Genomic DNA, 57,671 nt, shown 5'->3' with positions numbered 1-57,671 from the left:
TGGCAAAGTAAGAGCTGCGTGCCGGCCGCTTGCCACCGCGCACAGCGCAAAGATCCCACCAAACAGCCCGACAGCCCAGGTCGAAAGGCTCCAAGCAAAAAGCCGGTAAGCCCCAAAAGGGCTTACCGGCTTTTCCCAACGCGCCAGAGAGCTAGCGAGCGTCCTCGCCAATAACGTGGACGTGAATCATGTTGGTATTGCCCTCATTTCCTGGAGGGGTACCAGCAACAACGACCAGCGTGTCGCCAGCGTTGTAGTTTTCCATGGTCAAGAGCTGCTCATCGATGACCTGCATGATCTCATCCGTGCTGTTAACCTCGCGCACCAAGAAGGTCTCCGCACCCCACGTCAGCGCAAGCTGCGAACGAACCTGCTGATTCGGAGTGAATACCAGCAGCGGCAGGCGAGAGTGCAAGCGTGCCACACGGCGAGCGGTATCACCCGAGGTGGTGAAAGCAACCATAGCGCGGGCATTCAAGCGCTCACCGATATCGCGAGCTGCGTAGGAAATCACACCACGCTTCGTGCGAGGCATGTGGGTCAGCGCAGGAACTTCCCCCTCGCGCTCAGCGGCGGTGACGATGCGAGCCATGGTCTTAACCGTGGACTGCGGGTACTTACCAACCGAGGTCTCACCCGAGAGCATCACGGCATCTGCGCCATCGAGCACAGCGTTGGCCACGTCGGAGGCCTCCGCACGAGTCGGGCGCGAGTTCGAAATCATGGAGTCGAGCATCTGGGTGGCGACGATGACCGGCTTGGCGTTCTCGCGGGCAATCTGAATAGCGCGCTTCTGAACCAGCGGAACATCTTCCAACGGCACCTCAACACCAAGGTCACCACGGGCGACCATCACGGCATCGAAGGCCAGGATGATGGCCTCGAGAGACTCGACTGCCTCTGGCTTCTCCAGCTTGGCGATAATCGGGACACGACGGCCAACCTCATCCATGACCGCATGGACCAGTTCGACGTCGGAAGGCGAACGGACGAAGGACAGCGCGATGAAGTCGACTCCCAGCTTCAGAGCGAAGCGCAGGTCGGCGATATCCTTCTCTGACAGAGCCGGCACCGAGATGTTCATCCCCGGCAGGGAAACACCCTTGTTGTTCGAGACCGGACCGCCCTCGATGACGCGGCACACCACATCATTGCCATCTACCTCGATGCACTCCAGGCCCACCTTGCCATCGTCGACAAGCAGGCGATCGCCCGGACGGGCATCGTCAGCGAGATTCTTGTACGTGGTGGAGACGCGGTCGTGCGTGCCTTCGACATCGTCGACGGTGATGCGGACAATCTCGCCGTCAGCCCAATACGTCGAGCCTTCCTTAAAACGACCGAGGCGAATCTTTGGTCCCTGCAAGTCGGCGAGAATACCGACGGCATGTCCCGTAGCGTCGGATGCTTCACGCACCCAGTGGTAGTTCTGAGCGTGGTCCTCATGCTCACCGTGAGAGAAATTCAGACGGGCAACATCCATGCCGGCGTTGACCAGCCCGGTAATCCCCTCCAGCGAAGCAACTGCTGGACCGAGGGTACATACAATCTTCGTTCGTCTAAGCACGGCCTCCAGCCTAGTCCCTTAACGGGCTATGCGTCAGTTGGAAGCACTGTGAGCTTCAGCAGCCTCGCGCTCTCCCCTGACTTCAGCTGCGGTTTCGCGGCTCTTGGACCGCAGAATCCACAAAGCAATGACAGCGCAGAAAAAGACCACGAGCGACGTGATGTTATTAATACGCACACCGAATATCAGCGTTGCGTCATCGACGCGCATGAGTTCAATGAAGAAACGTCCCAAAGTGTAGGCCGCGACATAGAGCGCAAAGACGCGTCCTCCGCCCATCTTGAACTTTCGGTCCGCCCACACAATGACCAGACAGGCGAGGACGTTCCACACCATCTCGTAGAGAAACGTTGGATGCACCACGGCCAGCACTTCGCCTGTCGACGTTCCGGTGACAGGGGCAACCCGACCAAACTCATCAACTCGTTGGTAAATTTCCAGACCCCACGGAAGTGAAGTTGGGCCACCGTAGAGCTCCTGGTTGAACCAATTGCCCAAACGCCCAATGGCCTGTCCAAGGATGATTGCGGGTGCGGCCGCGTCAAGAACTGGCGCAAACGGCACCTTCCGCCACTTGGCGACCGCCCACGCGGCCAGCACCCCCAGCGCCACCGCTCCCCAGATGCCGAGGCCACCATTGGTGATTTTCAGTGCATCGGCGGGATTGGCGCCGAGGCCGAAGTACTTCTCCCAGTCAGTGGCGACGTGGTAGAGACGGCCGCCGATAATGCCCGCAGGAATAACCGCAATGGCAATGTCGAGGACCAACTCCGGGTCTCCACCCCTGGCCGCGTAGCGGCGCTGCATCCAATAAATGCCGACGAGTACGCCAACCAAGATGGAAATCGCGTAACCGCGCAGTGGTAGCGGTCCTAACTGCCACACCCCCTGCGGCGGAGAGGGAATGTTGGCCAGATACGTCGTTGCAGTTTCAGCGAGAACAAGGGTGGAACTCATAAATGCGCTAGCTCTCTCCTCGTACGCCCGCGGCGAGTTCACGGGCGAGCGTTACCAGGTCATCGGTGCTCTTCATCGCGGCCTTGATCAGTGTCGAGCCAACGATTACGCCATCCGCAAACTCGGCAATCTCCGCGGCCTGTGCCCCATTGGAGACACCCAAACCGACGCACACCGGTGTATCGGTGACCTCGCGCGTGCGGGCAACCAACTTGCCGGCGGCCGAGTCGACGCTAGCCTGGGCACCTGTGACACCCATGTGGCTGGTGGCGTAGACGAAGCCGGTCGACGCGGTGGCAGTTAGCTGCAGACGCTCGTTGGTCGATGACGGGGCCACCAACATGATGTTGGACAGACCATTGGCCTCAGCTGCACGCTGCCATTGGCCGGCCTCCTCGGGGATAAGATCCGGGATGATGGTGCCACGACCACCAGCGGCGGCCAAGTCCTTGGCGAAACGCTCCGGACCATACTGGAGAATCGGATTCCAGTAGCTCATGACCACACAGGTACCGCCGTGCTCGGTGACTTCGCGAACCACCCGCATAATCTCACGGGTACGGAAGCCCGCATCCAGAGCCACGTTGGCGGCATCCTGAATGGTTGGGCCATCCATCATCGGGTCGGAGAAAGGCAGGCCGACCTCGATGATGTCGGCGCCAGCGTCGACAATCGCCTTGATGTTCTCAATCGACTTATCGGTGGTCGGGAAACCCGCTGGGTAGTAGCCGATGAATGCTGCGCGGTTTTCCTCACGGACCTTGTCAAAGACGTCACTCAGACTCATTTAGGACTCCTCCATCAGATCAAACCACTTAGCAGCGGTGTCGACATCCTTGTCACCGCGACCGGAAACATTGACAATAATCAGCGGCTTACGGCCCAGCTCTTCATTCAGTTCACCGCTGATGAGTCGGGCGGCAGCCACCGCGTGTGCGGACTCGATAGCGGGCAGGATGCCCTCCATCCGAGTCAGGTCCTGGAATGCCTGCATCGCCTGGGTATCGGTCACCGGCAGGTAGGACGCGCGATCAATATCAGCCAGGTAAGAGTGCTCCGGGCCCACGCCCGGGTAATCCAGACCCGCGGAAATCGAATGAGACTCTGTAATCTGGCCGTCCTCGTTCTGCATCAGGGCGGCGAAGGAGCCCTGGAACACCCCCGGATTACCGGCGGCCGAAATCGGTGCTGCATGGCGACCGGTCTCAACACCGTCACCGCCAGCTTCAGCGCCAATCAGTCGAACCGATTCATCATCGATGAAGTGGTGGAACGCGCCGATCGCATTAGAACCGCCGCCGACACAGGCCACGACAGCGTCGGGAAGCGAGCCGGTCTCCGCGAGGATCTGCTGGCGTGCCTCGGCGCTGATGATGCGTTGGAAGTCGCGCACCATTGTTGGGAACGGGTGCGGGCCGGCTGCAGTGCCGAAGCAGTAGTAGGTGTCATCGGCGTGTGAAACCCAAAAACGCATGGCCTCATTGATCGCGTCCTTGAGAGTCTTCGAGCCAATCTCGACCTCGATAACCTCGGCACCAAGCAAACGCATGCGAGCGATATTGAGACGCTGGCGGATTGCGTCGACCTTGCCCATGTAGATACGGCAGTTAAGGCCGAGCAGCGCACAGGCAGTCGCGGTTGCGACACCGTGCTGGCCGGCACCGGTCTCGGCAATGATGTTCTTCTTGCCCATGCGCTTAGCAAGCAGAACCTGTCCCAAGACGTTATTAATCTTGTGGCTACCTGTGTGATTCAAATCCTCGCGCTTGAGCCAGACGTCAGCGCCGATATCAGCGGAGAACTTCTCCGCGTAGTACAGCGGCGAGGGACGTCCGACATAAGTACGCTGAAGCCGGTCGAGCTCATCGAGAAAATCCTGATCAACGCGGGCCTTCGCGTAGCCATCGGTGACCTCACCGATAACGGCCATCAGCGCCTCCGGCACAAACTGGCCGCCCCACTTACCCCAGTGCCCAATGGCATCTGACTCGTGGTTCGTTGTCTCCGCGATAACCTCACCCATCGTGGGCAGGCGGTCACCGCGGGCATCATGATTCTTGAAATCTTGGTCACTCACAGTTATCTATTGTGGACTATCCCCACCCGTTGCGGGGACATAAGGCCTAAGAAACTGTGGTGTGCCAGCACAACAGGTGTGACACGCAACTAAACTAGGCGCAGTTCGCAGCGCGGTACAGCTGCTTATCGCAACTGCGGTCTATCACTACTCGCTGCGGAGTGTCGGGTGGACACCGGCGGCAACGAGACGTCGGCAAGCCTCACCCGGCTTGCCCGCGGTAACCAGGCCCTCGCCCACCAGTACCGCGTCGGCGCCGTGGGAGGCGTAGTAGCGCAGTTCCTCCGGCCCCTTGACACCGGACTCTGCCACCTTCACAACATGATCCGGCAACATCGGCGCAAGGCGTTCGTACACGGAGAGATCCACGTCGAGGGTCTTTAGATTGCGGGCGTTGATGCCGAGGATCTTGGCACCAGCGGCCTCGGCGCGCTCGACCTCTTCTTCGGTGTGCGCCTCAACCAGAGCGTTCATGCCAAGCGACTCGGTGCGATCCAGCAGGGATTCCAGCGTCGGCTGATCCAAAGCGGAGCACATCAGCAGCACCAGGTCGGCACCGTGTGCGCGGGCCTCATGGACCTGGTACGGAGTGACGATGAAATCCTTGCGCAGCACTGGAATGTTGACCGCGCGGCGCACGGCATCGAGGTCGGCGAGCGAACCGCGGAAGCGGCGCTCCTCAGTCAGACAGGAAATGACAGCCGCGCCACCCTGCTCGTACTCTGCCGCCAAGACCTCCGGCGAAGGGATGTCAGCCAGCTCTCCCTTCGACGGAGAGGCACGCTTGACCTCTGCAATCACCTGCACCCCGGGCTTAGCCAGTGCCGCCACGGCATCAATCGGCGACGGCGCCTTCAGCGAGAGCTCCTTGATTTCACCGTAGGAAATCTTGGCTTCCCGAGCAGCGAGATCTTCCCGCACGCCCTCAATAATCTTGTCCAGAACGTTAGCCACGGCCTTACTCCTTATCCAGATCCGTAGGATCTACACCGGCATCCAAAGCATCCCACAGAACTCGACCCGACTGTGGGTCTTCCTCCAGGTCCTCGGCGATACGCTGACGGCGTACCTCCGGGGTCTCATACGCGCTGGACTTCTGCTTCTTCACAGTACCCGGTCGACGCACCAACAATACCGCCCCGACCAGCGCCAATGCGCAGCACAGCAAGGCCAGGGATGGCCCCATCGCATGCACTTCAATCGCTGAGATCTGCGCCCAGTCTGCCACAGTCACCGCATCACTGGCACGCTGTGAGGCGCTTCCCGATGTCAACAAATCCAGCGCCCGTTGGGAGTCCACACCGTCTTCTCCGCTGGCAAGCAGAGTCATCGGAGTCCACGACGCCGCAACTGCGAGCAGCGCCGCGAGGCCACCGACGATACGGCGCCCCAGTGAGCCCAAAATGGTGGTGGCAAACAGTGCAGCCACCATTGCCAGCGCAATCGACGTCAACTCTGGAGCCCAGACTGCGCCCACCAAATCTGTGGTCGCTGGACCGGACTTGTCATCAACAGTATCGACCGTCAGCCACGCACTACGGCTGCACAACCACATTCCCGCTGCGGCCACACCAATGAGGCCACCGGAGAGCATCGTTGTCGACTTCATCGAAAACCTAGCTCCTTTCCGCTGGGACTAGTGTCTCAGCTGCCGCGACAGCTCGCAGCACGGCCGCGGCCTTGTTGCGGGTCTCCTCATCCTCTGCCACCGGGTCAGAGTCACTGACAATTCCGCCGCCAGCCTGAACATAGACCGTATCGCCCTTCTTCACACCTGTGCGGATGGCAATTGCCTGATCGGTATTGCCCCGGAAGTCAAAGTATCCAACAGTGCCGCCGTAAACACCCCGACGCGTGTCTTCGAACTTGTCGATAATGCTCAGCGCGGAAGGCTTCGGCGCACCCGACAGCGTTCCCGCTGGGAAGGTGGCCGCGAACGCGTCGACGGCAGTGGCGTCGCTGGAAAGCTCGCCAGTGACCGTAGAGACCAGATGCATAACGTGACTGTAGCGCTCAATATGACGGAAGTCGTGCACAACAACACTGCCCGGGCGGCAGACACGTCCGAGGTCATTGCGGCCAAGATCAACGAGCATCAGATGCTCACTATTTTCCTTCTCGTCTGCCAGCAAATCAGCTTCCAGCGCATTGTCCTGCTCCACCGTGGCACCGCGCGGACGTGTGCCCGCGATGGGATTGGTGATGACCTCACTGCCCTGAACTGCCACGAGTGATTCCGGGGAGGAACCGACAATTTGAAAAGCGGTAGCGGAGAAGTCCTTGGTTGGAACGTTGACCAGGAACATGTAGGGCGACGGATTGGAAACCCGCAGGATGCGGTAGATATCAAATGCTGACGCCTGTGTGTCCATCTCGAACCGCTGCGAGAGCACAATCTGGAACGCATCACCAGCTCGGATGTGGTCCTTGCAACGCTCAATACGATCCATGTGGTCCTCGGCGGCGCGCTGGCGACGAATCACCGGCTCTGGGAAGCTAATTTCCGCCGGACGCAGATCAGAAGGCTCTGACAACCGCTCCACCATCGCATTGACACGGTCACAGGCGGTGTCATACGCCTGGTCAATCCGCTCATCCGAGCCGTCCCAGTTGACAGCATTGGAAATCAGCCACAGCACGCCCTCGTGGTGGTCAAAAGCAGCCAGGTCCTCCACCAGCAACTGCATGAGCTCAGGAATCTGCAAATCATTGTCAGTGGTATCCGGCAGCTGTGGCTCGATGTAGCGGACAATGTCATGCCCGAAGTAGCCAACGAGACCAGAGGTGAGCTTGGGCACCGAGGCATCGTCGGCAAGCGGGAGTTCCGTGTGCAGCAGCTCCAGCGTGCGACGCAGAGCATCCAACGGATTTCCGCCCTCTGGCGCACCCGACGGCGCATTGCCAATCCAGGTTGCCTCCCCCGCATCATCCACCGTCAGCGCAGCACGACTGCCGCAACCGATAAATGACCAGCGCGACCACGACTGCCCCACATCGGAGGACTCCAGCAAGAAAGTGCCGGGACGATCGGCCGCGAGCTTGCGGTAGGCCGACAGCGCCGTTTCGCCGTCCGCCAAAACCTTGCGAACCACGGGCACGACCCGATGGTGTGCAGCCAGTTCACGAAAGCGCTCACGCGTGGTCATGGTGATACGAGTCATAGCCGCTATTGTGCCACGCACCCCGGATTGCACATCACTTAACCCCGGACTTCACCGGAGGTGGGCGCGCTTGACGACGAAATCCCCACCTCGGCAACCCGGATCGACTGATTAGCCCTCGAACACGGGATGCACGTCAAAGCAGCTATGCGAGCCAGTGTGGCATGCCGCGCCGTCCTGCACTACCTGCATCAGCACGGTATCGCCATCACAGTCCAACGCCAGCGATGTCACGGTCTGGAAATGGCCGCTGGTAAGCCCCTTAATCCAGTACTCGGACCGGGAGCGCGACCAGTAGGTGCCGCGCTTGGTAGCGATGGTATATGCCAGTGCGTGGGAATCCATCCACGCCATCATGAGCACGCGGCCAGTGGATTCCTCCTGCACAATAGCGGGAATCAAGCCGTCAGCGTTGAACTTGGCGATGTTCGCGATATCTGCTGGGAGCGTGTACTCACGCGGATCTTCGCCGGCGCCGTGAGCTGCAGCGCCCGGGGCTAGACCAGTCACTGGCGCACCTCGATTCCCTCGCGGGCCATCTCTTCCTTAACCTCAGCAATGCTGACCTCGCCGAAGTGGAAAATGGATGCGGCCAACACCGCGTTGGCGCCGGCGCGCACTGCTGGCGGGAAGTGCTCTGCCTTGCCCGCACCGCCAGAGGCAATCACCGGGACGTCGACGGCAGCGCGGACTTTCTCCAGCAGCTCCAGGTCGAAGCCATCCTTGGTGCCGTCGCCATCCATGGAGTTCAGCAGAATCTCGCCGACCCCGAGCTCCTCGCCGCGGCGTGCCCACTCGACGGCGTCGATCCCCGCCGAGCGTGAACCACCGTGCGTCGTCACCTCGAAGCCCGACGGCTGCGGCGTGCCTCCCTCGGGAACGCGGCGGGCATCCACCGACAGGACGACACACTGCGCACCGAAGCGGCGCGACAGCTCGCTGAGCAGTTCTGGACGTGCGATCGCAGCGGTATTGACACTGACCTTGTCAGCTCCGGCGCGGAGCAGCTGATCGACATCCTCGACGCTGCGCACGCCACCGCCGACCGTCAGCGGAATGAAGACCTCACTTGCGGTGCGACGCACCACGTCGAGCATGGTGCCACGGCCATCCTTGGAAGCCGTGACATCCAGGAAGGTCAGCTCATCAGCGCCCTCCTCGCCATAGCGGCGAGCCAGCTCCACCGGATCGCCGGCATCACGGAGATTCTCAAAGTTAACCCCCTTGACGACCCGCCCATTGTTGACATCCAGGCAAGGAATCACGCGTACTGCCAGAGACATAGTTTTTAAGTTCTCCTCGTGTTAGCTCAAAGTTGTGGCTCGACGGTTTGCGCAACCACCCAGCTCGGGACGTCGCCCACGGTTTAGCTCCGGAAAGTCTCCGGACGACCCAGTTGGTCAATAATCGACCGCAGCGTGGCATGAACATCTCGAGTTCCCGCCAGCACGCCTACGGAATCATGCCGCCAGGGATTGCCCGCCAAGTCTGTGACCACGCCACCAGCTTCGGAAATCTGAAGTACACCAGCTGCGTTATCCCACACATGCGGTGAGAAAGTCACGGTGCCGCCGAATGCCCCCATCGCGGTGGAACCCAAGTCCACTCCGACAGAGCCAGTAATTCGGATCGTCGGATAGCGTTCGCCCACCTTTGACAGCAGCAGTTGGCGCCACTTGCGCGGGAGTGTGCCGTCGGTACTCGCGATGACGGACCCGAAGGCAATCGAAACCGGGCGGCCGGCCTCGGCGTCGATGTTGACGCGACGGCCGTTGACGAACGTGCCGCTACCTTTAGCTGCGGTAATACGCCGGCGTAGCAGAGGCATGGAGGTAATACCAACCACCGGCTCCCCCTCATGCATGAGTGTGAGCAGCATGGCACACAGCGGAAAGCCGTTGGAATAGTTCGTGGTGCCGTCAATCGGATCGATGACCCAGGCGGTATGTTCCTCGGGGACTTTGCCACCGAATTCTTCGCCGTAGACGGGCAGGCCAGAATACTGCGTGAGGAGCTGGCGCAGACGACGCTCAATTTCCAGGTCGGTCTCCGTCGCGAAATCTCCGCGCGGCTTCATGACAACCGGGTCCGCGCCCACCTGCTGAGTGAACAGGCCTTCAACCTCATCGAGCGCCGCTTCAGCAATAGCGAGCATCGCCCGCGGTTCCAGGGCATCCATACTTTCTTAGTCCTTCATCCGCCGTCTCAGCCGGGGTGCCGTTTGCTCGTTAACGCTTTCGCTTGACGACGTCTCCCCGGCCCGGCCACGAAAGTGTTCTCTTTAGCCGCGAGCTACTGCCAGGGCCTCTTCCAGGGTGAAACGCCCTGCGTAGAGCGCCTTACCCACAATTGCGGAGTCAACGCCCTCATCGACCAGTGTGGCAATAGCTGCAATGTCGTCCAGGCTGCTGACACCGCCGGAAGCGACGATTGGAGCATCGGTAGCAGCGGCGACCTCGCGCAGCAGTTCCACATTCGGCCCCTGCAGGGTGCCGTCCTTGGAGACGTCAGTCACCACGAAACGGGATGCACCCTGAGCATCCAGGCGCTCCAGCACCTCCCAGAGGTCACCACCGTCGGAGACCCAGCCGCGGCCGCGCAAGCGCCACTGCCCCTCTTCGTTAAGAACATCCAGACCAATGGCCACACGGTCGCCGTAGTTGGCGATAACCTCGCGGCACCACTCCGGATTCTCCAGTGCGGCGGTGCCAATATTGACACGGGCGCAGCCGGTGGCCAGCGCAGCCTCGAGCGAAGCGTTGTCACGGATACCGCCGGAGAGCTCCACCTTCACGTCGAGCTTGCCCACCACGTCGGCAAGCAGGTCGTAGTTCGAACCGCGACCGAACGCGGCGTCGAGATCGACCAGGTGGATCCACTCAGCGCCTGCGTTCTGCCAATTCATGGCAGCTTCCAGCGGTGCACCGTAGGAAGTCTCGGTTCCAGCAGCACCCTGAACAAGGCGCACAGCCTGGCCATCGGCTACGTCTACAGCGGGCAGCAGGGTCAAACTCATGGGGGCTCTACTCTCTTCGACTTTTGGGCGTTGTGGTCATAGTCGCCACGACGCTTGTTGCTAGTTATCTCAGTATAGGTGGTCTAGGTGGCGAAACTCCGTCACCTACCAGGTAGTGCGGTTAGGGCAGATACTACCGATTGGGCAACTACAGCGTGTCCACCCAGTTCTGCAGCAGCTTCAACCCTGCTTCACCAGACTTCTCAGGGTGGAACTGCGTGGCCCACAGCGGACCGTTTTCCACGGCTGCGATAAACCGATCGGATTCGTGGGCAGACCACGTCACCAGCGGCGGAGCGATGCGAGAATCCGTATCAAGGTCCCACTTGCGCACACCGTAGGAGTGGACGAAGTAAAAACGCTGATCTTCCAGTCCCTTAAACATCTTTGAGCCTTCCGGTACTTCAACCGTGTTCCAGCCCATGTGCGGCAGAATCGACGCCTCGAGACGCTCGACAGTACCGGGCCACTCACCACAACCCGGGGTGCCGGTGACAGCTGCGGATGCGTCGGTCTCCGCTGCATGGATGCCGTCGGCGTACTCGACGCCGCGGTCAAAGAGCACCTGCATACCGACACAGATTCCCATCACTGGTCGACCACCTGCGAGTCGAGAGCCAATCAGGCGCGGCCCTTGCACTCGATGCAAACCCTCCATGCATGCGGCATAGGCGCCGACGCCGGGAACGAGCAGACCATCGGCCTCCATCACGGCCTTCGGATCGGCGGTCACAATAACCTCGGCACCCGTGGTGGCCACAGCGCGCTCAGCTGAACGCAAATTACCGGAGCCGTAATCAAGGATGGCAACGGTCGGGGTCTTCGTCGAAGGTGAGACTTGTTCCATAGTTGGACATTTTAAGGCGCTGGGAATCGATGTTTGCCACTTACCCCAAGAAAACTGCCTGGACAGGAAAAAGTGCTGGTATACAACTACCGAATACTTTGGTAAACTCAAGGTTAACAACAGGTTAACTAAGTTATTGATTTATCCCTAATACTCCTGATTACTTTTCACAGAGAGGCTCCGACGCTATGACTACCGCATCCGTTCTTAGTAAATCATTTGCCATTGTCCGCGAGGACCTTCACCGGCTCTACGGTGCAGCCTGCGATGCTGCGACTATCGATTCCATCCTCGACGATGTCATTGCAGAGCTGTCCAGCTCTGCGAAGGTGACTAACTTCCTCCCCGTCCTCGCCGAACGCGAGGCCACCGAACGCATCAAGGCCGCGAGCGGATGCAAGGACTTCGCCCCGCGCCAAGAGATTCTCTTTGCCGATAGCCGCGGTTCCGGCCGTAGCCAGATTGCCACTGCCCTGGCCTACCACCTGGTTGGTGACGAAGTCTTTATCCGCACTATCGGCCTCAATCCAGAGGATGGCCTGAACCCTCGCGTCGTCGCGGCTCTTCACGACCGTGGCGTGGACACCTCACGCCTCACCCAAAAGGCGATTACTCCCCGCGTTTCCCACCGCGCCGACGTTGTCGTACTCATGGGCATCGACGAGACACCAGCAGTCCCCGGCGACCGCTACGTGGAATGGGATGTCGCAGATCCGGACAGTCTCACAGACGATGAGCTCCAGTCGCTTATCGACGATATCGAAACCCGCCTGCGGGCTCTCTTCACCGAGATGGACGTCGCCGTCGCGTAAACAGGCACGGCTGACCCCACACCGGGGGTGCATTTATTAACCAAAAAGAGTGGCTGCGCAAGAACTTGCGCAGCCACTCTTTTTCAAACGTCTCTTTGTATGTAGTTACTTCTTCTTGCGGTCCCGAACCGTCAAACGCGTCACTGCATTCTTTGCCGGGCGGGCAACACGCACAGCGGCCTCCGGCGTACGACGCTTGACGGCATCTCCCAGACGACGCAGCGTAGCGCGGGTGTTCTGGTACTCCGCCACGCGGTGCTTTCCGATGATTCGGTCGAGCACCGCACCAATGAGACCAACTGCCAGCAGAGCTGCCGCAAAGGCAAAGACAGCCGGGTACGGACGGAGTGCGGCCGCAGCTACGGCTCCCAGAACGAACGAGCCGATACCTGTGCCCGAGTCAAAGGACATGTTCCAGAAGGCACTGGCCTCAGCAGTACGGTCACGCGGCAGGCGGGCAAACATCAGCAGCAGAGCCTCATTTTGCACTATGCCGAAGCCCGCGCCGTAGAAAATGGCCGCAACCAGCAGCAGCCAGGCCGACAGATCAAAGAGAACCACGCCGGACATCATCAGCAGGCCAATAAAACCACTGATCAATGCCGGAATCAGCAGAATTCCAGCCTCCGACTTCCGGTCGGCGTAGATTCCTGCGAAATAACGGAACACCATCTGCGCGCCACCGAGAACAGACAGCGACAGGCCAGCCACAACCGCACCGGAGACCAGATCAATTTCGCGAGCTGCCGGGGCAAGGAATGCGGAAATACCACCAAAGCCCATCGCAATCGTGCAAATTGCGAGCGCGGGAATGGCCACCAGCTTCCATGTGGCAACGTGCTCAACGGGGCTCGGCTGAGTTGCTGCAGATCCGGGCACAGGATCGCCGACGTCTTCCTTGCCGCCCTTGCCCTCCTTCGGCGCTGGCTTAATCTTCGGGATAAAGAGTGCCATCAACGAACCGACAAGCGAGATGACGGCACCCAAGACATAAACAGGGGTGTAAGAACCCGTCTTGTCCGCAATGATTAGTCCTAGTGGCAAGAAAATGAGCTCAGATAAACCAACTGCCACACCGAGAACGCCAGAGGCCTTACCCAGAAATTTCATTGGCACTAGCTCGGCAATCAATGCGGACTCGGCGACAGTCAGCGCACCGAAGCCCATACCGCGGAGAACCGCAATGATGAGCACCAAAGCAGCATCGGTGCCAAAGATGTGCAGAATCGTCGGCAAGCCCAGAAACAAACCTGAAATCAGCATGGTCATGCCGTAGCCAAGACGGCGACACATACGTGGAGTCTGCGTTTGCGTGAGAACTGTGGCGGCCATAAAAACACCGGTGTAGGCACCGGCGAGCGAGGTTCCACCGCCATCGTCAAGAATTGCCTGCGGAATGACAGGCATGAGGAGTGACCAGCCACCGAAGGCGGCCATCACGGCGACTAGCGTAGGTACTAGTCCGGGCGCTTTCCACATGCTGTCCAGTTCGTCCAACTGCTTGCGGTCCATCACCCGGGACGCCATTTACTCCATCACTCCTATCAACCACAAAATTGCGCCGGCAAGCGCGATCACAGATAAGAGACCAAGGACAATTGTTCCGACCCTCGATCCGGATTTATAGAGTGACCACGTTCCGCCCACCAGCAGACCAGCGACAATGAACAAAAAATAAGTGCTCAGCGTCGATGCGGTAGACACCTGCGCTAAAAGCACGTCTACAGACGTTGTTACCATCGATTCCCCTAAAATGCCAGCTAAGGCGGATTTTCCGGTTTCCTACAGCGGCCGTCTACTACAGCTGCGACCTACAGAGTGCCCTTGGTCGACGGCACACCGTGGACGCGCGGGTCGTCCTCGACGGCAGCACGCAGGGCACGGGCCACAGCCTTGTACTCAGCCTCGGTGATATGGTGCGGATCGCGCCCGTAGAGACAGCGAACATGCAGCGCAATACGGGCATTTAGGGCGAAGGACTCAAAGAAGTGCTCGTTGATAACCGTTGCGTAGTGGCCACCAATAACGGCAGTCAACATCTGCTCTGGCTCGCCAGTGCCAACAAAATACGGACGGCCCGACACGTCAACCACTGCGTGCGTCAGCGTTTCGTCCATCGGAATGAAGCAGTCACCAAAGCGGCGAATACCGGACTTATCCCCCAGTGCCTGGGCAAACGCCTGCCCCATAACGATGCCGGTGTCCTCCACCGTGTGGTGCGCATCGACATCGGTGTCGCCGTTGGCGTGCACAGTCAGGTCGAAGCTGCCGTGGGAGCCGAAAGCGGTCAACATGTGGTCGAAGAACGGCAGACCGGTCGAAATATCGGTCTTGCCGGTGCCATCGAGATTCACCGAGCAGACGATGCTCGATTCGCGGGTGGCGCGCTCGACACGGCCAACGCGCTCAGTGCGCTCTGCCTCCAGATGGGCCTTATCACTGAAGTGCATAAGTCAGATCTCTCCTTGTAGTGGGATGTACCGGCAGCATTTCGCTTAAGCCAGCGCGGTCGCTGCCAATTTCTTGGCCGCCGCCAGCAGCGCATCATTTTCGCTGGGCAGACCAATAGTGGCACGCAGACGACCGGACACGCCAACATCGCGGATGAGTACTCCCTCATCCAAGAAGCTCTGCCATGCCGCCGCGGCATCGGCGAAGCGCCCGAAGAAGACGAAGTTCGAGTACGAGTCAATCACGTCGTAGCCATAGCTGTTCAGGGCGGCTACGACGCGGTCACGCTCGTCGGCAAGCTTTGCGACGGTCGACAGCGTCGCATCCGAGTGGCGGAGTGCAACCGTGGCTGCGGCCTGCGTCAACGTCGACAGGTGGTATGGCAGACGCACGAGCATCACAGCATCAATAAATGCCGGGTTAGCAACGAAGTAGCCAAGGCGGCCTCCGGCGAAGTCGAAAGCCTTGCTCATCGTACGGGAGACAACCAGCTTCGACGGGAACTCAGCCAGCAGCGTTGTCGCCGACGGCTCCTCAGTGAACTCGGCGTAGGCCTCATCGACAATGACGATGCCCGGCGCGGCTTCAATAATGCGGCGCAGGTCAGCGAGCGTGGTCAGATTGCCAGTCGGGTTGTTCGGAGTCGTGATGAAGATGACGTCAGGACGGTGCTCGGCAATGGCCGCGAGCGCACTATCCATGTCGATGTCGAAGGTCTCCGGGTCGCGGTCGATGCCGATGAACTCCGTCTGCGTGCCGGACGAGAGGATCGGGTGCATCGAGTAGCTGGGCACAAAGCCCATTGCGCTGCGCCCCGGCCCGCCAAATGCCTGCAGCAGCTGCTGGAGAATCTCATTGGAGCCGTTGGCGGCCCATACCTGGTCGACGGTGATGTCCACGCCGGTCTGGCGGGTGACATAGTCGGCGAGTGCGCTGCGCAGTGCTACTGCGTCACGGTCCGGGTAGCGGTTGAGGTCAGAGGCGACCTTCTCCAGTTGCGCCACCAGGTCGGCGATGAGGTCATCGGATGGCGGGTACGGGTTTTCGTTGGTGTTCAGGCGAACATCGACGTCGAGCTGCGGGGCACCGTAGGCTTCCTCGCCGCGCAGTTCGTCGCGCAGTGGCAAATCTGCCAGCGCCAACTTGGCTACCGACGGCTGTGGCTGATTCTCAGGCTGGTTGCTCATTAGTTGTTCCCCTTTTCTGCGCCATTGATCTCAGAGCCGAGAAGCGTCTCAAAGCGGGCACGGATGGCCTCGCCGTGCGCTGGCAGTCGTTCTTCGTTGGCCAGGACTACCACGCTGTCGGCAACTTCCTTCAACGCGACCTCGTTGTAGTCAATCATGTGGACCGACTTGAGGAAGGTGTGCGTTGACAGGCCCGAGGCGTGGCGGGCGGTGCCGGAGGTCGGCAACACGTGGTTAGAGCCGGCCGAGTAATCGCCCAGTGGCACCGGCGAGAAGCGACCGATGAAGATTGCGCCAGCGTTCGTAATACGTTCGGCATCGGCCTGCGCGTTTTCGGTGTGGATCTCCAGGTGCTCAGCGGCGTAGGCATCTGCAACCTGGATGCCGATATTCATGTCGTCGACAAGCACGATGCCAGACTGATCGCCGGTGAGCGCCTCGCGAACGCGGTCGGCGTTCATGGTGACCTCGTAGCGGTTTTCGACCTCGCGGTCGACGGTGGCGGCGAAATCGGCGTCGTCGGTGATAAGCACGCTGGCGGCCATGACGTCGTGCTCAGCCTGGGAAATCAGGTCGTAGGCGACGGAGACAGGATCAGCGGTGTTATCTGCGAGAATGGCAATTTCGGTCGGGCCAGCTTCGGCGTCGATACCGACGACCGAGCGGCACAGACGTTTAGCGGCGGTAACGAAGATGTTGCCCGGACCGGTGACCATGTCGACCGGCTCGAGGCTCTCATTTTCATCGCCGTATGCGAGCAGTGCGACGGCCTGTGCACCGCCGACGGCCCACACCTCGGTCACGCCAAGCAGCTTGCAGGCAGCCAGGATGGTCGGGTGCGGCCAGCCGTCGTTGTCGGCCTGTGGTGGAGAGGCGACGACGAGGGACTCCACACCAGCTTCCTGAGCTGGGATGACGTTCATCAATACAGACGACGGGTAGACGGCATTGCCCCCGGGGACGTAAAGACCGACGCGCGAAACCGGAATCCACTTCTCACGGACAATGCCGCCGGGAAGAATTTCAACAGTCTTGTCATTCGGCTTCTGAGCAGCGTGGAACGCGCGCACGCGCCCGATGGACTCCTGCAGAGCAGAGCGGACGTCCTCTTCCAGCGCGGCTTCCGCGGCATCGATAACCTCCGCTGGAACGCGCATGGATGCCGGACGAATACGGTCGAACTTCTCGGAGTACTCCATCGCCGCTTCCACACCACGGGCTGCCACGTCATCGACAACGGGCTTGACCGTGGGAATCATGGAATCAACGTCTGCCGCACCGCGCGGCAACACTCGACGCAGAGTGGCGGTGGTGGGAGTCTGACCGCGAAGATCAATAGTGGACAACATAATTAATTAGTAACCGCCTATTCGCACGATGGATTCATACGTGAGCACTTCAGAGTGACAAAGAAATGACAACAAAGTATTGAAAATCTCGGTCAAAGCCAAAGACTTTATCCACGGTTTTCGCTACTATTCGCCCTTAAAGGCACCCTTGAGTATGAACTAAGCATATCTTTCGCACGCCCGGTTCATACCGATTGCCCCATTTAACCCCTCATACTGTGGCGCAAGTTAGCTCCGCCACAGTGACCCATTACAGTGTTAAGGAAAGTAGTAACCAGTCGTAGAAAGGTCAGCTGTTGAACCAGGAAGGAAACAGCCCGGATTTGCCGGAGCTCGTCGCAGCCTACGCAGATGCGACCGCAGCCGACAATTCCCTGGCCACGCGCCAACTGGAATCAGTTTTCGCGCATCATTTCTACAACCCACAACTCTTTTCTGCTCCGGAAGCCCACGGCGTTACCGAACACGTCGGCGCGTTTTACCGCATAGTCCGCGAGGTCACCGAATCGCTCGGCATGATGACAGCTGCGCACGATGCCGCCCTGAACTGGATGGTATGGGCATCCGATAACGACAACGTCCCGGAGTACTGGCGCGCCCGGGCACGGCTAGCGGCGGATGAAGCCCGCCGCTACACCACCTTTATCGCCGATGGTCCAACCTCTGCTGCCGCAGAGACCGAAATCCCCCTCATCGCACGCATGAGCAGGGAAATCACCTCGTACCGGGCACTCGTGCTTGCCGACGATCTGGATGCCCCAACCAGCAGTCACAGCGCGGTGACCACGGATGCGGATGGGCTGCGGCCGCAGGAATCGTCGGCAAGCGAAGAAGCGGATGAACCGTTTAGCCCCCGCCAGTGGAAGAAGCGGGCGGCACTGACTGACGCGCTGATTCGGATTGCGAGCGCCTTGCGAAAGGTCAACCGTGAGGACTTGGCACAGGAGCTGCACGAGATGATTCGGGCACTGCCGAATGAGGATAAGTTTGAGTCGATTGCGCTGGCGAAGACTCTAACGGAGGCATCACTGCTGCACCGAGCCGGGAAGGTCGTCGACGCAGCGCGACTTTGCGCCTCACAGCTCAATGCAATCGGTAACCGCTCCGTAATCGCGGGCCTTGAGCTGAGGCAGAATTTGGCACGGTACTCGATAGAGACCGGTAATAGCGATACCGCGTTCCGAATGCTGTCGAACAACGTGGCAGTCGCGGACCAGCACAGACTGGACACTGACTATATTCTCGCGGTTCGTGAGATGGCAGACATCAACTTCGAGGTCGCACACAACAAACCCGATGCCGAGGAGATGCTGAAGCTGACTCAGCGCGCCCAGGACGTGTCAGAAGACTACCCCGACTGTGAAGTCACCATGGAAATCGCGCTGCTGAAGGCAACGGCACTGTACGAGCTCGGAGATTTCCGCCACGCCGGCCAGGAAGCGGAGTCGGTTGCAAAGTGGTCTGAGCCTACCCAGGATTCCGCGCGTACTGATTTTTCCTGTGCTATTGCGGCGGAATCGGCAGTCCAAGAGGGAAATACTGAACATGCGGCAGTGCTCTTCGACGCGCTGGCCGATATTCGTGCCGGATACTCGTCACCGATTTCACCTGCGGAAACTCTGATGAATGCCGCACTATCACTCAGTAACGTGGGCGCCACAAGTGAGTTGACCGACCACCTGATGGAACGCTCACGTGGCTACGTGGTTGGGTCCTGGGAATCGGCCAAGTGGCACGAAGCGCAGGCGCTGCTGTGCTGGTCTGTGTGGGACAACGACGGCGTGTACAAGTACTCCGACGAAGCTGCCGAGCTTTTCTTAGAAGCCCACGCCCCTGCCGACGCGGCCCGCACACTGACTATCGCGGTGCGTGCTGCTGCTAGTGATAACAATGAGGAACGCGCCCGCCGGTTCGCGATTCGCATCGGCGACCTAGTCGGCCCGGATCACCCGGTGCGCGATGAAGTTCGTGAACTAATGCGTAGCTTTTCAAACCCGGATTAACAGCGCATCCGGCTGTACAGGTCTGAAAAGCAAAGCAGTTTTGCATCTTCCCGATGCCACGGGCGAAGATAGTCCAATGGTCTGGTGGGAAGAAGAAAACTCTGAGTCTGAAATTCAAGTTGGCGATTGGGATGCCGGCATCGCTGCCGACCACGTGTCAGTGAATTCGGAAAACGCATCAGCAACGGAGAACTCGTCCGATCCCTTGGACTTTCCTCCCCTGCCCAATCCGCTAAAGGCATTGCCGGACTCCCTCCCGGAGCTGCTGGTTATTTCCCGCAAGGCCGGTGCCACGCTCGACCACGTCACCAGTTGGCGCGCTGTCACCAAGTTCGCCCACACGCACTGGTTGGCCGACGCGCCTACCAACTCCCCCGATGTCATTGGCGAATTCCACGCACTTAGGCATGCAGTTGCCGACCAACTGGAATTGGTAGAAGAAGCCGCTGCTGCACGCGCCGAGTGGCTGCGCTGGGCAACTGAGGCCAACATCCGCCCCGCGATCTTGCACGCACGCTCCTACGGAGCATTCGCCGAGGCTGAGGCCTTCATCGACGCCAACCCAGGTGATGCCATCACCGGCCGGCGCCCCGAGGACTCCGAAATCCCTGAGCTGATCAGCCTTGCTAAGGACATCGTCGCCACCACTCCACAGCCCGGCGAGGCCTATTACTACCTGGTCAGCGCGGCTGTTGCCGGCGCCGCAGCATCGCTGGCGCGCCGGGCGGAAATCGCCGGTCAGCTCTCTGAATGGTCCGCACGCTGGGCACCAAAGCGAAGCAGTTTCGACGACCGGAAGCTGTTGGAGGCGCAGCTCGCGCACAGCCGTGGTGAGCTGCGCAGGGCCGCCCGCATCGCTGCCAGCGTCGCAGCGGCTCCTCAGTCGGAACCCGTCACCACGACGATTGAAGCGCGCCAATTTCTGGCTTTTCTCTCTCTGGAAGCTGGTGAGGAAGCGGAGGCAATCCGCCAGCTACGCCCAATCGTGCAGGCTGGTCTCGATGCAGGACTCACGGTCGCGGTGCTTCGCAGCGTGCGTCTGCTCTGTGCGCTTCTCAACGCCCACGGCGATTTCGCGGAATCCGCCGAATTTGCCCGCCGCGCGCTCGCCAGCGCCGAGGGCATGCCAGTCAACCCCATCACCATGGATATCCAGCTCGTTTTGGCCCGCAGTCTCCTCGATGCCGACGAGGTTGACGAGGCACTGCGCTTTGCCGAACCAGTTGCGCACTGGTCAGCATTTACTGCCGATGAAGAACGCACCGACGCGGCGTTTTCTATTGCCTCCACAGCCGCGGGGCTCGGCAATAATCCCCGCCAGGCGGCAAAGCTGCTCATCGAACACGGCGAGCACCTTGAACGCAACGGCGATACCAAGGGCGCTGCCAAGGCCTACCGTCAGGCTGCGCGTTCCATCATTCATGTCATTGACCTGGTCATTTCCGAAGAGGGCTCCGAATTCACCGGCGAGATTGTCTCTGAGGACGCTTCCGCCGCCATTGACCACACGCTCAACGAGGCTGAGGACCTTCTGCTGCGTTCTCAGAAGCTCATCTCCGACGACTGGTCACTCGCCGACTGGCACGACGATGCCGCCTACGTCTTCTACTCCGCTGGCCGCGACACGTTGGCTATCAACCATGTGGAAGCCGCCGCGAAGGGCTACCTGCAGTCCGGCGATGGCGAGGAAGCCGCCCGCGCGCTGCTGGCGGGGGTTCGCTACCGTCTCGACGCGGGTGATTCCGACGGAGCCGCCGCCTATGCTCGGCGCGTCGAAGAGCTTCTGCCCCGCGACGTGTGGGAAGGCCATCCTGTTCTCGATGCCCTTGACGTCATCATCATTCAGTCGCTTGACGACGAATACTAGCGCCCCGCCCACTTCGGTACTGGCGGTGACACAAAGTAGAGTGTTAGGTCATGACTACTTCTGGTGATTCCGCGACTTCTAGCCCGCAGCAGCTTTTCGACGCCGCCACGGCATTGGCTGAGGAAAACAACCTCTGGGAAGCAGCCCTAACTCTGATGCAGGGGTTCGAGGAACTCGGCGACAAGGCTGATGCCCCGCAGACCGACAGTCTGGGGCGCCCCATCCGTGGCTCTGCACCGAAGCTGATGGACAAGGCCGCGGACTGGTTGGATTTGCTGGATAACCTGGAGAAAGACGGCTTCGAGCCGACTGCGGACACCCCTCCGCGCCACTTGCGCTGGGCGATGTGGCACACCTTGAACGGCCAGGCAGAGATTCGTCGAGGACATCAGGGGCGCGCCATTGATCACCTGGAGTTAGCGGCGGGACTTTTCCAGTCCGACAAGCTCAATATCCAGGCCGTGCCTCTGCTTGCACAAATTGCACAGTGCCACCTGCATTTGGGCGATGTCGGTGCTGCGGAGAAGGCGCTTTACCGCGCACAGGAAACCTGTGATGAGCAATCACGGGAGCGCTGGGGGTCGGCACTAAGCGAGATTGGGGCAGAGATCGCCCGTCGCCTGTAGGCGAAGCTACGAGGCGAAACCGGGGGCTGATTCAGCTACTGCTCGTCGAAGTCGAGTCCGACATCGAACACCTTGGCCGAGTGGGTTAGCGCGCCCACAGCCAGGTAATCGACACCACAGGACGCGTACTCACGAGCCACATCGATGGTCAGTCCACCAGAGGACTCCAGCTGGGTGGCCGGAGAAATCTGCGAGCGGCGCTGCACCGCGATCTGGGTCTCCCAGACCTCGAAGTTGTCCAGCATGACGATGTCCGGCTTCATCGGCAGGATTTCATCGAGCTGTGCGAGGGTATCGACTTCCACCTCGCACGGCAGCTCCGGGTACTGATCCCGCACCCTCTTCAACGCACCGGACACGGAACCGACGGCCACCACGTGGTTGTCCTTAATCAGTGCTTCATCGCCCAAAGCGTAGCGGTGGTTAATTCCGCCGCCGCAGGTCACAGAATACTTTTCCAGGTTGCGCAGACCCGGCAGTGTCTTTCGGGAATCGCGCACCCGCGCACCGGTGCCGATAATCGCGTCAGCCCACTGGCGCGTCGCAGTAGCTACACCACTGGCGTGCGTGAGGATATTCAGCATTGTCCGCTCAGCAGTCAGCAACCCCCGAGTCGGCGCAGAAATCGTTGCCAGCACTGTGCCAGGACGCACCAGGGTGCCATCTTCAACGTGCTTTTCGACGGTGAACTCACCCGAGATGACCTCCTGCAGCGTCCACTCCACCGCATCGATTGCCGCGATAACGCCCTCTTGCCGGGCCACCAGGCGGGCGAGTGCCTGCGCAGATGCCGAGACTGTCGACAGCGAGGTCACATCCGGCCCGAAGCTCATATCTTCCTGCAGTGCCGTCCGAATGAGGCCACGGGTGATGTTTTCGTTCAGCACCCCGCGCAGAGTGTCCTTCTCAAGAGTCATGGCTAGCTAATCCCTGTCCTTTTCAAACCAAGTGTGGCACCCCAAAGTATATGGTCGTGCCAATGCCGCTTCGACGACTTTCCTTGCGGCTACGACCTGAACCGATTGCGGGAGCCGATCGATAACCGCCAACGTCTGCCGCAAACTCTGCTCATTGCGCGTTACACCAGCGCCTTCCTGCATCGCCGTCTGCAACCGGAAAAGCTGACGCGGCTCCAGTTCTGGCCGTAGCTGCGGCAGGCTTTCAACGGCCGCTGCGAATTCCTCGTCCCCGACCGGCACAGCGTGTGTTTCAGCGACTTTTTCGGCCACCCGCTTGCCGACGACCAGTCCCTCCAGCAACGAATTGGAAGCCAACCTGTTGGCACCGTGAAGTCCCGTCGCGGAGCATTCGCCGGCCGCAAAGAGACCCGGCACGCTAGTTGCACCGAATGGGTCGACGGCAATGCCACCACAGGTGTAGTGGACCGCCGGTGCCACGGGAATGAGGTCCTTGGTCGGATCAATCTCCGCTGCGGTCAGGCCCGCTGTGATCGTCGGAAAGCGGGCGGCGAAGTTGTCGATGTGACGTGCGTCGAGGAAGACGTGGTCCTCGCCGAGCTCGCGCATGCGGGTCGCGATGGCGCGCGAGACGATATCGCGCGGAGCCAGGTCCCCGCGAGGGTCAACGCCGGCGGTCACACTGTTGCCCCGGGAGTCGACGAGAATGGCTCCTTCACCACGGACCGCCTCGCTGATGAGATGGCGTCGGCCGGTGCCGTCTGATGCCGAGCGCTCGTCATAGAGCACTGTCGGGTGGAACTGGATGAATTCCATGTCCCGAATCTCCGCACCGGCATCGGAGGCCATGCCGATAGCCTCACCGCGGGCGCCCGAGGGGGCCGTGGTCGCACGGTAAATATGGCCCACGCCACCGGTAGCCAGCAGAGTGGCGCCTGCGCGAATAGCGCCGCCACCACGGGGATCCGCTACCAGCGCCCCCAGCACGCGGCCGCCTTTGCCAGCGATGAGCTGGCGCGCTGTAGCGTTTTGCAGTACTCGCACGCCGGTGACTGAGGCCTCTAGAGCGCGCTCGATTTCAGCACCAGTGGCGTCACCGCCGGCATGAATGATGCGCCGCGTGTGGTGTCCGCCCTCTTTAGTGCGGGAATAAACGGCCGGGTTATCCGGTGCCGGGTCGAATGTAGCGCCTAGCCCGATTAGCCACTCGGTCGCCGCAGCGCCGGCGCGGATGATGGAAGCCACAGCCTCTTCATCGCCGTGTCCGGCACCGGCATCGAGAGTATCCGCGATATGGGAATCAGTGGTGTCGTCGAACCCGTTGGCCACATGGCCGCTGGGGTCGTCGTCAAGCCCGACGACCGCGAGCCCGCCCTGGGCGAGATTCGTGGCAGCATCGGCGAAACGCAGCTGTTTGCGGGCACCGACGCGCCACTCGACGCTGTCGATAACCAGCACGTCGAGGCCGAGCTCAAGAGCCCGACGCGCAGCACTGAGCCCTGCGACTCCCCCGCCGATGACGAGGAAGTCACACGTCAGTGTCCAACTGTCGAATGATGGGCGCAGACCAAACGTGTTACTCGCCTCCGCCTGGGTTACCGATGGCGATCATGCGCTCGACCGAAGCGCGCGCCTTGTCGGCGACATCCGGCTCGACATCGACTTCATCAGTGCCCTCAACGAGGCAGCGCAGCAGAGCCGCCGGAGTGATGAGCTTCATGTACGAGCAGGAAGCGCGGTCGTTGACCGGCTCAAAGTCGACATCCGGTGCGGCCTTGCGCAGCTGGTGGAGCATGCCCACCTCAGTGGCCACGAGCACCTTGCCGTTGGGCTTGTTCTCCTTCAGCTTCTGCGCCTCGGTCAGCATCTCGCCGGTGGAGAGCATCTGCACGCGCTCGGGCTCGATGGTGCCTTCACCTGCGAGGTAAATCGCAGAGTTCGCGCAACCGCACTCCGGGTGAATGAACAGCTGCGAATCGGCGTTCTCTTCCGCGCGGTGCGCGAGTTCCTCACCGTTGATGTTGGCGTGGACGTGGCACTCACCAGCCCATACCTTGATGTTGTCGCGGCCGGTCTCACGGCGGACGTGTGCGCCGAGGAACTGATCCGGGTTGAACAGGATCTCCTGGTCTTCCGGGATGGACTTGACCACGTCGACGGCGTTGGAGGAAGTACAGCAGATGTCGGTCAGAGCCTTTACGTCTGCCGTGGTGTTGACGTAGCTGACTACCAGTGCGCCGGGATTCTCTGCCTTCCACTCGGCCAGTTCATCTGCGGTGATGGAGTCCGCCAGGGAGCAGCCGGCGCGCTCGTCCGGAATAAGGACGGTCTTCTCTGGGCTCAGAATTTTGGCGGTTTCCGCCATGAAGTGGACACCACAGAAGACGATGACGTCAGCATCGGTTTCCGCAGCGATGCGGGAAAGTCCGAGGGAGTCGCCTGTGTAATCGGCAATATCCTGAATCTCCGGCAGCTGGTAGTTGTGCGCAAGAATTACGGCATTGCGTTCGCGGGCGAGGCGCTTAATCTCCTGGGCCCAGCGCTCATCTGCAATTACGCCACCGTAGCGGCCATCTTTATCGACTACCGATTCGTACAGATCCGATTCAAGGCGCGGCAGGCTGGAAGCATTGGCCGCAAGGCTGGTATTCACGGAAAACTACGTCCTTACTTCAATGGGCTGCGGCTACGACCGGAGAAAACGCCGTCACCGTTACCGGCAACGGTCCCCGGAGGCATTCGCAGCGGACTCAAACGGGCAAGTGCAAGAGACCTAAGCTCGCCGCACAATATCGAAAAAGCCCCTAAATCGGGGCGAATACTGACATCGAAGACGAACCTATTTCCCAAAATTGTAAGGCTTGTATAAGCCTATTTCCCAATAACTACCCCTGTTCAGTAGGAAATAGTGCTTTACGACGGACCCCGCGCAGAACCTCACTGTCTCACTTAGTGACCGAATCTGCGTCCGCAACATTGTCCGCAGCGCTCTCGTTACCTTCCGTGAAGTCCGTTTGGAACAACACCCGGGACCACAGTGCGAGCATGGCAACCAGTGGCGCGACCAGCAGCGCTACATAGGTCTTGAAGTCCGGAATCACCGAGAACTTATCGCCCGGCTGCATTCCCGCCAGATCCGGCTGGAGCAATGCCGCAACCGACTGACCGACGAGGTACGTCACTGCTGCGCTCATCAACGCGGAGAAACCTGCCCAGCCAATTGCTGTGAGCATCTGCACAGGGGTCGTGATGGCACGATTTCGGAACGTAGTAATTCCCAGCACCAGGCCGCTGATGGCAGTGACAGCAACAAACCAGAGCAGCCCGATAAAACCAGCGTCAACGGTTTCTTGAATAATCGCTAGTTGGTTATCCGGGAGCATTTGCACTTGCTGCTTGGGGCGTAGGAATGCCCAGGCCACTCCGGCTATCGTTCCCGTTACGACGGAGAAGAGAACAATACCCGAGGCCATTGCCACGCTCTGCTTTTCAACGTGTGGGACTCGGGTATTTTTCATAGTCATAGTTGACTAACTTACCTCACGGCGCACATCCGGTACTAGCGTGCCCGAATGGCGCACTAGCACAATCAGCGCCTTTTATCGCTGCTCCAACATAACGGAGTCCACTTCGCCGTGGCGCGAGCACTTTGCAGTCCAGCCGTCCGGACGCACCTGCACCACCATCCGGCGCCCACAGAGCTGGCAGAACCGAGGCGCCTCCAGTCCAGCTTTTGCACCATAGGAGCGTTCGCGCACTTCACCAGCTTCGAGGTCGGCGCCGGTAAAAGGATCGAACTTGGGCTCATCTCCCAGCACCATGGCCTGGAGCAGCTCTGTGGAGTCGACTTTCTTACTCCGCGGCGAGCGCGGGCTAGATGTCCGAGGCTTAGACAGTTGCATTGAGGGCCTTAATTGGGAGTCGTACCTTGCCAAGCATGTCCAGGTCCTGCTCCGCCGGACGGCCCAGAGTGGTCAGGTAATTACCGACAATGACAGCGTTGATACCGCCGAGTAGCCCCTTTTCTGCGCCCAGGTCGCCCAGGGTGAGCTCACGACCGCCAGCAAAACGCAGGATGGTCTTCGGCAGTGCCAGACGGAAGGCACCGATGGCACGCAGTGCGTCCTTGGCTGGCATCGGCTCGCGACCGGCGAACGGAGTGCCCGGGCGCGGGTCGAGGAAGTTCATCGGCACCTCGGTCGGGTTGAGAGCTGCCAGGTCCTGAGCGAACTCGGCACGCTGCTCAAGGGTCTCTCCCATACCCAGGATGCCGCCACAGCAGACCTCCATGCCGGCTTCGCCGACCATACGCAGGGTGTCATGGCGCTCTTCCCAAGTGTGGGTGGTCACGACCTGCGGGAAGTAGCTCTTGGCGGTCTCGAGGTTGTGGTTGTAGCGGTGAATACCAGCCTTGGCCAGGCGATCTACCTGCTCCTGCGTCAGAATGCCCATAGAGGCGGCCACATTAATGTCCACCTCTGCCTGAATGGCGGCGACAGCCTGTTCCATCTGGCTGAGCAGTCGCTCGTCCGGCCCCTTTACTGCAGCAACGATGCAGAACTCAGTCGCACCCGACTTTGCGGTCTGCTTAGCGGCGTCCACCAGCGCCGGGATATCCAGCCATGCCGAACGCACCGGGGACTCGAACAGACCCGACTGCGAACAGAAGTGGCAGTCCTCTGGGCAGCCGCCAGTCTTCAGCGAGATAATGCCTTCAACCTCGACCTCTTCGCCGCACCACTTCAAGCGCACCTCGTGAGCCAGCGCCAGCAGATCCTCGATGCTGTCGTCATCGAGATTGAGAACTGCCAGGGTCTCCTCATAGTTCAGCCCCTCACCGCGGCCGAGCACCTTTTCTCGGGCGAGTTCCAAAATGTCCTGCTGCTGTTGAGTCATGGGGGGTGACGCTCCTTGAGGCTGGGGATAAAACTTGAACACCGTTTCAGAAGTTGTTCAGTTATCAAACTTAATACCGCAGCTACAGAATGTCGAACAGGGTTCAATTCCCGTCGTGTCGCGGATTTACGCTCCCCATTTCAGCCTTGAGACATCTTCCAGATGATTCTTCTTTCGTCTACGGTAGGCAGTGTGCAATTGACCAAGGACATCATTGTCGACGCAGCTCTCACCATTCTCAACGAGTACGGACTCGGCGATCTCACGATCCGCCGCCTGACTCGCCACTTGGGTACCGCCGCTGGCGCAATGTACTGGCACTACCCTTCCAAGCAGGCACTGCTGGGTGCCGTCGCTGACCGCATCTTGGCTCCCTGCACAGAGTTTTCCGCCACCGGCGATTGGCGTGCCGACATCGAAGCCGTCGCCGAGCTGCTCTACTCCTGCCTCACCGCTCATCGGGATGGCGCCGAGGTCGTCTCGGCCGCACTCGCTACGGGCACCGCCACGATTCGCCCCGAACAACTGCTTGCCGACGCCCTGGAGAATGCACCCGAAACCTCCATTAACACCCCCTCAGCGGCTGATACCGCGTCTGTCCTCGTGTACTTCATTCTCGGTGCGACAGTCGACCAGCAGACAGCCATCGCGCTTGACCTGAACGGCGCCAAGGGCGTTTCCAACAATGGTGATGCCAGTGGCGAGAACACCGCCGGTAAGGACGCTGAGGTCGAGATTTCCTCTGAAGATACGGCTACACAGACAAAAGAGCTCGGCCGCCAGCGCATTGCACTGGGAACCGAGCTCTTTATCGCCGGAATTGCGGGGGTTGCGGAGACTAAGGGGATTGCAGGTCAGTAAGCCCCGCTGAAACAATCACGCTCACGGTCAAGCCCCGGCGCTAGAGCACCAGAGCTGCTACCCAACCAGCTGCCAGCAGCGGCAGGTTGAAGTGCAGGAAGGTCGGAATAACCGAATCGCGAATGTGGTCGTGCTGCCCGTCGGCATTGAGACCCATCGTCGGGCCGAGCGTCGAGTCCGATGCCGGCGAACCAGCATCGCCCAGAGCACCTGCAGTACCAATGATGGCGACGGTAGCCATCGGCGAGAAGCCCAGCGACAGACACAACGGCACATAGATGATGGCGATAATCGGCAACGTCGAGAAGGACGAACCAATACCCATCGTGACCACCAGACCAACGACCAGCATGGCGAATGCAGCGGCAGGCTTGTTGCCCGCAAACAGCTCTGCAGTAGCGGTCACCAGCGGCTCGATCTGGCCGGACTCCGACATCACCGAGGCGAAGCCCTGTGCAGAAATCATGATGAAACCAATCAGGGCCATCATCTTCATACCGGCGGTGAACACGTCGTCCGCCTCACGCCAGCGCACGGCACCGGTGAGCATGAAGATTGCCAGACCAGTGAGTGCACCAATCAGCAACGGATCGGCATCGGTCCCCATAGAATTCATCACAATCTGGACGACGAAAGTCACCACGATTGCAACGAGAGCAACGATAACTCGGTACTTCGACACCGGTTCGTCAGACTGGGATTCCGTATGTGAGGACTGGGCAATCGGCCGATCTTCGTAATGCCGTGGCTTCCGGTAGGAGAAAAACACGGCAATAGCAAGACCGGCCAGCATGCCGAGAGCCGGAATGCCCATCGTCATCATGATGTTGATATTGGAAACATCAAGGCCAGCATTCTCGATGTTCCCCAGCAGGATGTCGTTCAGGAAGATAGAACCGAATCCGACCGGAACCCACATGTAGGTGGTGACCAAACCGAAGGTCATCACACTGGTAATCATTCGGCGGTCGATGTTGAGGCGGTTAAATACCGGCAACAGCGGCGGAATAATCAGCGGGATAAACGCAATGTGAACTGGGATGAGGTTCTGCGACATGATTGCCATGGCCAAAATGCCGGCGACCATACCCCACTTGGTCCATGCCTCTGCCTTAGATTTAGCGCCTTCATCCTCCGTGCCGATCTTGGCAATCAGCCAATCGGCCAGCAGTTTGGGCAGCCCGGAGGATGCCACTGCCATGGCAAAGGCACCCAGCATGGCATAGCTCAGGGCAATCTTCGCACCACCAGAGAGGCCTTCCTGGAAGGCAACCATTGTGGCATCGAGCCCCATACCGGCGGAAAGACCACCGACCAAGGCGCCAATAAACAGCGCTAGCACAACGTGTACCCGGCAGACCGCCAGGATTAGCATCACCAAAACGGCGAGAAGAACGGCATTCATAAGGAAAATATTAAGGCAACCTTAAGTATTTCCAGCAACCGGGGTTAGAAAGATTTCACCCCAAAATCTCTACACCCCGGCTAATGCGGCTAATCAATCGAGACGAGTCCCTGGCCACCCTGCACTGCGTCGCCGACTTCAACTTGAATAGAGCCGACAGTGCCTGCAGCCGGGGCCGTAATCTCGGTTTCCATCTTCATTGCCTCGAGAATGAGCAGCACCTCCCCAGCCTCAATCTTCTGGCCTTCCTCGACCAAAATCTTGCTGACCGAACCTGCCAGTGGCGCCACCACCGAATTGGCGGAGACACCCGAGACACTAGCGGTGGCCGGCTCAACGGAAGCGCTCGACGATCCACCCAACACGATGGGCGAAAGACGCTTGGGCTCCTCAACTACTTCGACGTCGACATCGTAGGCAATGCCGCCGACAGTCACTTTCAATTTCATGGCTCAACAATCCTCACGTAGCAAAAGTCAATGAGTCAGACTCAATTAAGTCGGTTATCGAAAATTTCCAACTAACGCAGGTTGCGCTGCTGCTGGATCTGGCGTCCCTGCGCAGCCCACGTCTTATGGCGGTTGTATCGAATTGCCTTCACCTTGCCGCGATTGCCCAGGTACGCAGACACCGCTGCCGAAATGGCGATGACAGTATCCTCGGGGATATCTGCGTCCACGCGTTTGCGCAGTTCAGCCAACTCGCTTTCTGCCTGATTCAGGCGTGCCGTGGCTTTCTGCAAGCTTGTCGAGGTCGCATCCAACCGGTCGTTCAGTTCAGCGACGAGCGCTCGCAGCTCCTTAATCTCACCGATGCCGTCAGACATTACTGTGGCCCCAATCCGTGCTTCTTGGCCGGGCGAACCTCGCGCTTGTTACGCAGAACCGACAGTGCGTCAGCCACACGCAGGCGGGTTTCCGCCGGGTCAATCACGTCGTCGACCAGTCCGCGCGAGGCGGCGACATACGGCGTCGAGAAGCGTGTCTTGTATTCGGCGATACGCTCGTCGCGCACGCGCGCCTGCTCTTCCTCGTCGCCCGCGGCGGCAATTTCCTTTCGGAAGACCACGTTGACCGCCCCCTCTGCGCCCATCACCGCAATTTCCGCGGTCGGCCATGCGAATACGTAATCCGCGCCGAGGTCCTTCGAGCACATCGCCAGGTACGCACCGCCGTAGGCCTTACGCATGACGACGGTCACCTTGGGCACAGACGCTGCGGAGTATGCGTAGAGCATCTTTGCGCCGTGGCGAATGATGCCGCCGTGCTCCTGAGTGACGCCCGGCATAAAGCCAGGAACGTCAACCAGGGTGACCAGCGGGATATTAAAGGCATTGCAGAAGCGGATGAACTTTGCGCCCTTGTCCGAGGAATTAATGTCCAGCACACCGGACATCACGTTCGGCTGGTTGGCGACAAAGCCCACGGTACGGCCCAAAACGCGCCCAAAGCCGACAACCAGGTTGGTGGCAAAACCCGCCTGGCATTCGAGGAAGTCTCCATTGTCGGCGATACGGATGATGACCTCGCGGACGTCGTAGCCCTTCTTGCCATCGACGGGGACGATGTCGCGGAGCTCTGGATCCGGCTCGGCGTCGAATACCGGATCCACGATCGGCGGCTCTTCCGTGTTGTTCTGTGGCAGGAAGCTTAAGAGCTTCTGCGCAATCAGGATGGCCTGCTCGTCATCGTCGGCAACGAAGTCAATATTGCCGGCCTTGGCCATGTGCGCATCAGCGCCACCGAGCTGCTCGGAGGTAACTTCCTCGCCGGTCACAGACTTAATAACGCCCGGGCCGGTGATGAACATCTGCGCCTTGCGAGTCTGAATGATGAAGTCGGTCAGCGCTGGCGAGTAGGCAGCGCCACCAGCACATGGGCCTGCAATGATGGAAATCTGCGGCACCAGACCGGATAGCCACACGTTGTTGTAGAAGACCTGGCCATAGCCCGACAGAGAGTCAATCCCCTCTTGAATGCGAGCGCCACCGGAGTCGTTGATGAAAACGAACGGAGTGCCGTTGTCGGCAGCAGCGCGCATGGTGGCCGCAACCTTGCGGGACTGCGTTTCACCAGCGGAGCCACCCATGACCGTGAAGTCCTGGGAGGCCACGTGTACTGCCCGGCCGAGAACCGCGGCAGTGCCGGTGACCACGCCGTCGGCAGGCGCGTCGGCAGTATCCATGCCGAAGTCGGTGGTGCGGTGAGTCATGAACATCCCGGTTTCACGGAAAGTGCCCTCGTCGACGAAGTTGTCGATACGCTCGCGGGCAGTCATCTTCCCACGTTCGTGCTGCTTGGCCTGGCGGGCTTCACCGCCACCGGCCTCAACACGACGACGCTGAGCATCCAAATAATCCAGGCGCTCCGCCATCGAGGCATCGACGCCCGGCGCGACGGCACCCGCCGGATTCGGCTGGTTTGCTGAACTTTGCGACATTGCTATCTCTTCTCCCGATGTTCCTAGGCGGGTTCCACCTGGACGGTCTGTGAGCGACCGCCAACGGTAACCTTGTAGCGAATTGGCTCGCGAATGGCATTGGCAGCACCAGAGACCTGCTCCGCCTCGCGCTTGAGCTGTTCGGCAGTCTTACCGACGTTCTTCGGCCCTTCGCCGCGCGTGGTGAAGAATCCCGGTGCGACGGATGGGAACAGTGCGTTGGTCAGGACGTCCTCGGCGGTGCCGTTGTAACCGTCGAGCTCCTTGGCCTGCTCGACCAGGTCGTCCCACTCTGGCTCGAGAAGATCAGCCGGGCGAACCGTGATTTCTTCCTTCTTGGTCTGTTCCGCTGCCTGCTTAATCAGCTCTGGGTTGCGCTCACCCGGGCACTGCCCGTAATAGCCGAGCATGAGGTCAGCGAACTCAGCCGTCATAACCTTGTAGCGTCCCATCAGCACGTTAAACACAGCTTGCGTGCCGACGATCTGCGAGCTCGGAGTCACCAGCGGCGGGTAACCGGCGTCCTTGCGGACAATCGGTACTTCACGCATGACCTCTTCGACGCGGTCGCCCGCGCCCTGGGCCTTGAGCTGGTTTTCCATGTTCGACAACATGCCGCCGGGGATCTGCGACATGAAAATGTCGGTATTGACCAGGGTTTTCGACTCGAACTCTGCGTACTTCGGGCGCACCTTGCGGAAGTGGTCACGAATGGTGATCAGGTTATCCATGTTCAGGTCGGTGGTGTAGTCGGTTCCCTCCAACATTTCCACCAGCGACTCGGTCGGGTTGTGCCCCGGGCCCAGCGACATCGACGAAATTGCCGTGTCCACGACATCCGCCCCAGCTTCGATGGCTTTCATCAAAGTCACCATCGTGACACCGGTGGTCGAGTGACAGTGGACGTTAATCTGGGTGTCCTCGCCGTACGTTTCCTTGATGCCGCGGATGATGTCGTAAGCCGGCTGGGGTTTCAGCAGCGCTGCCATGTCCTTCAACGCAATGGAGTCCGCCCCCATATCCAGTAGACGACCAGCGAGCTTCACGTACCCGTCGACGTCGTGAAGCGGAGACGTCGTGTAGCAGATCGTGCCCTGCGCATGCTTGTCGACGTTCTTGACCGCGCGCATGGCGTGCTCGAGATTGCGTGGGTCGTTGAGCGCGTCGAAAACACGGAATACGTCCATACCGTTTTCAGCAGACTTTTCGACGAACTTGTCAACCACCATGTCCTCGTAGTGGCGGTAACCGAGGAGATTCTGGCCGCGCAGCAGCATTTGCAGGCGGCTGTTCGGCATCAGCTTGCGGAATGTCCGCAGGCGCTCCCAGGGGTCTTCATTAAGGAAGCGGATGCAGGCGTCAAAGGTTGCGCCGCCCCAGCACTCCACACTCCAAAAACCGGCCTTGTCCATTTCTTCACAGACATCGACCATGTCTTCCATAGCCATTCGCGTTGCCATGAGACTCTGATGAGCGTCTCGGAACGCTACTTCCGTTACACCAATGGTTCGTGGACTCATAACTCCAAAAGTAAAGGCCTTTGGGGATCTTCGCGCGTTGGTGACCGCGAATATTGGGGATTCGGCGCCCGCCAAGGTGCGTTTAGAGTGTCAAATTGCCCACTTGCAGGGTTAAATACTTATTTTCACGCGAAGTTTATGCTCTTAATCGTTCGACTCGAATTTTTCCTTGGGGGTCGTTTTTGCGAAGTGCGCTCGACAGATGGGACGGATGGCGCGCCCACACGGGACCGAAAAAGGCTCATGTTTTTTACAAAACGGTTAAGGTAGTCACATGAACCAAGCAAATACAGTCGGCGATTATCAAGTATGGCCGGGTGAGCCTTACCCGCTCGGATCTACCTACGACGGCGCTGGCACCAACTTTGCACTCTTTTCCGACGTTGCGGAAAAGGTTGAGCTTTGTCTGATTAGCGCCGAAGGCGAAGAAACACGCATTGAGTTGGAAGAAGTCGATGCGCATATCTGGCACTGCTACATCCCGTCCATCATGCCGGGCCAGCGCTACGCCTACCGCGTACACGGCCCATTCGATCCGGCCAACGGTAAGCGTTGCGACCCCAACAAGCTGCTGGTCGACCCATACGCCAAGGCTTTCGACGGCGAATTCGACGGTCACCCATCACTGTTCAACTATGACATTCATGACCACTCGAAGCGCAACACCGAGGACAGCCTGGGACACACCATGACCTCCGTGGTCATCAACCCATTCTTCGACTGGGGCGCTGACCGCGCACCTCGCACGCCGTACAACGAGACCGTGATTTACGAGGCCCACGTCAAGGGCATGACCATGACTCACCCGGATATCCCGGAGGAGCTACGTGGTACCTATGCCGGTCTCGCGCATCCGGCGATTATTGACTACCTCAAGGACCTTGGTGTCACGGCTATCGAACTGATGCCGGTCCACCAGTTCCTCCAGGACGACCACCTGCGCGAAAAGGGGCTGCGCAACTACTGGGGCTACAACACCTTCGGCTTCCTGGCACCGCACCAGGACTACTCGGCTTCCCAAAAGCCAGGTGGCGCAGTCAGCGAGTTCAAGGGCATGGTGCGCGCATTTCACGATGCGGGCATTGAGGTCATCCTCGACGTGGTCTACAACCACACCGCCGAGGGCAACCACATGGGCCCAACCATCTGCTTCCGAGGCATCGACAACGAGGCCTACTACCGCCTGGTCGAAGGCGATCGCCAGCACTACATGGACTACACCGGTACCGGTAACTCCCTGAATGTGCGCCACCCACACTCGCTGCAGCTGATTATGGATTCGCTGCGCTACTGGGTCTCCGAGATGCATGTCGACGGCTTCCGCTTCGATTTGGCCTCCACCCTGGCTCGAGAATTCCACGATGTCGATCGACTCTCCGCCTTCTTTGACTTGGTACAGCAGGATCCGATTGTCAGCCAGGTCAAGCTCATCGCAGAACCGTGGGATGTCGGCGAAGGTGGCTACCAGGTCGGTAACTTCCCACCGCAGTGGACTGAATGGAACGGTAAGTACCGCGACACCATCCGCGACTTCTGGCGCGGTGAGCCATCCACGCTCGGCGAGTTCGCTTCACGTATCACCGGTTCCTCGGACCTGTATGCAAACAATGACCGCCGCCCAACTGCGTCGATTAACTTCGTGACCGCGCATGACGGTTTCACCCTCAATGACTTGGTCAGTTACAACGAGAAGCACAATATGGCCAACGGCGAGGACAACCGCGATGGCGAGTCCCACAACCGTTCTTGGAACTGCGGTGTGGAAGGCCCGACCGACGACGAGCGCATCATTTCGCTGCGCGCTCGCCAGCGTCGTAACTTCCTGACCACTCTCCTACTGTCCCAGGGCACTCCAATGATTAGCCACGGTGACGAAATGGGACGTGGCCAGAAGGGCAACAACAACGTCTACTGCCAGGACAACCGTTTGGCCTGGGTCGACTGGAATCAGACTCGCACCAACTCTGAACTGGTCGAATACACCCAGTTCCTGACTGAGCTGCGTGCGGAACACCCAGTCTTCCGACGCCGCCGCTTCCTGCGCGGTGGCCCGCTCGGTGCGGAAACCGACGATCGTGACATTGCCTGGCTGACCTATGAGGGTCGTGTCATGACGACCGATGACTGGAACTTCGACTTCGGCAAGTCGTTGATGGTCTGGCTCAACGGCGATGCCATCACTGAGCCTGACCGCCGAGGTCACAGGATTGAGGATGACTCCTTCCTGCTGTGCTTCAACGCCCACCACGAGGACATCATGTTCCAAATTCCGGGCACCGAATACGCACACAGCTGGGAAGTCATCATCGACACCACAGAGATCACGGGTCGCCCGACCCGCGAGCGCATCGTTGAGCCAGAAGGCGAGCTCCGCGTGCCAGCCCGTTCTACCATCGTGCTGATCGAGCGACACTAGCCGCGTCCGCGTTGGGTGTAGGGGCCTGGGCCTGGGTTGGTTCCTACACAAAAATCCCCTGTCGGCGGAAGGCTTTTCTTCCACTGACAGGGGATTTTCGGCTCTGAGTTCAACTCAAAACAGGGTTTGGGTCAACACAGCACTGCGGGAGCCGAGCTGGCGTGAAGTCTTCTTACGCAGATGCGCGCATATTGAACTCCGCCTGAGAGTTCAACCAGTACTCCGGCTCGGTGTCAAAGTAGTCGGACAGTCGATTTGCGAGGTCAGTAGTGACCGCAGTGCGGCCGGTGCGAAAGCGCTCCAGAGTTGAGCTTGGCACGCCGATGGCAAGAGCCAGTCGGTAGATAGAGAGGTGTCGCGGCTCGAGGAAATTATCGTTCAAGATAGAACCAGGGTGCACAGGATGCGTGCTCAAAATGTTTACTCCTTATTTCATCGCTTCACTGGCATACGTTGTTTCCGCTTTGCCCTACGCTTGAGCTCGAAAGCTCGAACGACCAGTTACCGCCGTTCGTCGAAAAGTATAAGGAGCGCCCGCTCAAAATGCATCCGGACATTTAACCCCCCAAAACATGTGGTTTTCAGGGGTACAGACACCCCCACTGTCCGAACGCTCCATAAATATTCCTATTTTTGTGGGCATTTCCACATTGTCGGAAGCCATGTGTACTCGGCGAGAACCGCAGGTACCGCAGCCTCTATGGGGCTCAATCCGCCATCGGCGCTACCATCTAGTGCATGACTACGACCACGCCATCCTCCGAGTCCGCCGTCGTCTTCGAGCTCACAGGCGACACGGTGACTATTACCGCAGATGGGCTCCGCCTTACCCACACCATCAACACGGCTAGCACCGACCCCGCGAAGCCCCTCCCGCTTGCCGACGTTGCGGAGGTCGCATCGGCAAGTAAAAACGGTGTCTACACTCCGGCCAACCGCTTTTTCCCCGGCACGGTGGACCTCGGAGTAGCTTTGCCAAAGGCCCGTGTGATGCCTCATCGTCAGGCAGCAGCGCAGTTGCTGGCAGACCTCGTGGCGGAGATGGCCAAGAATCCGGAGTTCTACAACTCAGCAGATGCTTTTACTTCCACGTTGATGCCGTGGGTGGCACAGCGTGCGGCGGTCACCGAAGGCGTGAGTGTGGTTGAGGGCGCGGGCGACGTCGTAAAGCAGTCTGTGCCTTTTGCACCGCTTCCTACGGGGGATGAGGTTGCGGCGTCGGACATCGCACCGTTTGCGGCGTTCGATGTAGAGACAGCGAACGAAGACACCGGCTCGATTATTCAGCTTGGCGTTGCGGTCGTGCGTGGCGGGAAGGTGACGGAGCGTTATTCCTGGATGTGCCGTCCGCCAAAGGGGCTGGAGTATTTTGATGAAGCCAATGTCGCGATTCATGGCATCACGGCGGCGGATGTGGCCGGTGAGCCGTCATTTCCGGAGCAGCTGGCGAAGTTTGTTGACGTCGTTGGGGATTTGGACGTAGTTGCTCACAATGCGCGGTTTGATTTCACTGCCCTGTCGCGGGCGTGCCGGGCGGAAGGCATTCCAGCGCCGAAGTTGAATTTTGCGTGTACTTATATGTGGGCTCGGCAGATGCAGTTGGGGCTGCCCAATTTGAAGCTGCCGACGTTGGCGGAGGCCGCGGGGGCGTCGCTGGAGAATCATCATGATGCGACGGCAGATGCGGTCGCATGTGCTGAGGTAGCGCTGTGGTTGATGGAGCAGCAGCGCGCAACATCGGTGGCTGATTTGAGCCAGAAGGTCTCGCTGAGCTTGGGCCAGATTGGCAGTGGACGAGTGCGGATGGTGCGCTATGACCCGGCTGGTGTCGCCAGCACTGGCGCCGGGACCAACGCGGGAACTGGTACTGGTGCTGGTGCGCAATCCGGCAGTTCCGCGCCGTCACGTCGGACGCGTCGCAATGCGAAGTGGGATGCGGCCAAGACACCGGACACCATTCCAGACCCGAATCCGGACGCGGATCCAAGCGGCCTGCTGTACCAGCAGCGGGTGACGCTGACCGGCGATTTTGCCCCGTATGACAAGGGCTTTCTGTGGGATAAGATCGCCTTTGCAGGTGCGAATATCAATAAGGGTGTCACGAAGAAGACGACAATTTTGGTCGCCGGTCCGTGGGATTCGGTGACGTCGAAGGAGAAGAGGGCTCGACAGCTGCAGGCCGAAGGCCAGGAAATCCAGATTTGGACTGAGAAGGAGCTCTTCACCGCACTCGGGCTGAATCCGGAAGAGGATGGCGCGTCCGAAGCAGGAGACACTGCGGAAGGGACACCTAGCGCCAGCGCCGGAAACAACTCCAGTGAGTCGGTTCCGTTGTTCGGTTCTACTTCCCTGCCCGGCGATGACGGAATGCCACCCTTCTAGGCCACGTTCACGAGAAGAAATTCGCATTCGGACGGCAGGCGCAGACTCTGGGGCTAGCTGCTGCCACAGCGGTCAGGCAGCAGCTTTTCCTGGTGGGCGGTATAAAGGGGAACATGAGTCGCCGACCAATTACGTCCACCTACCGTCTCCAACTCCGTGGCCCCAAGGCCGACCCAAACGGGCGCGCTTTCACGTTCGCTGACGCGGCTGAACAGGTCGGCTACTTGGCAGACCTCGGAATTTCACACCTGTATCTGTCGCCTATCCTCACCGCCGTACCGGAGTCTAACCATGGCTACGATGTCATCGATCCGACGACGGTGAACCCGGAGCTCGGCGGCATGGAAGAGCTGCAGAAGCTCGCGCAGGTGGCGCACAAGGCCGGTCTGGGCATCATTATCGACCTGGTACCGAACCACCTCGGTGTTGAGGAGCCTAAGCTCAATGCCTGGTGGTGGGACGTTCTGACCTATGGCAAGGATTCTCAGTTCGAGCCATACTTCGATATCGACTGGCACGAGGACAACGGTGCCAACGGCAAGATGGGGTTGCCGATTCTGGGCTCCCCGGAGGATATCGACAAGCTGGAGCTCGACACGTCTGGTGACGAGCCACTTCTGCGTTACTACGACAACACATTCCCGGTGCGCCCGGGCACCGAGGACGGCACCCCGCAGGAAGTACATGATCGCCAGGCCTATCGCCTGATGTACTGGAAGGACGGGGTCATTGGCTACCGTCGATTCTTCAGCGTCAACGGTCTGGCCGGCATCCGCCAGGAAAACCCGGTGGTATTCGAGCACACACACCGCATCATCCGCGAGCTGCTGGCAGCGGACATCATTGACGGTGTCCGCATTGACCACCCGGATGGCCTCAGCAACCCATTCGGATACCTCAGTGAGCTACGCCGTCTACTCGGCGATGACAAGTGGCTGGTTATCGAGAAGATTCTGGGTGCCGAAGAGCCACTGGATCCGAGGCTCCAGGTTGACGGCACCACGGGTTACGACGCCCTGCGTGAGTTCGACAATGTCTTCGTCAACCGCGACTCCCGAGACGCCATGAGCATGTTGGCTCTGCAGCAGTCCGGCTCGACCTGGGACAAAACTGCCGTGCAGGCAACTGCGCAGGCCCTCAAGCACGATGTCGCAGCGCACGAGTTGGCTGCAGAAGTCCGTCGTCTAGCACGTGCCCTGCGCCGCGATAACTGGTCTATCAGCGGTACCAGCGTCAGCGATGAGGTACTTATCGACACCATCTGCAAGCTGGTCGCTGCCATGCCTGTCTATCGTTCGGACTATGTCTCCCTGTCGCGAGTGGCTTCCACGGTCATTGGTGAAATGGCAGCGCGTTTCCCCTCGCGTGTCTTTGCCCTCGACCTCATTTCGGCAGGTTTGGTAGCCGGTGGTGAGGCCGCCACGCGGTTCGCGCAGGTCTGTGGTGCGGTCATGGCAAAGGGTGTCGAAGACACCACCTTCTACCGCGCCTGCCGCCTGATCAGCCTGAACGAAGTCGGCGGTGATTTGGGTCGCTACGGCATGTCGGCGGCGGAGTTCCACCTGTTGCAGTCGGAACGTGCTCGCCTCTGGCCACGAACCATGACCACGCTGTCCACGCACGACACCAAGCGCGGCGAAGATGTCCGAGCCCGCATTCTCCAGCTCTCCGATGTCTCCGGCGACTGGGCTGAAAATGTCCGCAACTGGATGGCCATCACCCCCGCCCCGGACGATGCCACCGGCTACTTCCTGCTGCAGAACATCATCGGAGTCTGGCCGACCGACGGCGTGATTACCGATGAACTGCGCGAACGCCTCCACGACTACGCCATTAAGGCCATCCGCGAGGCAGATGTGCACACCTCCTGGACGGAGCCGGTCGAGGAGTTCGAACTCGGCATCCGCAGCTGGATTGACGCGCTTCTCGACGGCCCCCTGACCGACTCCATCACAGAGTTCGTCCGCTCCATTGCGCCAGCTGCCCTGACCACGTCACTGTCGCGCAAGCTCCTCCAGCTTGTCGGCCCCGGCATCCCCGATACCTACCAGGGGACGGAGTTCACAGAGGACTCCCTGGTTGATCCTGACAACCGCCGGTTCGTCGACTACGATGCGCGCGTCGCGGCGCTGGATAAGGTTGCTCGCGATGAGGTCACGTCGGTAACTAAGAGTCCAGAGCACCCAGCTGAGCTGCCGGAGGACTTTACGGATGCCGATGCGGACGTCGCAAAGCTGATGGTGACTCACCACGGAGTGAAGCTGCGTGCGGAACGCCCGGAGTCCTTCGTCGGCGGTGCCTACCAGCCAGTATTCGCCGTCGGTGTCGGCGAGCGTCATCTGGTCGGCGCGGCACGTGGACCGAAGGGCGAGCCGGAAGATGTTATCGCGCTGGTGACGCGCCGTCCGCTGGGACTGCAGCGCGAAGGCGGTTGGGGCGACACTACAGTGACACTTCCCAAGGGATTCTGGACCGACCGTTTCACTGGCCATACTTGGTCCGGCACCATCGCCGTGGCTTCTCTGTTCAGCTCCTTCCCAGTAGCACTGCTGGTACGCGAGGACGATGACGATTAATCGAATGAAGGATTCGCTTGCCGACGGTTCCCGCGAGCAGACCCGCAAGGCTCAGTTGGCGGAGGATCGAGAGGTTACACGTGCGCTGCAGTCGAAGTACGACTCGTGGGCAACTCGGCACCCCACTGCCGCGCAGGACTTTGTCGATGCGATTAAAGAAATTCTCTCCGATGCCGGTTTGGCCTTTGACAATGTCACGGCGCGGGTGAAGTCTTTCCGCTCATTGCGGCAGAAGGCCCTGCGTCGTGAAGCGGATGGCAGCTACGTCTACCCTGACCCGTGGCACGATATCCACGACATCATCGGTGTGCGTGTAACCACGTACCATTCGACGGAGATTCCCGCGATCATGGATGCGCTGGGAGATTCGCTGACTGTGCTGCGTAGGATTGACAAAACCGCGGAGACACGAATCAGCGGCCGGTTGGGATACGGCTCCCAGCACTTGATCTGCAAGGTGTCGACGGCGGCGCCGTCAGAGCTAGCTCCATATGCGGATATGCAGTTTGAGGTGCAACTGCGCACTGTGCTGCAGCATGCGTGGGCGGAATTTGAGCACGATATTCGCTATAAGGCCCCTGAGGGAGCGACAGACCCGCGGATTGATCGAGCTTTTGCGCTGGCCGCTGGCCTTATTGAGCTCGCGGATCAGCAGTTCGACCAAGTCGTTGCCGTGCTGGAGGAATCCACGCCGGACGATTCCGCGCAGGGAGAGGGCAAACAGCCCTCAGCTCCGGCAAAGACCACAGCCGATGACATTGTGGTGACTGAGGAAACCCTACCCGGCGTGCTGACGATGCTGCTTCCAGATGCGCCCCGATCGAAATCAGAGCATTACGGCTGGGCAGAAGAACTGCTGGAGCGCAATGGCATCCGCACTGTCGGGCAGCTGCGAGAGCTACTTAATCCGCAGCGCCTCAGCGCGGTAAGCAAGGCCATGAAGTACCGCTTTACCCCAGGTCATGTGCGTGTTATCGATGACCTATTACTAGCGGCTCGCGGTGAAAAGCACATCAAGGCCACTGCGGATACCAGCCATAACCCGAAGCGTCGACCAGCCCGTTTGCGCGCACGGTTGCAGCAACTAGCGGAGGCCGGGATGCCTATGAGCGACGTCCCCGAAGACGATCGAGCTGACGGCGATCGCGCTTCGTAGGCCGCCCGGCACCGCGGTCGCGCGTCGGCATCGATGCGAGAATCTCCTTCGGAGGCGGTGGCGGAGAGTGGTCGATATAGCACTGCCTGGCCACCGGAGCTCCGACCCGCTTCTTCACCGTCTTGGTGACCTCAACAACGTGTTCGCGGTGGTTTGCCCACAGTCGCACTCTGTCCCCGGGGACGACCAGAACTGAGGGTTTCACGGCTTCGCCGTTGACTTTGACGTGGCCGCCACGGCACGCATCTGCGGCCAATGAGCGAGTTTTCAGCAACCTGACCGCCCAAATCCAGGCATCGATACGCACTGGTTCGGTAGACAATTGCTGCTGAGCAGGCATTTACTGCGGATCCTTGTAGTTCACAATCCGCTGAACCTTTTGCCAATTGAGAAAACCACCGACCAGGCCGACTACTGCCAGGATGAGGAATAGGGACATGCTTCCGGCTAGAAGTCCGAGCACTGCACCGCCGACGACACCGCTGCCTGCCCACACAACGGCATTGCGGGAGTACTTTCGCACCGCGTTCTTACGGAGCTCAATGGGGTTCTGAGGTTGGGGCTGAAGATAGCTCATGGAGTACATATTAGAGCGTTCTGGTCGCCCTGACGCATCGCATAGGTCGATAGGGCGTACAATTCGGGAAAAATTTCTACAGCTATAGCAAACCTGCTAGATATTCCTATTTGAGTAGGTAATTAACACAATGGCGTAGGTTGATTGCTAGTGTTAGTCCTATGACAGAAACTGTCCGCCCCCGCCACCGCATGGTCGACCGCGTTGCGGCGATCCTCGAACTCGTTGCGCGCTCTAACGAAGGGCTAACCCTCACTGACATCGCCCACACGCTGAACTATCCGCTCAGTACCACGCAGGGCCTTGTCAATGGTCTGACTGTGACAGGTTACCTTGACGAGTCCAACAAGCGTTACACGCTCGGCATGGCGCCGTTTCTGCTCAATGTCATGGCCGGTCGTCGCATGGTCAACGTTCCGACGGCTGAGCTCGAGGCGATTCACAACGAAACTGGTTTGATTACCGTGCTGGCACTGCCGGTTGGTGGCAAGCTTTTCTACCTCAAAACCGTCGGTGAATCCATGCGCTACCAGTACCTGACGGAGAACTTCCTGCCGCGCTCACTGCTGCGCACCTCTGCAGGTTGGGTTTTGATGAGTCGGTTTGAAAAGCGCGAACTGTGGTCCTACCTGAACTCCGCGCGGCCGGAAGACCAGGTCTATGTGGATGATTTCCTCCGCCAGGCCGGGGAAATCGCTGAGACCGGCGTCTGTGCTGCCCCGGGTATTGCCGAAGGCGGTGGCGTTGACGGTGTCTCTATCGCAGTGGAGGAAGACGGTGCTACTGTCGCCGCAGTCTGCGTCTTCGGCCGGCCGGAAAAGATTGCGGAAAATAAGGACGAACTGGTGGAAATTCTCAAGCGCCATCGCGGCGCACACAACGGCGAGGAGTCCCCGAACCAGGGTTAGTGGCTGTTAGGCGCGCAGCTCCCGCCAGATTTCGCCACCGTCCGTAGACGGCTCGCTAGCTCCCTTAGTCAGCGCCTGCATTTCGCCGTCAAGCTGGGCAATCCCCTCGGCAGTCACCGCGATCGAAAACTCCACGTTCTGGCCCCACCTCGTTTCCACGATCTCATAACCACGAGCACGCAATTCCGCTTCGATGCGACCGGCATCTGCGGCGGAGACACTCACTACTCTCAAGGCTCTTTGCACGCGCCGCATGCGCGTGACTTTTTCTAGACACTCTGAGACCGAATCCGAGTAGGCCCTCACAAGCCCACCCGTGCCCAATTTGATGCCACCAAAATAGCGGATCACTACGGCGGTGACATTCGTCATTCCAGAGCCCTGGAGCACATCGAGCATCGGGCGCCCTGCCGTGCCGCCAGGTTCACCGTCATCTGAAGATCGCTCCACCCGATTCCCTCCGACGACCTCATGAATGTATGCGCTGCAGTGGTGGCGAGCATCCGGGTACTCCGCCTTGGCCAAATTGATGACCTCTCGGGCGCTGTCTTCGTCGTCGGCACGCGCGATCCACGTGATGAAGCGAGATTTCTTAATCTCGATTTCATTCGTGACGATGTCACCGCCGGCGGGGACAATCAGCTCGATGTCGCGCTGGTTCTGCGTCGCTTCGGTCGAAGTGGATGGCTCGGTGGTCATAGTGTCCATTGTTGCGTATGGGCTTCGTGCACACCCAATCACCGCCGCTCGGTACTTTTCTCGACCTCACCTTTGACTCCCCTCGAATCCGCGGTGTTCGAAAACGTTTCCCTGTGCCCATCCGCTGACTGACCTACCATGGTGCCCATGAGCAACTACCGAGTCTGGGCCCCGTACGCTTCCGAAGTTCGTCTGCTGTTGGGCAATCCTGACGCGCCGGCGATTTTTGATATGCATCCCATCGCTGACGCGACCGATGACTACGGCGCCAACTCTGGTTGGTTTGAAGCTGATGTGGCTCGCACACCGGGGGATCGCTACGCCTTTTCGCTGCGGGCACATGCGGGATACGGCGCGCCTGACGACGAATCGGGGGACCACTCCTCCCCCGCTGTCGGTGACTGGACAATACCGCTGCCAGATCCGCGTTCCCAGTCGCAGCCGGATGGTCCGCATGGTTTCTCCGAGGTCGTTGACCTGGGTGCCTATAAGTGGAAGGACTCGGCCTGGTCGGGCCGGATTCTGCCAGGAGGTCTGATTTATGAGCTGCATGTGGGCACCTTCAGCGATTCTGGTGATTTCGAAGGTTTGGTGGAACATCTAGACCATCTGATTGAGCTGGGGGTAACACATATTGAGCTGATGCCAGTGCAGCCTTTCGGTGGTGACCGTAATTGGGGCTATGACGGTGTGTCCTGGCACAGCGTGCACGAGGGCTACGGTGGCCCGCGGGGTCTACAGAAGCTGATTGATACGTGCCACCGAAAGGGTTTGGCTGTCATCTTGGATGTGGTCTTTAACCACTTTGGTCCAGACGGCAACTATGTGGGATTTTTCGGCCCCTACACCGCTGGTGGCTCGACGGGTTGGGGTGAGGTTGTCAATCTCACTGGCGACAACTCTGATGAGGTGCGTGCGTATATTTTGGATGCAGTGCGCCAATGGCTGGTGGATTACCACGTCGACGGTCTTCGTCTGGACGCGGTCCATGCCCTGCATGACGAGGGGGCATTCCACATTCTGGAGCAGATGCAGGTTGTCGCAGACACTGTCGCAGCCGAGACTGGTATTCCGCGTTCTTTGATTGCAGAGTCCGACCAGAATGATCCGCGTTTGGTCCGCCCGCGCGCTGCAGGTGGCTTTGGCCTCAACGCTCAGTGGGATGATGACGTCCACCATGCACTGCACACGCTGGTCTCTGGCGAGGACCACGCCTACTACTCAGACTTTGGGTCGGTGGAAGCGCTAGCTAGTGCTTTGGAAACTGGCTTCTGGCATACGGGCACAATGTCGACGTTCCGTGGTCGCACTCATGGTCGTCTCTTCGACCTGTCTGTACAGCCCATGCATGCTTTCGTAACGTACACGACCACACATGATCAAACGGGAAACCGCGCTGTCGGTGACCGTCCGTCGATGAACCTCACTCCGGCGCAGCAGGTTTTAAAGGCAGCAGTTATCGCCTGCAGTCCTTTCACCCCGATGCTCTTCCAAGGTGAGGAATGGGGCGCCTCTACCCCGTTTGCTTTCTTCTGTTCCCATGAAGATCCGGAGCTGCAACGGCTCACGCGCGAGGGACGCCTACGTGAGTTTGCCCGTGCCGGGTGGGATCCGAAGGAGGTATCCGACCCATCGGATCCAGAGACCTTCCACCACTCGAAGCTCAATTGGCAGGAGGTCTCGGAGGGCTCGCACGCCACTATTCTGGCGGCCTACCGCGATCTCTTCGCGCTGCGGAAGTCCCACCCGTCGCTTCGCACTCCCTGGTCGGCATCTGTGGTGACTGAGTATGACGAGGACAATCGTTGCCTCGTCGTTGTGCGCAGCCAGGATGAGCGCGAAATGGGTGCCCGAAACTCGGATGCCTTTGAAACTGTCGCTTTGGTGGCGAATTTCTCCGACGCCGAAACCAGCGTCAGCCTGGATTCCGAGTTCGGTTCCGCCCACCTGCTGCACACTTTTGAAGACGCAGCAGCCAGCATCGTCAATGACGAAGCTGCCGGTCCCGAAATCTCGCTTCCAGCGTGGGGCTACGCTGTCGTCTCGCTCAGCTAGTCAGCCGGACTTTCAGCCTCGGTGTCGGACTCTTCCTCATCCGCCGCACCCGACTCGGGTGCTGGCCACGGCAACTCGGTGACATCACCGTGGAGGACGTGAGCCACCAACGCGTCTGCGATGAGAATATCGCTCATCACCAACGTCGGAACCAGGTCCGCCAGCTGAGCCCACATCGGAATCAGCTCACGGACAGCGGCGACACTGGCATCAGAGTTCTCAACCTGAGTACGAGCCAATACGCGGGCAGCCACTGCAATAAGCAGTGACGTTCCCGGCACCAGAGTCCAGTGCAGCGAAGGATCATCCGCATCGATGCCGTCGAGCTTGTGGAAGCGCACATTGACCGCCTTGCGCAGTCGTGGAGACGCCTTCGACACCGTCTTAAACAACACTCGAGAGGCGGCGGCAAGCTGGGTCATGACACCGGATTCCACAATCTCAGCACGATTGCGTACCACTTCGTAGATTGCGGTGAAGCGAGCGTCATCGTCGGTCAGCGGACCCGGGACCATGCGGTAAGGATCAAAGACCTGCGACAGAATAGCGCTGGCCTGTGCTTCCGGCAGCGAGGTAATCTGCACCGAGCTCTGGTCGATAGTAGCGGACTCCAGGGTGGTGTCCTGGCCGCTGGCAGCAATGTCCAGCAGTCCCTGGCCACCAGTTGTGCGCAGGTAGTCCAGCTGACGAGAACGGTCCACGCTCTCATCAGTGAGATCCGCCAATGCTGCCAATGCACCGAGCCACGGCACACGGCGACGCCCCGGCACTGGCTTAGTAGCGCTGAAGTCTCCCAGCACGAGTCCGGAGGCGATAAACATACCCGGCTGATCGTCGAGCGCGATGACTGAACGGTTCAACGCTGCCAGACCGGCGCGTGGTTCGGCACACAAGATCGCACCCAACCTAGGTGCGGCCAGCAGCGGATTCGCCTGCGCCATGTCGGTTGCACGACCAGCCCGCAAGGTCGCCAGTAGCGTCCACAAACGTGCGAGCTGATCCTGATTTAGCTCGCCCCACAGTTCCTGCGCGCGAGCAACGGGATCGGTGTCCTCGCCATCGAGGTCGATAGCCTCTGCATCATCGACATGATTCAGAATGGTCGACCCGGCCGCCGGCCACTGCGGGTGGCGTTCCTTTTCCACACCGAGAGTCACCTGCGCGACAAATGGGCCGAGGCCGCGGAGTTCGGCGGGAAGCTCGCATTCGCCCTCTACGACTTCCAGGGCGACGGGTTCGCGCCACGGCTGACCGGCGGCCCAGAGCCACAGGGTCATCGGCAAGTGCGAAACGTCGTCAGCGACATCAACCTCGATGATGTCAGTGGCTTCATCGTTGAAGGCAATCTGGCGGATGGCATCGCGGGAGGAAGCCTCCACCAGTGGTACAGACAGGCGCTTCCGTCCCGTCACACGTGTCCAGTCCAAACTGATGCGCAAGGCCTTCAGCAGGGAGATACGGTCGGCAAACTTGCCGAACTCCGCGTAGCCAGTATCGCCGAAACGCTTGATGGGGACGCGACAGATGTCGCGCTCACCGCTGGAAACTGCAATATGCGCATGGCGCAGCTCGCCCGGGGCATTGACGACAATCTTGCCGAAGGCATCGACACGCTTCGGGCGAGTGACCAATGTAGTGGTGCGGCGGGCGACGGATTCGTCGGCAAGCGGAACCTCAAACTGCAGCGTGCCTGGCGTGACCTGCAACTGCAGCCATGCGCCCTCCTCGGTGGAAAGCTCGACGGTACCTGTGACTTCGTCCGCCCCGAGGCGCACGATAGCGGGCTCGGCGTCAAGCGGCTTGTCACCGGAAACAACGCGGATGTCAGCGGGGCTCAGCCCGTCGATGGTTGGGATGCGGAAGCCGTCTCCACCACCGCTGTAAGTAATCGTGAGGTCCGCCTGCTCCGCAATGGCGAAGTGCTTCTGGAAGCTGCGGCCACGCGGATTGACCAGACGAACCACGAACTCGCCGACCCACGGGTAATCGTCATCGGTAAGAATCTCAACCTCGCCACCCGCGGCGGGTACCTCGAGGTCATAGACCATGACGGAATCCGTGGTAAACGCACCATATCCACCAAAATCGGTGACGATAGCACGCCAGGACTCGTCCTTACCGGACAGCGTCGGCGGGAACACAGCGACCGGACCACCGGCGTAAACCGGGGTGCCGTAGGCAGACACCGTGCCGTCGAGACGCGCGTGAGGCATGGTCATTCGCGGTTGACGCTGCGGGGATGCCGACCGAACCTCGCCGGCCGCCCCGGACCGACGAACCTGAACTGCATGAACATCGCGGAGATCGATCTCAGCGACTTGCCACAGCTCCCAGTTAAATGGGCGCGGGTCCGATAGCAATGGCACCTCAGCGCCTGTGACGGGGTCAACGAGTGTGGCATCAACCGGGTAGACCACCGTAGCGGACGTCGAGTGTAGCGAGACCTTGTCTGTGACTGACTGACCGTCGGCACCGAAAATGAGAATCGGGTCCTCAGTGCTAATCGCGGGGACTCGCCAGTGCTTCTCATCGCCGATTTCCACCAGCACATCGCGCACCGGCTCATCGATGGTCACCACTGGACGCGGCAGCGAATCCTGCAGGCCCACCACCGGCGTCGTTGCTACCGTGCCGCCGAAGGTGACACGCCAGGTCCGTCCCGCCGGATCCAGCGGCGTCGGTAGCTGTACGCCAACGGTCTGCGTCAGCTCATCGAAGTACAGCTGCGGGCGGCCGGTCGTTGCCACCACGCCCACGGCTTCACGACGATTCGCAGTACCCGCCGGACGCATACGCAGCTCTTCACGCGCAGCGGCCACCAGCATGGGCGGCAGCCCCGCATCGAGCTGGCCGAGTTCTTCCCGGGCCTCCCAGTTGGCCGGATCGGCAGCGGTGGCAATGGCGTAGCCGAGGGTTGCTTTAAACAACTTGTGTGCCTGACGAGGTGCCGTCCTGGCCAACTGACGCAGCGCCAGCGGGTAGACACCATCTTCCGCCTCTGCGATTTCGGTCAGCAGCTCCTCGAGCAGCGGGTGAACCTTCGAGAGCGCCTGTACCAAGTCATTTGATGAAGGGTCGGATAGCTCCGCTACCCCGGCAAGTTCCTCGCAGCGCTCGATAATCAGTGGCATCACTGATAGCTGCACACCCGCGTGCAGCAGAAGCACCTGCGCTGCCCGCTGCAGCGGATCCGCGTCGGCCTGGCTGCTGTCGACGTCGTTAGGCAAACCAGCATTGGCCAGCATTGTCGGCACTGCGGCGGCGAGGTGCTTGATGAGCGCGCCGGTAGTGTCAGCGTCTGGATCCAGCTGCAGAGCGGCTGGCCAGTCCAGCCACATTTCGCTTGCCGACGCAACACGCGCGGCGCGTCCTACCAGCGAGGCAAGGGTGACCAGCGGGTGATTGTCAACGACACTCTTCGCAGCTTCAATATCGGCGGCAGTACCGCCCGCCAGATGATGGGCCAGGAGCGTTCCCAGGAAGCGGTCGATACGCTCAACCTCGTCCATCGCCAGCCCTGACCAGACAAACAGTGGCTCAACTTTGGCCTGTGTGGCAGATTCCAACAGCCCTGGAATCCGGGTGGCCAGGTCCTGCTCTGCGGCAGCCAGCCACATTTCGACAATCACGGTATTTTCCACTCGGACACCCTGGTCGACACTGCTTGCCCCAGTCATAGTGGGTGGACGCTCCCCTTCGCTACAAAGCTTGCTCGAAAAGATTCATTTAATTAACGGAGCTGGGAGGACTTCCTCGGAGGTTTCCCAGCTGGACCCAGCAAGTCTAGGTCAAAAAGTCATACTCTGGTGTGCCGGGTACCAGTCGGCGGCACTTCAGCGGCGAGGCATCCATGCGCGCCAGCAATTCCTCGAGGTCAGAGGCACGACGTAGCTCAATACCGACAAGAGCCGCGCCAGTTTCGCGGTTGTTGCGTTTGAGGTACTCGAACTGCGAGATGTCGTCATCCGGGCCGAGAACATCGCTGAGGAACATACGCAGCTGGCCGGGCTTCTGCGGGAAGTTGACCAGGAAGTAGTGCTTGAGGCCGCGGTAGACCAGCGAGCGCTCCATGATCTCGGCATAGCGCAGCACGTCGTTATTACCGCCCGAGATGATGCAGACAACAACCTCGTCCGGTTCAAACTGCATCTGCTCCAGAGCTGCCACAGACAGCGCACCGGCCGGCTCAGCGATGATCCCTTCGTTCTGATAGAGATCCAGCTGCGCCTCACAGACCGCGCCCTCCGGCGCAATCATCGGATGAACGCGGTTGCGGTTGGCCTCCAGGATGTGCCATGGCAGGTCACCGAAACGGGCCACCGCGGCGCCATCGACGAACGGATCGGTGTGCCCCAGCGTAATCGGGCCGTTGTTCTCCAGGGCTGCGCGCATGCAGGCCGCACCCGCAGGTTCCACACCCATGACCTGGGTGTTCGGCGACATATCCGACAGGTAAGAGGTGACACCGCTGAGCAGACCACCGCCACCGACCGGTACGCAGATGGTATCCAGAGTCAACCCCTGACCGGAGAGCTGCGCAATAATTTCAGCTGCGACAGTGCCTTGTCCGACGATGGTGTTGAAGGAGTCGAATGGCTCCACCATGGTGGCACCAGTGCGCTGTGCGTCAGCACGCGCCGCAGCGGCGGCCTCATCGAAGGAGTCCCCGACAACGACAATCTCAACGGCATCGCGGCCGTGGTAAGCGATACGGTCGCGCTTCTGCTTCGGCGTGGCATTGGGCACATAGATGCGCCCCTTAATACCCAGCTGACGACAGGCATATGCCACGCCTTGAGCGTGGTTTCCTGCAGATGCCGCAACGACGCCTGCTGCTCGCTCTTCGTCGGTGACCTGAACCATGGCGTTGTAGGCACCGCGAATCTTGTACGAGCGCACGTCCTGGAGGTCTTCCCGCTTGAGGAATACCTTAGCACCGGTGATTTCGGAAAGACGTGGGCTGAACTGCAGCGGAGTGGCCGCAATAACCGAAGAAATTCGTGCCTGCGCAATCTGAATATCGGCCGCGTGGACAAGTCGGCGTTCGGTCTGGGAAGCAGGCACAGAATTCTCACTCATGAGCTATGACTCTACTCGGTCATACAACCGGTTGCGACAATCAGGGCCACGATAAGCTACCCCAAAATGCTGGCCCCAATCGTCGCCTTCAGATCACCAATCAAGCTGGCGTCCCGGTCGACCCGCAAGTGCTCGCCGAGAACCAAAGTGGTGTGGGAATCGCCGTCGACAAGCTTGAGGTAAACGTCGGAGTCGCCTGGGTTGTCCAGCAGTACTGACTTCAGCTTGGCAATCATCTCCGGAGTGCACTGATCAGTGCGCATGGTCAGACGCAGCGGCGCCGAAGTGGAGCCATTACGGCCAAGATCCGGCAGCTTCAGGTCATCACAGACCACACTCATGCGGTCATCGCGGTACTGAACGCGGGCACGAATAAGCACGATGGCGTCTTCAGCAATGCTGGTGGCAATCATCGCGTAGGTTCTCGCAAAAGCCATAACTTCCACGCGCGCGCCGTTGTGGTCCTCAATACCGATAATCGCCCAGGGCTGGCCGTTCTTATTCACGCGACGGTCAACGCTAGAGACAATGCCACCAATAGTGATTTCGGTGTTGTTAGCGACTTCCCCACCGACGACCGTGGTCAAAGCGGTATCGGTCTGCGCGGCCAGCGATTCTTCGAACCCATCGAGTGGATGACCGGAGACATAGAGGCCCAGCATTTCTCGTTCCAGGGTCAGCTCGTGCTTGCGATCCCACTTTTCATCCGGCACACGGATTTCAAAGATGCTCTCCGATCCGGTGTCCTCTTCCCCACCGAAGCCCGCAAACAGGTCGAACTGTCCCTTGTCTGCAGCCTTCTTGGTCGACAGCACCGAGTCAATGGCCTCTTCGTGAATGAGCGCAAGGCCCTTTCGTGGGTGCCCCAGCGAGTCGAAAGCGCCGGCCTTAATCAACGACTCGGTGATGCGCTTGTTACACGGCAGCGTCTCAATCTTGTCCAGGTAGTCCGAGAACGACGTGAACTTGCCCTTCTCCTCGCGCGTCTTCACAATCGACGCGACCACATCATGGCCGACGTTGCGGATAGCGCCAAGGCCGAAGCGAATATCCTCACCGACCGGCTCGAAGTCCATACCCGACTCATTGACATCCGGCGGCAGCACCTTAATGCCAAGGTGGCGACAGTCCGACAGATAAATAGCCAGCTTGTTCTTATCATCCGCCACCGAGGTCAACAGCGCCGCCATGTACTCAGCGGTGTAGTTGGCCTTCAGATACGCGGTCCAGTAGGACACCAGGCCGTAGCCCGCCGCGTGAGACTTGTTAAACGCGTACGAGGCGAAGGGCAGAATAATATCCCACAGCTTCTGGACAGCATCCTTGGAGAAACCATTCTCCAACATGCCGCCTTCGAAGTTCACGAACTCCTTGGCCAGCACCTCGGGCTTCTTCTTACCCATGGCCTTACGGAAACCATCTGCTTGGCCCGCGGTGTAATTCGCCAGCTTCTGCGAGATCTTCATGATCTGCTCCTGGTACACGATCAGGCCGTGTGTTTCTTCCAGGATTTCTTTCAGCTGCTCATCCAGTTCCGCGTGGATGGCGTTATAAGGCTTGCGACCATTCTTAATATCCGCGTAGTCAAAGTGCGCGTTCACACCCATCGGCCCCGGACGGTACAGCGCCAGCGATGCCACGATGTCGTCGAAACCCGTTGGCTGCATGCGCTTGAGCAGCTCACGCATTCCGCCACCATCGAGCTGGAACACGCCGAGGGTGTCACCACGTGACAGGAGCTCATAGACCTTTGGATCATCGGTCTGAAGGTCATCGAGCAGAACTGTCTCGCCTCGGTTGGACTTGATGTGCTCAATACAGTCACCGATAACCGTCAGGTTTCGAAGCCCCAGGAAGTCCATCTTCAACAGACCGATGGCCTCACACGCCGGATAGTCCCAGCCAGTGATAATCGCGCCGTCAGCCTGTCGCTTCCACATCGGGATGTGATCCAAGAGTGGCACCGACGCCATCACCACGGCACAAGCGTGCACGCCGGTCTGCCTAACGACGCCCTCGAGACCACGGGCTGTCTCGTAAATTCGAGCCACATCCGGGTCGGTTTCAATAAGCTGACGAACCTCGGCGGCCTCGCCGTAGCGTGGGTGCTCCGGGTCGACGATGCCGCTCAGCGGAATGTCCTTAGCCATAATCGCAGGTGGCAGCGCCTTAGTAATGCGGTCTGCAATCTGGTAACCCGGCTGACCGAACTGCACACGCGCCGAGTCCTTCAGAGCCTGCTTGGTCTTCACCGTACCGAAGGTGACCACCTGCGCCACCTTGTCTTCGCCCCAGCGATCTGCCGCGTAGCGAATCATCTCATCGCGGCGGCGGTCATCGAAGTCGATATCGATATCCGGCGCGGACGGACGCTCTGGGTTCAGGAATCGCTCGAAGAGAAGACCGTGCTCAATCGGGTCGATATTGGTAATCCACGTCGCGTATGCAACCAAAGAACCGGCAGCGGAACCACGCCCCGGACCGACCTTGATGCCCACCTCACGGGCATGGCGGATCAACTCCGCCACGATAAGGAAGTACGACGGGTAGCCCTTACCGTCAATCACCTCAATTTCGTACTCCGCGCGCCGGATGTACTCCTCCGGTACCTCGCGCCCTTCAAAGCGCTTGCGCAGCCCCTCCATCACGTTGTGATGCAGCCATGTCGTCGGCGTCTCCCCTTCCGGAACGTCCGCCTTCGGCATGCGATCGTGCGGGTGCTCCTCCCACAGCTCGTCGTAGTCCTCAACGCGCTCTGCGATGAGCAGCGTGTTATCGCAGGCACCCGGGACTAGGTGATCCCAGGTCGCGCGCATTTCTTCGGCGGACTTAATAAAGTAGCCGTCACCGTCGAACTTAAAACGGTCCGGGTCATTGAGCGTCTTACCCGTCTGCACACAGAGCATGGCCTCGTGAGCCTTGGCCTGGTCACGGGTGACATAGTGGCAGTCATTCGTAACCAGCGGCGGCAGGTTCAGCTTCCGGCCAATCTCCAGTAGCTCACTGCGCACACGGGTCTCAATATCCAGCCCGTGATCCATCAGCTCAAGGAAGTAGTTTTCCTTGCCGTAGATGTCCTGCCACATCCCGGCGGCCTGCAGAGCCTCGTCGAACTGCCCCAGGCGCAGACGCGTCTGCACATCACCCGACGGGCAACCAGTGGTCGCGATAATGCCCTCGGCGCGTTCTGCCACCAACTCGGCATCCATACGCGGGTACTTACTAATTTGTCCCTCATACGACGCCATCGACGACAGGTAGAACAGGTTCCGCAGGCCCTGCGCATTCGCAGCCAACATGGTCTGGTGCAAGTAGGAACCGCGACCCGAGACGTCGTCTCGACGCTGATGCGGTTCACCCCACTGAATGCGCTTTTTATTAAAACGGCTCTCCGGCGCCATATATGCCTCAATGCCGATGATTGGCTTGATGCCCTTGGACTTCATCTGCCGATAGAACGCATTCGAGCCAAACATATTGCCATGGTCGGTGACACCGACCGCAGGCATTCCCTGTCGCGCAACCTCGTCGGCAAGCAAATCAATCTTCGCCATACCGTCGAGCATGGAGTACTCGGTGTGATTGTGGAGGTGCACGAAGGAGGAGTTAGCCATGAGTCCAGATTGTAGACAATCCCCCGGACTGAACAAGATTCCTTCGAACACCCAAAATGAAGCAGCCCCTTATGCCTGCACAGTTATAGCTAAAGACGTGTGCAACATCACTCTTACTTTTCCTTTACTTTTCAAAACCAGTTGACAATACTCGACATCACAGTTCGTGAGGAAGTCCTCATATTTCCTCGCGGCCACAAAGAAACGCACCGCCCTCGAGCAAAGAACCAAAGGAGCAATACAGTGTTCGCACCACTTTCCGATGGCCACTTCACCTACTTCCCCAAGCCCGAGCTTGACGAGGTTCTTGCAACCATCGACCGCCGCCCCGTTGCCGCCGGCTACCTCATCGATGGCGATGTCATCACCTCCAACATGGATGCCGCCCGCTACAGCTGGCTGGTCTAAAAAAAGCGCAGACCTGGAAAATTCTGACTTTCTTTTCAAAATCAAAGACAGTACAGGTTTTCAATGATTACGTTTTAGGGCATGAAACTTTCTCGAGCTTCTGCCCCGGAGTCCTCGGGTACATCCCGCCCGGCTCCGACACCGACGTCTCATTTACCCGAGGCGCTGCCGCCGCAGACGTCCCAGACAGCCCGCCCGCCACTAGCTACCGACACGCTGCTTAACTGCACTTCCCTTCCTGCAGTCGTCGTCGACCTCGCGGCGGTCGAAGCCAATGCCCGCGATATGCTCCGCCGTGCAAACGGGATGCCTATCCGCGTGGCCTCGAAATCGATTCGCATTCCACAGCTTATTTCGCACGCCCTGGCCTTCCCCGGTTTCCAGGGCGTGCTGGCATATTCACTGGCAGAGGCGCTGTACCTATTCCGAGAAGGCATTAGTGACGACATCGTCGTCGCCTACCCAACTCTTGACGCCCGCGCTATCTCAGAGCTTGCCGACGATGATGCAGCGCGTGCCGCCATCTGCGTCATGGTTGACCGTCCCGAGCATCTAGAGGCGCTGGCGTCGTCGGCAAGCGAAAATGCGCCAATCCGCGTGTGTATGGACGTCGACGCATCCTTTCGTCCCCTCCCCGGCGTGCATATCGGTACGCTGCGCTCAAGCCTGTTCTCGCCGAAGCAGGCAGCGGCGTTTGCCAAGCAGATTATTGCCCGTCCGGAGCTGCAGCTGGCGGGAATCATGATGTATGAGGGACACATTGCCGGAGTGGGCGATGCCGGAAACTCCCTGCGTGCGCGCGCAATTCGAGTGATGCAGGCCGTCTCAAAGAAGGAATTGGCAAAGCGCCGCGCGAAGGTTGTCGCTGCAGTCGAGAAAGTGGCGGGGCCGCTGGAGTTTGTCAACGGTGGTGGCACGGGGTCGCTGGAGTCGACGTGCGCCGAGGCCGCAGTCACCGAGGCAGCGGCGGGGTCGGGGTTCCTGGCACCAACCCTCTTCGATAACTATCGGGTTAAGGGTCAAAATGTGTGTCTGGCTCGGCGTGTCGCGGGGGTTAGATTTGGCCTTTTTGAATGCCGATTGAGTGGGTGTAGTCGGTGTCGATAGCGTTGTCGTAGAGGGCTGGGCGTCCTGTTTCGTGGTCGGCTTGGTTCTCGGTTTGGGTCAGGGTGGATACTTTGGCGAGTTGGCCCTGGCCCCAGTCGGACTGCCTGGCGATTCGTACTGGATCGTCAGGCAGTTCGGTTTTTAAGTAGAGCCACCAATCCAGCATGCGGCGTTGTCGTTCGCCTGATCTGCCGCGGTGTGTTCTGGCAAGTAGTTTGATCTGGGAGTTGATGCCGCCTTCAAGGCTGTTGGTGGTGGATTTAATCCGGTTTTTCTCCAGCACACCTTCTGGTGGGGTGAGGTAGACAAACAGCAGTTCGGAGCGCCAGAGGTGGTTGAGGCTGTTGTAGGCCTTGCGCACGTTGTGATGTGTCCACGTGCGGGTCCATGTACCTGTTTTAGGGTCTTTGACCGTGGTTTTCTCGTCCATCCAGGAACGGTAGATCGTGGAGAATTCGTGCAGTTGTGCACCCCATGCTGCTGCTTGGTCCAGGGTGGTGATCCGGGTCAGTTTCAGCGCAAGTCGGTAGATGGTGCGCCCGGCATCGGTGCGTGGGTTGGTGGTGGTGTAGCGGCGGACCACGCGTTGGGCGTGGACGAGGCAGCGCTGGATTTTCGTGGTGGGCCAGCACTTTTTGATTGCGCTGTATGCGCCTTGGCCGCCGTCGATGACGGCGATGAGTGGGGCTTCGATGCGTTCAAGCAGCAGTTGGTAGTCGCGGGTGGTTTCGTGTTT

General features: G+C 59.7%; 49 protein-coding genes (1 of these 49 running past the window's edge). 14 read left to right on the top strand and 35 right to left on the bottom strand.

The features are described 5' to 3' along the window. Positions 1–11, top strand: partial view of an amidohydrolase gene (locus AB1Z34_RS03425; RefSeq protein WP_367157899.1) — the 3' portion only. The gene continues 1,267 nt to the left of window position 1, outside the view; only the last 11 of its 1,278 coding nucleotides appear in the window; its start codon lies beyond the left edge, outside the window; its stop codon occupies positions 9–11. Between the two features lie 140 nt (positions 12–151). Here the strand turns inward: AB1Z34_RS03425 and pyk are convergent, their stop codons facing one another. The 12 genes from pyk to hisH form a co-directional block, all read right to left on the bottom strand. Next, positions 152–1,567 (bottom strand): pyruvate kinase, encoded by a 1,416-nt coding sequence (pyk, locus tag AB1Z34_RS03420; protein WP_016422938.1) that lies wholly within the window; start codon positions 1,565–1,567, stop codon positions 152–154. 33 nt (positions 1,568–1,600) lie between these two features. Continuing rightward, entirely contained in the window at positions 1,601–2,524 is a 924-nt protein-coding gene (gene lgt / locus AB1Z34_RS03415; RefSeq protein WP_049190023.1) for a prolipoprotein diacylglyceryl transferase, read from the bottom strand. A gap of 7 nt (positions 2,525–2,531) precedes the next feature. Beyond that, positions 2,532–3,311, bottom strand: coding sequence for a tryptophan synthase subunit alpha (gene trpA, locus AB1Z34_RS03410; RefSeq protein WP_367157898.1), 780 nt, complete (start codon positions 3,309–3,311; stop codon positions 2,532–2,534). Next, entirely contained in the window at positions 3,312–4,547 is a 1,236-nt protein-coding gene (gene trpB / locus AB1Z34_RS03405; RefSeq protein WP_048734799.1) for a tryptophan synthase subunit beta, read from the bottom strand. Positions 4,548–4,748: 201 nt separating this feature from the next. Continuing rightward, positions 4,749–5,555 carry an indole-3-glycerol phosphate synthase TrpC gene (gene trpC / locus AB1Z34_RS03400; RefSeq protein WP_016422942.1) on the bottom strand — a complete coding sequence of 269 codons (807 nt, stop codon included), beginning with the start codon at positions 5,553–5,555 and terminating at the stop codon, positions 4,749–4,751. Between the two features lie 4 nt (positions 5,556–5,559). Next, positions 5,560–6,210: a TIGR02234 family membrane protein gene (locus AB1Z34_RS03395; protein ID WP_049182100.1), complete on the bottom strand. Its 651-nt coding sequence runs from the start codon at positions 6,208–6,210 to the stop codon at positions 5,560–5,562. A gap of 7 nt (positions 6,211–6,217) precedes the next feature. Beyond that, complete coding sequence (locus AB1Z34_RS03390; RefSeq protein ID WP_367157897.1) at positions 6,218–7,762, bottom strand: anthranilate synthase component I; 1,545 nt, start codon at positions 7,760–7,762, stop codon at positions 6,218–6,220. Between the two features lie 111 nt (positions 7,763–7,873). Then, complete coding sequence (hisI, locus tag AB1Z34_RS03385; protein ID WP_172954653.1) at positions 7,874–8,197, bottom strand: phosphoribosyl-AMP cyclohydrolase; 324 nt, start codon at positions 8,195–8,197, stop codon at positions 7,874–7,876. Between the two features lie 71 nt (positions 8,198–8,268). Beyond that, positions 8,269–9,045 carry an imidazole glycerol phosphate synthase subunit HisF gene (gene hisF / locus AB1Z34_RS03380; protein ID WP_005510401.1) on the bottom strand — a complete coding sequence of 259 codons (777 nt, stop codon included), beginning with the start codon at positions 9,043–9,045 and terminating at the stop codon, positions 8,269–8,271. A gap of 83 nt (positions 9,046–9,128) precedes the next feature. Then, a complete protein-coding gene (locus AB1Z34_RS03375) occupies positions 9,129–9,941 on the bottom strand; it encodes an inositol monophosphatase (protein WP_048734639.1) in 813 nt (270 codons plus the stop codon). Positions 9,942–10,043: 102 nt separating this feature from the next. Beyond that, positions 10,044–10,778, bottom strand: coding sequence for a bifunctional 1-(5-phosphoribosyl)-5-((5-phosphoribosylamino)methylideneamino)imidazole-4-carboxamide isomerase/phosphoribosylanthranilate isomerase PriA (gene priA, locus AB1Z34_RS03370; RefSeq protein ID WP_016422946.1), 735 nt, complete (start codon positions 10,776–10,778; stop codon positions 10,044–10,046). 148 nt (positions 10,779–10,926) lie between these two features. Beyond that, positions 10,927–11,625, bottom strand: coding sequence for an imidazole glycerol phosphate synthase subunit HisH (hisH, locus tag AB1Z34_RS03365; RefSeq protein ID WP_367157896.1), 699 nt, complete (start codon positions 11,623–11,625; stop codon positions 10,927–10,929). A 188-nt stretch (positions 11,626–11,813) separates the two neighbouring features. Here hisH and AB1Z34_RS03360 point away from each other — a divergent pair, with 188 nt between their 5' ends. Further along, positions 11,814–12,437, top strand: a complete 624-nt coding sequence (locus tag AB1Z34_RS03360; RefSeq protein WP_367157895.1) for a low molecular weight phosphatase family protein — start codon at positions 11,814–11,816, stop codon at positions 12,435–12,437. A gap of 105 nt (positions 12,438–12,542) precedes the next feature. Here AB1Z34_RS03360 and AB1Z34_RS03355 read toward each other — a convergent pair whose 3' ends face one another. The 4 genes from AB1Z34_RS03355 to hisD form a co-directional block, all read right to left on the bottom strand. Then, positions 12,543–13,964 carry an MFS transporter gene (locus AB1Z34_RS03355; protein ID WP_367157894.1) on the bottom strand — a complete coding sequence of 474 codons (1,422 nt, stop codon included), beginning with the start codon at positions 13,962–13,964 and terminating at the stop codon, positions 12,543–12,545. A 284-nt stretch (positions 13,965–14,248) separates the two neighbouring features. Then, on the bottom strand, positions 14,249–14,887 hold the full coding sequence (hisB, locus tag AB1Z34_RS03350; RefSeq protein ID WP_284857489.1) for an imidazoleglycerol-phosphate dehydratase HisB: 639 nt from the start codon (positions 14,885–14,887) through the stop codon (positions 14,249–14,251). Between the two features lie 45 nt (positions 14,888–14,932). Next, positions 14,933–16,075 (bottom strand): histidinol-phosphate transaminase, encoded by a 1,143-nt coding sequence (locus tag AB1Z34_RS03345; protein WP_367157893.1) that lies wholly within the window; start codon positions 16,073–16,075, stop codon positions 14,933–14,935. Continuing rightward, positions 16,075–17,424 carry a histidinol dehydrogenase gene (hisD, locus tag AB1Z34_RS03340; protein WP_367157892.1) on the bottom strand — a complete coding sequence of 450 codons (1,350 nt, stop codon included), beginning with the start codon at positions 17,422–17,424 and terminating at the stop codon, positions 16,075–16,077. Before hisD ends, AB1Z34_RS03345 begins: the two co-directional genes overlap by 1 nt. A 296-nt stretch (positions 17,425–17,720) precedes the next feature. On the opposite strand from hisD, the gene AB1Z34_RS03335 reads away from it, so the two are divergent. The 3 genes from AB1Z34_RS03335 (at position 17,721) to AB1Z34_RS03325 (ending at position 21,920) form a co-directional block, all read left to right on the top strand. Continuing rightward, positions 17,721–19,427, top strand: coding sequence for a hypothetical protein (locus AB1Z34_RS03335; protein ID WP_049190029.1), 1,707 nt, complete (start codon positions 17,721–17,723; stop codon positions 19,425–19,427). Between the two features lie 76 nt (positions 19,428–19,503). Beyond that, entirely contained in the window at positions 19,504–21,294 is a 1,791-nt protein-coding gene (locus tag AB1Z34_RS03330) for a hypothetical protein (RefSeq protein WP_070862942.1), read from the top strand. Positions 21,295–21,344: 50 nt separating this feature from the next. Then, positions 21,345–21,920: a hypothetical protein gene (locus AB1Z34_RS03325; protein ID WP_048734664.1), complete on the top strand. Its 576-nt coding sequence runs from the start codon at positions 21,345–21,347 to the stop codon at positions 21,918–21,920. 35 nt (positions 21,921–21,955) lie between these two features. Here the strand turns inward: AB1Z34_RS03325 and nadC are convergent, their stop codons facing one another. The 6 genes from nadC to bioB all read right to left on the bottom strand — a co-directional run bounded on the left by nadC (position 21,956) and on the right by bioB (position 27,733). After that, a complete protein-coding gene (nadC, locus tag AB1Z34_RS03320; RefSeq protein ID WP_367157891.1) occupies positions 21,956–22,837 on the bottom strand; it encodes a carboxylating nicotinate-nucleotide diphosphorylase in 882 nt (293 codons plus the stop codon). Positions 22,838–22,843: 6 nt separating this feature from the next. After that, positions 22,844–24,403, bottom strand: coding sequence for an L-aspartate oxidase (locus AB1Z34_RS03315; protein ID WP_367157934.1), 1,560 nt, complete (start codon positions 24,401–24,403; stop codon positions 22,844–22,846). Positions 24,404–24,413: 10 nt separating this feature from the next. Beyond that, positions 24,414–25,436: a quinolinate synthase NadA gene (nadA, locus tag AB1Z34_RS03310; RefSeq protein WP_224433280.1), complete on the bottom strand. Its 1,023-nt coding sequence runs from the start codon at positions 25,434–25,436 to the stop codon at positions 24,414–24,416. A 346-nt stretch (positions 25,437–25,782) separates the two neighbouring features. Then, positions 25,783–26,361, bottom strand: a complete 579-nt coding sequence (locus AB1Z34_RS03305) for a hypothetical protein (RefSeq protein ID WP_049193981.1) — start codon at positions 26,359–26,361, stop codon at positions 25,783–25,785. Positions 26,362–26,436: 75 nt separating this feature from the next. Beyond that, complete coding sequence (locus AB1Z34_RS03300; protein WP_016422960.1) at positions 26,437–26,739, bottom strand: hypothetical protein; 303 nt, start codon at positions 26,737–26,739, stop codon at positions 26,437–26,439. After that, positions 26,726–27,733, bottom strand: a complete 1,008-nt coding sequence (bioB, locus tag AB1Z34_RS03295) for a biotin synthase BioB (protein WP_049190419.1) — start codon at positions 27,731–27,733, stop codon at positions 26,726–26,728. Before bioB ends, AB1Z34_RS03300 begins: the two co-directional genes overlap by 14 nt. A gap of 192 nt (positions 27,734–27,925) precedes the next feature. Between bioB and AB1Z34_RS03290 the strand changes: the two genes are divergently transcribed. After that, positions 27,926–28,594 carry a TetR family transcriptional regulator gene (locus AB1Z34_RS03290; protein ID WP_367157890.1) on the top strand — a complete coding sequence of 223 codons (669 nt, stop codon included), beginning with the start codon at positions 27,926–27,928 and terminating at the stop codon, positions 28,592–28,594. Between the two features lie 40 nt (positions 28,595–28,634). Here AB1Z34_RS03290 and AB1Z34_RS03285 read toward each other — a convergent pair whose 3' ends face one another. From AB1Z34_RS03285 to AB1Z34_RS03265, 5 genes are all read right to left on the bottom strand, one after another. Next, positions 28,635–29,999, bottom strand: coding sequence for a Na+/H+ antiporter family protein (locus AB1Z34_RS03285; RefSeq protein ID WP_367157889.1), 1,365 nt, complete (start codon positions 29,997–29,999; stop codon positions 28,635–28,637). An 89-nt stretch (positions 30,000–30,088) separates the two neighbouring features. After that, positions 30,089–30,448, bottom strand: coding sequence for a biotin/lipoyl-containing protein (locus AB1Z34_RS03280; RefSeq protein WP_070862938.1), 360 nt, complete (start codon positions 30,446–30,448; stop codon positions 30,089–30,091). Between the two features lie 71 nt (positions 30,449–30,519). After that, positions 30,520–30,825, bottom strand: coding sequence for a hypothetical protein (locus AB1Z34_RS03275; protein ID WP_176719111.1), 306 nt, complete (start codon positions 30,823–30,825; stop codon positions 30,520–30,522). Continuing rightward, on the bottom strand, positions 30,825–32,438 hold the full coding sequence (locus AB1Z34_RS03270) for an acyl-CoA carboxylase subunit beta (protein ID WP_016422966.1): 1,614 nt from the start codon (positions 32,436–32,438) through the stop codon (positions 30,825–30,827). The genes AB1Z34_RS03275 and AB1Z34_RS03270 overlap by 1 nt, the downstream gene beginning before the upstream one ends. A 23-nt stretch (positions 32,439–32,461) precedes the next feature. After that, the gene (locus AB1Z34_RS03265) at positions 32,462–33,958 is read right to left on the bottom strand and encodes a methylmalonyl-CoA carboxytransferase subunit 5S (RefSeq protein ID WP_367157888.1); all 1,497 of its coding nucleotides are present in this window, start codon (positions 33,956–33,958) and stop codon (positions 32,462–32,464) included. A 274-nt stretch (positions 33,959–34,232) separates the two neighbouring features. Between AB1Z34_RS03265 and glgX the strand changes: the two genes are divergently transcribed. Then, positions 34,233–36,374 carry a glycogen debranching protein GlgX gene (glgX, locus tag AB1Z34_RS03260; RefSeq protein ID WP_049193987.1) on the top strand — a complete coding sequence of 714 codons (2,142 nt, stop codon included), beginning with the start codon at positions 34,233–34,235 and terminating at the stop codon, positions 36,372–36,374. A gap of 172 nt (positions 36,375–36,546) precedes the next feature. On the opposite strand, the gene AB1Z34_RS03255 is transcribed toward glgX, so the two are convergent. Continuing rightward, positions 36,547–36,789, bottom strand: a complete 243-nt coding sequence (locus AB1Z34_RS03255; protein WP_005510305.1) for a HigA family addiction module antitoxin — start codon at positions 36,787–36,789, stop codon at positions 36,547–36,549. Between the two features lie 323 nt (positions 36,790–37,112). Here AB1Z34_RS03255 and AB1Z34_RS03250 point away from each other — a divergent pair, with 323 nt between their 5' ends. From AB1Z34_RS03250 to AB1Z34_RS03240, 3 genes are all read left to right on the top strand, one after another. Continuing rightward, a complete protein-coding gene (locus AB1Z34_RS03250) occupies positions 37,113–38,756 on the top strand; it encodes an exonuclease domain-containing protein (protein ID WP_016422969.1) in 1,644 nt (547 codons plus the stop codon). A 113-nt stretch (positions 38,757–38,869) separates the two neighbouring features. Continuing rightward, positions 38,870–41,332, top strand: coding sequence for a malto-oligosyltrehalose synthase (treY, locus tag AB1Z34_RS03245; protein WP_016422970.1), 2,463 nt, complete (start codon positions 38,870–38,872; stop codon positions 41,330–41,332). Continuing rightward, positions 41,322–42,488, top strand: coding sequence for a GTP pyrophosphokinase family protein (locus tag AB1Z34_RS03240; RefSeq protein ID WP_284797208.1), 1,167 nt, complete (start codon positions 41,322–41,324; stop codon positions 42,486–42,488). Before treY ends, AB1Z34_RS03240 begins: the two co-directional genes overlap by 11 nt. Here AB1Z34_RS03240 and AB1Z34_RS03235 read toward each other — a convergent pair. Both AB1Z34_RS03235 and AB1Z34_RS03230 read right to left on the bottom strand, forming a co-directional pair. Continuing rightward, positions 42,436–42,828, bottom strand: a complete 393-nt coding sequence (locus AB1Z34_RS03235) for an RNA-binding S4 domain-containing protein (protein ID WP_284797209.1) — start codon at positions 42,826–42,828, stop codon at positions 42,436–42,438. The genes AB1Z34_RS03240 and AB1Z34_RS03235 overlap by 53 nt on opposite strands. Beyond that, positions 42,829–43,065, bottom strand: coding sequence for a hypothetical protein (locus AB1Z34_RS03230; protein ID WP_172620238.1), 237 nt, complete (start codon positions 43,063–43,065; stop codon positions 42,829–42,831). It lies immediately after the preceding gene. 161 nt (positions 43,066–43,226) lie between these two features. On the opposite strand from AB1Z34_RS03230, the gene AB1Z34_RS03225 reads away from it, so the two are divergent. Continuing rightward, positions 43,227–43,973 (top strand): helix-turn-helix domain-containing protein, encoded by a 747-nt coding sequence (locus tag AB1Z34_RS03225; protein WP_016422973.1) that lies wholly within the window; start codon positions 43,227–43,229, stop codon positions 43,971–43,973. A 6-nt stretch (positions 43,974–43,979) separates the two neighbouring features. Here the strand turns inward: AB1Z34_RS03225 and AB1Z34_RS03220 are convergent, their stop codons facing one another. After that, the gene (locus AB1Z34_RS03220; RefSeq protein WP_284797210.1) at positions 43,980–44,672 is read right to left on the bottom strand and encodes a YigZ family protein; all 693 of its coding nucleotides are present in this window, start codon (positions 44,670–44,672) and stop codon (positions 43,980–43,982) included. Positions 44,673–44,810: 138 nt separating this feature from the next. Between AB1Z34_RS03220 and treZ the strand changes: the two genes are divergently transcribed. Continuing rightward, entirely contained in the window at positions 44,811–46,727 is a 1,917-nt protein-coding gene (gene treZ, locus AB1Z34_RS03215; RefSeq protein WP_258225321.1) for a malto-oligosyltrehalose trehalohydrolase, read from the top strand. Here treZ and AB1Z34_RS03210 read toward each other — a convergent pair. The 3 genes from AB1Z34_RS03210 to dnaE form a co-directional block, all read right to left on the bottom strand. Next, positions 46,724–50,404, bottom strand: a complete 3,681-nt coding sequence (locus AB1Z34_RS03210) for a hypothetical protein (protein WP_367157887.1) — start codon at positions 50,402–50,404, stop codon at positions 46,724–46,726. The two genes, treZ and AB1Z34_RS03210, sit on opposite strands and share 4 nt — an antisense overlap. 106 nt (positions 50,405–50,510) lie before the next feature. Continuing rightward, positions 50,511–51,806, bottom strand: a complete 1,296-nt coding sequence (ilvA, locus tag AB1Z34_RS03205) for a threonine ammonia-lyase IlvA (RefSeq protein ID WP_049190440.1) — start codon at positions 51,804–51,806, stop codon at positions 50,511–50,513. Positions 51,807–51,862: 56 nt separating this feature from the next. Further along, positions 51,863–55,420, bottom strand: coding sequence for a DNA polymerase III subunit alpha (gene dnaE, locus AB1Z34_RS03200; RefSeq protein ID WP_016422978.1), 3,558 nt, complete (start codon positions 55,418–55,420; stop codon positions 51,863–51,865). A 243-nt stretch (positions 55,421–55,663) separates the two neighbouring features. Here dnaE and AB1Z34_RS03195 point away from each other — a divergent pair, with 243 nt between their 5' ends. Next, positions 55,664–55,828 carry a hypothetical protein gene (locus tag AB1Z34_RS03195; protein WP_016422979.1) on the top strand — a complete coding sequence of 55 codons (165 nt, stop codon included), beginning with the start codon at positions 55,664–55,666 and terminating at the stop codon, positions 55,826–55,828. Between the two features lie 81 nt (positions 55,829–55,909). Beyond that, complete coding sequence (locus AB1Z34_RS03190) at positions 55,910–56,935, top strand: alanine racemase (protein ID WP_367157886.1); 1,026 nt, start codon at positions 55,910–55,912, stop codon at positions 56,933–56,935. On the opposite strand, the gene AB1Z34_RS03185 is transcribed toward AB1Z34_RS03190, so the two are convergent. Beyond that, positions 56,883–57,671, bottom strand: a 789-nt coding sequence (locus AB1Z34_RS03185; protein ID WP_367157885.1) for an IS1249 family transposase, incomplete at its 5' end; no start/stop codon positions are given. The genes AB1Z34_RS03190 and AB1Z34_RS03185 overlap by 53 nt on opposite strands.

This window comes from Corynebacterium sp. 045007 (genome assembly GCF_040743205.1).
Taxonomy (GTDB): Bacteria; Actinomycetota; Actinomycetes; order Mycobacteriales; family Mycobacteriaceae; genus Corynebacterium; species Corynebacterium jeikeium_D.
This window is presented reverse-complemented; position numbering and strand designations above follow the sequence as displayed.

Coding starts and splice junctions, on each gene's coding strand:
- dnaE (WP_016422978.1), bottom strand. CDS start 55,420: ATGGCTAACTCCTCCTTCGTGCACCTCCACAATCACACCGAGTACTCC.
- AB1Z34_RS03395 (WP_049182100.1), bottom strand. CDS start 6,210: ATGAAGTCGACAACGATGCTCTCCGGTGGCCTCATTGGTGTGGCCGCA.
- ilvA (WP_049190440.1), bottom strand. CDS start 51,806: ATGAGTGAGAATTCTGTGCCTGCTTCCCAGACCGAACGCCGACTTGTC.
- hisD (WP_367157892.1), bottom strand. CDS start 17,424: ATGTTGTCCACTATTGATCTTCGCGGTCAGACTCCCACCACCGCCACT.
- hisH (WP_367157896.1), bottom strand. CDS start 11,625: ATGGAACAAGTCTCACCTTCGACGAAGACCCCGACCGTTGCCATCCTT.
- AB1Z34_RS03210 (WP_367157887.1), bottom strand. CDS start 50,404: ATGACTGGGGCAAGCAGTGTCGACCAGGGTGTCCGAGTGGAAAATACC.
- AB1Z34_RS03235 (WP_284797209.1), bottom strand. CDS start 42,828: ATGCCTGCTCAGCAGCAATTGTCTACCGAACCAGTGCGTATCGATGCC.
- AB1Z34_RS03230 (WP_172620238.1), bottom strand. CDS start 43,065: ATGAGCTATCTTCAGCCCCAACCTCAGAACCCCATTGAGCTCCGTAAG.
- AB1Z34_RS03325 (WP_048734664.1), top strand. CDS start 21,345: ATGACTACTTCTGGTGATTCCGCGACTTCTAGCCCGCAGCAGCTTTTC.
- AB1Z34_RS03265 (WP_367157888.1), bottom strand. CDS start 33,958: ATGAGTCCACGAACCATTGGTGTAACGGAAGTAGCGTTCCGAGACGCT.
- AB1Z34_RS03285 (WP_367157889.1), bottom strand. CDS start 29,999: ATGAATGCCGTTCTTCTCGCCGTTTTGGTGATGCTAATCCTGGCGGTC.
- AB1Z34_RS03190 (WP_367157886.1), top strand. CDS start 55,910: ATGAAACTTTCTCGAGCTTCTGCCCCGGAGTCCTCGGGTACATCCCGC.
- AB1Z34_RS03345 (WP_367157893.1), bottom strand. CDS start 16,075: ATGAGCAACCAGCCTGAGAATCAGCCACAGCCGTCGGTAGCCAAGTTG.
- AB1Z34_RS03355 (WP_367157894.1), bottom strand. CDS start 13,964: ATGGCGTCCCGGGTGATGGACCGCAAGCAGTTGGACGAACTGGACAGC.
- AB1Z34_RS03270 (WP_016422966.1), bottom strand. CDS start 32,438: ATGTCGCAAAGTTCAGCAAACCAGCCGAATCCGGCGGGTGCCGTCGCG.
- hisF (WP_005510401.1), bottom strand. CDS start 9,045: ATGTCTCTGGCAGTACGCGTGATTCCTTGCCTGGATGTCAACAATGGG.
- AB1Z34_RS03250 (WP_016422969.1), top strand. CDS start 37,113: ATGACTACGACCACGCCATCCTCCGAGTCCGCCGTCGTCTTCGAGCTC.
- trpA (WP_367157898.1), bottom strand. CDS start 3,311: ATGAGTCTGAGTGACGTCTTTGACAAGGTCCGTGAGGAAAACCGCGCA.
- AB1Z34_RS03225 (WP_016422973.1), top strand. CDS start 43,227: ATGACAGAAACTGTCCGCCCCCGCCACCGCATGGTCGACCGCGTTGCG.
- hisB (WP_284857489.1), bottom strand. CDS start 14,887: ATGCACTTCAGTGATAAGGCCCATCTGGAGGCAGAGCGCACTGAGCGC.
- AB1Z34_RS03390 (WP_367157897.1), bottom strand. CDS start 7,762: ATGACTCGTATCACCATGACCACGCGTGAGCGCTTTCGTGAACTGGCT.
- AB1Z34_RS03280 (WP_070862938.1), bottom strand. CDS start 30,448: ATGAAATTGAAAGTGACTGTCGGCGGCATTGCCTACGATGTCGACGTC.
- AB1Z34_RS03375 (WP_048734639.1), bottom strand. CDS start 9,941: ATGGATGCCCTGGAACCGCGGGCGATGCTCGCTATTGCTGAAGCGGCG.
- glgX (WP_049193987.1), top strand. CDS start 34,233: ATGAACCAAGCAAATACAGTCGGCGATTATCAAGTATGGCCGGGTGAG.
- AB1Z34_RS03330 (WP_070862942.1), top strand. CDS start 19,504: ATGGTCTGGTGGGAAGAAGAAAACTCTGAGTCTGAAATTCAAGTTGGC.
- priA (WP_016422946.1), bottom strand. CDS start 10,778: ATGAGTTTGACCCTGCTGCCCGCTGTAGACGTAGCCGATGGCCAGGCT.
- AB1Z34_RS03305 (WP_049193981.1), bottom strand. CDS start 26,361: ATGACTATGAAAAATACCCGAGTCCCACACGTTGAAAAGCAGAGCGTG.
- AB1Z34_RS03360 (WP_367157895.1), top strand. CDS start 11,814: ATGACTACCGCATCCGTTCTTAGTAAATCATTTGCCATTGTCCGCGAG.
- lgt (WP_049190023.1), bottom strand. CDS start 2,524: ATGAGTTCCACCCTTGTTCTCGCTGAAACTGCAACGACGTATCTGGCC.
- AB1Z34_RS03240 (WP_284797208.1), top strand. CDS start 41,322: ATGACGATTAATCGAATGAAGGATTCGCTTGCCGACGGTTCCCGCGAG.
- trpB (WP_048734799.1), bottom strand. CDS start 4,547: ATGGGTGAGGTTATCGCGGAGACAACGAACCACGAGTCAGATGCCATT.
- AB1Z34_RS03300 (WP_016422960.1), bottom strand. CDS start 26,739: ATGCAACTGTCTAAGCCTCGGACATCTAGCCCGCGCTCGCCGCGGAGT.
- nadC (WP_367157891.1), bottom strand. CDS start 22,837: ATGACTCTTGAGAAGGACACTCTGCGCGGGGTGCTGAACGAAAACATC.
- AB1Z34_RS03275 (WP_176719111.1), bottom strand. CDS start 30,825: ATGTCTGACGGCATCGGTGAGATTAAGGAGCTGCGAGCGCTCGTCGCT.
- treY (WP_016422970.1), top strand. CDS start 38,870: ATGAGTCGCCGACCAATTACGTCCACCTACCGTCTCCAACTCCGTGGC.
- AB1Z34_RS03220 (WP_284797210.1), bottom strand. CDS start 44,672: ATGACCACCGAGCCATCCACTTCGACCGAAGCGACGCAGAACCAGCGC.
- treZ (WP_258225321.1), top strand. CDS start 44,811: ATGGTGCCCATGAGCAACTACCGAGTCTGGGCCCCGTACGCTTCCGAA.
- bioB (WP_049190419.1), bottom strand. CDS start 27,733: ATGACTCAACAGCAGCAGGACATTTTGGAACTCGCCCGAGAAAAGGTG.